48 protein-coding genes and 1 riboswitch (2 of these 49 only partly in view) are annotated in these 57,671 nt (G+C 45.7%); of the genes, 29 read left to right on the top strand and 19 right to left on the bottom strand.

The window, feature by feature from the left end; translation table 11 throughout:
* The 6 genes from BMZ72_RS12785 to gcvP form a co-directional block, all read right to left on the bottom strand.
* Positions 1-68, bottom strand: partial view of an FKBP-type peptidyl-prolyl cis-trans isomerase gene (locus BMZ72_RS12785; protein WP_089808838.1) — the start only. Its footprint begins 655 nt before the window's first position; the window shows 68 of its 723 coding nt (coding positions 1-68); it begins with the start codon at positions 66-68; its stop codon lies off the left edge, out of view.
* A 71-nt stretch (positions 69-139) separates the two neighbouring features.
* Positions 140-2,032 carry a CocE/NonD family hydrolase gene (locus BMZ72_RS12780; RefSeq protein WP_089808836.1) on the bottom strand — a complete coding sequence of 631 codons (1,893 nt, stop codon included), beginning with the start codon at positions 2,030-2,032 and terminating at the stop codon, positions 140-142.
* 24 nt (positions 2,033-2,056) lie between these two features.
* The gene (locus tag BMZ72_RS12775) at positions 2,057-2,407 is read right to left on the bottom strand and encodes an MmcQ/YjbR family DNA-binding protein (RefSeq protein WP_089808833.1); all 351 of its coding nucleotides are present in this window, start codon (positions 2,405-2,407) and stop codon (positions 2,057-2,059) included.
* 132 nt (positions 2,408-2,539) lie between these two features.
* Positions 2,540-3,058, bottom strand: a complete 519-nt coding sequence (locus BMZ72_RS12770) for a hypothetical protein (protein WP_089808831.1) — start codon at positions 3,056-3,058, stop codon at positions 2,540-2,542.
* Positions 3,059-3,293: 235 nt separating this feature from the next.
* Entirely contained in the window at positions 3,294-4,415 is a 1,122-nt protein-coding gene (locus BMZ72_RS12765) for an acyltransferase family protein (protein WP_177222777.1), read from the bottom strand.
* 237 nt (positions 4,416-4,652) lie between these two features.
* Positions 4,653-7,523: an aminomethyl-transferring glycine dehydrogenase gene (gene gcvP / locus BMZ72_RS12760; protein WP_089808827.1), complete on the bottom strand. Its 2,871-nt coding sequence runs from the start codon at positions 7,521-7,523 to the stop codon at positions 4,653-4,655.
* A 361-nt stretch (positions 7,524-7,884) separates the two neighbouring features.
* Here gcvP and BMZ72_RS12755 point away from each other — a divergent pair, with 361 nt between their 5' ends.
* Positions 7,885-8,379 (top strand): YkgJ family cysteine cluster protein, encoded by a 495-nt coding sequence (locus BMZ72_RS12755; RefSeq protein WP_089808824.1) that lies wholly within the window; start codon positions 7,885-7,887, stop codon positions 8,377-8,379.
* A 5-nt stretch (positions 8,380-8,384) separates the two neighbouring features.
* Here BMZ72_RS12755 and BMZ72_RS12750 read toward each other — a convergent pair whose 3' ends face one another.
* On the bottom strand, positions 8,385-9,641 hold the full coding sequence (locus tag BMZ72_RS12750; protein ID WP_089808822.1) for an MFS transporter: 1,257 nt from the start codon (positions 9,639-9,641) through the stop codon (positions 8,385-8,387).
* A gap of 304 nt (positions 9,642-9,945) precedes the next feature.
* On the opposite strand from BMZ72_RS12750, the gene BMZ72_RS12745 reads away from it, so the two are divergent.
* Entirely contained in the window at positions 9,946-12,081 is a 2,136-nt protein-coding gene (locus BMZ72_RS12745) for a carboxy terminal-processing peptidase (RefSeq protein WP_089808820.1), read from the top strand.
* Between the two features lie 199 nt (positions 12,082-12,280).
* On the opposite strand, the gene BMZ72_RS12740 is transcribed toward BMZ72_RS12745, so the two are convergent.
* Positions 12,281-13,168: a transglutaminase-like domain-containing protein gene (locus BMZ72_RS12740; RefSeq protein WP_089808819.1), complete on the bottom strand. Its 888-nt coding sequence runs from the start codon at positions 13,166-13,168 to the stop codon at positions 12,281-12,283.
* Between the two features lie 23 nt (positions 13,169-13,191).
* Positions 13,192-15,546, bottom strand: coding sequence for a type I DNA topoisomerase (gene topA / locus BMZ72_RS12735; RefSeq protein WP_089808817.1), 2,355 nt, complete (start codon positions 15,544-15,546; stop codon positions 13,192-13,194).
* A gap of 286 nt (positions 15,547-15,832) precedes the next feature.
* Between topA and BMZ72_RS12730 the strand changes: the two genes are divergently transcribed.
* The 4 genes from BMZ72_RS12730 to BMZ72_RS12715 all read left to right on the top strand — a co-directional run bounded on the left by BMZ72_RS12730 (position 15,833) and on the right by BMZ72_RS12715 (position 18,854).
* A complete protein-coding gene (locus BMZ72_RS12730; protein WP_410492761.1) occupies positions 15,833-16,618 on the top strand; it encodes a Rossmann-like and DUF2520 domain-containing protein in 786 nt (261 codons plus the stop codon).
* 139 nt (positions 16,619-16,757) lie between these two features.
* Positions 16,758-17,279 (top strand): KdsC family phosphatase, encoded by a 522-nt coding sequence (locus tag BMZ72_RS12725; protein ID WP_089808813.1) that lies wholly within the window; start codon positions 16,758-16,760, stop codon positions 17,277-17,279.
* Positions 17,280-17,334: 55 nt separating this feature from the next.
* Positions 17,335-18,276: a geranylgeranylglycerol-phosphate geranylgeranyltransferase gene (locus BMZ72_RS12720; protein ID WP_089808811.1), complete on the top strand. Its 942-nt coding sequence runs from the start codon at positions 17,335-17,337 to the stop codon at positions 18,274-18,276.
* Positions 18,276-18,854 (top strand): Maf family protein, encoded by a 579-nt coding sequence (locus tag BMZ72_RS12715; protein ID WP_089808809.1) that lies wholly within the window; start codon positions 18,276-18,278, stop codon positions 18,852-18,854. The genes BMZ72_RS12720 and BMZ72_RS12715 overlap by 1 nt, the downstream gene beginning before the upstream one ends.
* Positions 18,855-18,881: 27 nt before the next feature.
* On the opposite strand, the gene BMZ72_RS12710 is transcribed toward BMZ72_RS12715, so the two are convergent.
* Positions 18,882-19,244 carry an iron chaperone gene (locus BMZ72_RS12710; protein WP_089808807.1) on the bottom strand — a complete coding sequence of 121 codons (363 nt, stop codon included), beginning with the start codon at positions 19,242-19,244 and terminating at the stop codon, positions 18,882-18,884.
* Positions 19,245-19,339: 95 nt separating this feature from the next.
* On the opposite strand from BMZ72_RS12710, the gene BMZ72_RS12705 reads away from it, so the two are divergent.
* On the top strand, positions 19,340-20,476 hold the full coding sequence (locus tag BMZ72_RS12705) for a TlpA disulfide reductase family protein (protein ID WP_089808805.1): 1,137 nt from the start codon (positions 19,340-19,342) through the stop codon (positions 20,474-20,476).
* A gap of 155 nt (positions 20,477-20,631) precedes the next feature.
* Here BMZ72_RS12705 and BMZ72_RS12700 read toward each other — a convergent pair whose 3' ends face one another.
* Positions 20,632-21,828 carry a homoserine dehydrogenase gene (locus tag BMZ72_RS12700; protein ID WP_089808803.1) on the bottom strand — a complete coding sequence of 399 codons (1,197 nt, stop codon included), beginning with the start codon at positions 21,826-21,828 and terminating at the stop codon, positions 20,632-20,634.
* A gap of 128 nt (positions 21,829-21,956) precedes the next feature.
* A complete protein-coding gene (locus tag BMZ72_RS12695) occupies positions 21,957-23,135 on the bottom strand; it encodes a trans-sulfuration enzyme family protein (protein ID WP_089808801.1) in 1,179 nt (392 codons plus the stop codon).
* A gap of 156 nt (positions 23,136-23,291) precedes the next feature.
* A riboswitch (SAM riboswitch) is annotated at positions 23,292-23,411 on the bottom strand.
* Positions 23,412-23,553: 142 nt separating this feature from the next.
* On the opposite strand from BMZ72_RS12695, the gene BMZ72_RS12690 reads away from it, so the two are divergent.
* From BMZ72_RS12690 to BMZ72_RS12665, 6 genes are all read left to right on the top strand, one after another.
* The gene (locus BMZ72_RS12690; RefSeq protein WP_089808799.1) at positions 23,554-25,005 is read left to right on the top strand and encodes a DUF2851 family protein; all 1,452 of its coding nucleotides are present in this window, start codon (positions 23,554-23,556) and stop codon (positions 25,003-25,005) included.
* 194 nt (positions 25,006-25,199) lie between these two features.
* Complete coding sequence (locus tag BMZ72_RS12685; protein ID WP_143087681.1) at positions 25,200-26,048, top strand: hypothetical protein; 849 nt, start codon at positions 25,200-25,202, stop codon at positions 26,046-26,048.
* A gap of 41 nt (positions 26,049-26,089) precedes the next feature.
* Positions 26,090-27,004 (top strand): lipoyl synthase, encoded by a 915-nt coding sequence (gene lipA / locus BMZ72_RS12680; RefSeq protein ID WP_218155240.1) that lies wholly within the window; start codon positions 26,090-26,092, stop codon positions 27,002-27,004.
* A gap of 330 nt (positions 27,005-27,334) precedes the next feature.
* Positions 27,335-28,666 (top strand): TolC family protein, encoded by a 1,332-nt coding sequence (locus BMZ72_RS12675; RefSeq protein WP_089808795.1) that lies wholly within the window; start codon positions 27,335-27,337, stop codon positions 28,664-28,666.
* Positions 28,667-28,722: 56 nt separating this feature from the next.
* Positions 28,723-29,862, top strand: coding sequence for an efflux RND transporter periplasmic adaptor subunit (locus tag BMZ72_RS12670; RefSeq protein WP_089808793.1), 1,140 nt, complete (start codon positions 28,723-28,725; stop codon positions 29,860-29,862).
* Between the two features lie 36 nt (positions 29,863-29,898).
* Complete coding sequence (locus tag BMZ72_RS12665) at positions 29,899-33,069, top strand: efflux RND transporter permease subunit (protein ID WP_089808791.1); 3,171 nt, start codon at positions 29,899-29,901, stop codon at positions 33,067-33,069.
* A gap of 79 nt (positions 33,070-33,148) precedes the next feature.
* Here BMZ72_RS12665 and BMZ72_RS12660 read toward each other — a convergent pair whose 3' ends face one another.
* Positions 33,149-33,667 (bottom strand): hypothetical protein, encoded by a 519-nt coding sequence (locus BMZ72_RS12660; protein ID WP_218155239.1) that lies wholly within the window; start codon positions 33,665-33,667, stop codon positions 33,149-33,151.
* A gap of 83 nt (positions 33,668-33,750) precedes the next feature.
* Positions 33,751-36,429 (bottom strand): AsmA family protein, encoded by a 2,679-nt coding sequence (locus tag BMZ72_RS12655; RefSeq protein WP_089808789.1) that lies wholly within the window; start codon positions 36,427-36,429, stop codon positions 33,751-33,753.
* A gap of 107 nt (positions 36,430-36,536) precedes the next feature.
* On the opposite strand from BMZ72_RS12655, the gene BMZ72_RS12650 reads away from it, so the two are divergent.
* The 3 genes from BMZ72_RS12650 to BMZ72_RS12640 all read left to right on the top strand — a co-directional run bounded on the left by BMZ72_RS12650 (position 36,537) and on the right by BMZ72_RS12640 (position 37,830).
* Complete coding sequence (locus BMZ72_RS12650) at positions 36,537-37,130, top strand: TrmH family RNA methyltransferase (protein WP_089808787.1); 594 nt, start codon at positions 36,537-36,539, stop codon at positions 37,128-37,130.
* A 72-nt stretch (positions 37,131-37,202) separates the two neighbouring features.
* Entirely contained in the window at positions 37,203-37,448 is a 246-nt protein-coding gene (locus BMZ72_RS12645; protein ID WP_143087680.1) for a hypothetical protein, read from the top strand.
* Positions 37,449-37,461: 13 nt separating this feature from the next.
* The gene (locus tag BMZ72_RS12640; protein ID WP_089808783.1) at positions 37,462-37,830 is read left to right on the top strand and encodes a hypothetical protein; all 369 of its coding nucleotides are present in this window, start codon (positions 37,462-37,464) and stop codon (positions 37,828-37,830) included.
* Positions 37,831-37,889: 59 nt separating this feature from the next.
* Here BMZ72_RS12640 and BMZ72_RS12635 read toward each other — a convergent pair whose 3' ends face one another.
* The 3 genes from BMZ72_RS12635 to BMZ72_RS12625 all read right to left on the bottom strand — a co-directional run bounded on the left by BMZ72_RS12635 (position 37,890) and on the right by BMZ72_RS12625 (position 42,389).
* Positions 37,890-38,798 carry an NmrA family NAD(P)-binding protein gene (locus tag BMZ72_RS12635; protein ID WP_089808781.1) on the bottom strand — a complete coding sequence of 303 codons (909 nt, stop codon included), beginning with the start codon at positions 38,796-38,798 and terminating at the stop codon, positions 37,890-37,892.
* A gap of 120 nt (positions 38,799-38,918) precedes the next feature.
* Positions 38,919-41,327: a ribonucleoside-diphosphate reductase subunit alpha gene (locus BMZ72_RS12630; RefSeq protein ID WP_089808780.1), complete on the bottom strand. Its 2,409-nt coding sequence runs from the start codon at positions 41,325-41,327 to the stop codon at positions 38,919-38,921.
* Between the two features lie 90 nt (positions 41,328-41,417).
* Positions 41,418-42,389: a ribonucleoside-diphosphate reductase small subunit gene (locus tag BMZ72_RS12625; protein WP_089808778.1), complete on the bottom strand. Its 972-nt coding sequence runs from the start codon at positions 42,387-42,389 to the stop codon at positions 41,418-41,420.
* Between the two features lie 465 nt (positions 42,390-42,854).
* Here BMZ72_RS12625 and BMZ72_RS12620 point away from each other — a divergent pair, with 465 nt between their 5' ends.
* The 5 genes from BMZ72_RS12620 to BMZ72_RS12600 all read left to right on the top strand — a co-directional run bounded on the left by BMZ72_RS12620 (position 42,855) and on the right by BMZ72_RS12600 (position 47,657).
* On the top strand, positions 42,855-43,487 hold the full coding sequence (locus tag BMZ72_RS12620; RefSeq protein WP_089808776.1) for an ABC transporter ATP-binding protein: 633 nt from the start codon (positions 42,855-42,857) through the stop codon (positions 43,485-43,487).
* 10 nt (positions 43,488-43,497) lie between these two features.
* On the top strand, positions 43,498-44,604 hold the full coding sequence (locus tag BMZ72_RS12615) for a hypothetical protein (RefSeq protein ID WP_089808774.1): 1,107 nt from the start codon (positions 43,498-43,500) through the stop codon (positions 44,602-44,604).
* Positions 44,605-44,699: 95 nt separating this feature from the next.
* Positions 44,700-45,572, top strand: coding sequence for a YegJ family protein (locus BMZ72_RS12610; RefSeq protein ID WP_089808772.1), 873 nt, complete (start codon positions 44,700-44,702; stop codon positions 45,570-45,572).
* Between the two features lie 29 nt (positions 45,573-45,601).
* Positions 45,602-46,681, top strand: coding sequence for a Gfo/Idh/MocA family protein (locus BMZ72_RS12605; RefSeq protein WP_255373189.1), 1,080 nt, complete (start codon positions 45,602-45,604; stop codon positions 46,679-46,681).
* 124 nt (positions 46,682-46,805) lie between these two features.
* On the top strand, positions 46,806-47,657 hold the full coding sequence (locus BMZ72_RS12600) for an MATE family efflux transporter (protein WP_089808770.1): 852 nt from the start codon (positions 46,806-46,808) through the stop codon (positions 47,655-47,657).
* Between the two features lie 4 nt (positions 47,658-47,661).
* Here the strand turns inward: BMZ72_RS12600 and BMZ72_RS12595 are convergent, their stop codons facing one another.
* Entirely contained in the window at positions 47,662-49,215 is a 1,554-nt protein-coding gene (locus BMZ72_RS12595) for a hypothetical protein (RefSeq protein WP_089808768.1), read from the bottom strand.
* 217 nt (positions 49,216-49,432) lie between these two features.
* On the opposite strand from BMZ72_RS12595, the gene leuC reads away from it, so the two are divergent.
* From leuC to BMZ72_RS12570, 5 genes are all read left to right on the top strand, one after another.
* Positions 49,433-50,830 carry a 3-isopropylmalate dehydratase large subunit gene (gene leuC, locus BMZ72_RS12590; RefSeq protein ID WP_089808766.1) on the top strand — a complete coding sequence of 466 codons (1,398 nt, stop codon included), beginning with the start codon at positions 49,433-49,435 and terminating at the stop codon, positions 50,828-50,830.
* Positions 50,831-50,842: 12 nt separating this feature from the next.
* A complete protein-coding gene (locus tag BMZ72_RS12585; protein ID WP_089808763.1) occupies positions 50,843-51,601 on the top strand; it encodes a methyltransferase domain-containing protein in 759 nt (252 codons plus the stop codon).
* A gap of 39 nt (positions 51,602-51,640) precedes the next feature.
* Positions 51,641-52,240 carry a 3-isopropylmalate dehydratase small subunit gene (gene leuD, locus BMZ72_RS12580; RefSeq protein WP_089808762.1) on the top strand — a complete coding sequence of 200 codons (600 nt, stop codon included), beginning with the start codon at positions 51,641-51,643 and terminating at the stop codon, positions 52,238-52,240.
* 97 nt (positions 52,241-52,337) lie between these two features.
* Positions 52,338-53,417, top strand: a complete 1,080-nt coding sequence (gene leuB, locus BMZ72_RS12575) for a 3-isopropylmalate dehydrogenase (RefSeq protein ID WP_089808760.1) — start codon at positions 52,338-52,340, stop codon at positions 53,415-53,417.
* A 60-nt stretch (positions 53,418-53,477) separates the two neighbouring features.
* Positions 53,478-54,989: a 2-isopropylmalate synthase gene (locus tag BMZ72_RS12570; RefSeq protein ID WP_089808758.1), complete on the top strand. Its 1,512-nt coding sequence runs from the start codon at positions 53,478-53,480 to the stop codon at positions 54,987-54,989.
* A gap of 46 nt (positions 54,990-55,035) precedes the next feature.
* On the opposite strand, the gene BMZ72_RS12565 is transcribed toward BMZ72_RS12570, so the two are convergent.
* Complete coding sequence (locus BMZ72_RS12565) at positions 55,036-55,755, bottom strand: M15 family metallopeptidase (protein WP_177222776.1); 720 nt, start codon at positions 55,753-55,755, stop codon at positions 55,036-55,038.
* Between the two features lie 115 nt (positions 55,756-55,870).
* On the opposite strand from BMZ72_RS12565, the gene BMZ72_RS12560 reads away from it, so the two are divergent.
* The 3 genes from BMZ72_RS12560 to BMZ72_RS12550 all read left to right on the top strand — a co-directional run.
* Positions 55,871-56,653, top strand: a complete 783-nt coding sequence (locus tag BMZ72_RS12560; protein WP_218155238.1) for an SDR family NAD(P)-dependent oxidoreductase — start codon at positions 55,871-55,873, stop codon at positions 56,651-56,653.
* A 91-nt stretch (positions 56,654-56,744) separates the two neighbouring features.
* Positions 56,745-57,488: a hypothetical protein gene (locus tag BMZ72_RS12555; protein ID WP_089808754.1), complete on the top strand. Its 744-nt coding sequence runs from the start codon at positions 56,745-56,747 to the stop codon at positions 57,486-57,488.
* A 51-nt stretch (positions 57,489-57,539) separates the two neighbouring features.
* Positions 57,540-57,671: the 5' end (the start) of a fumarylacetoacetate hydrolase family protein gene (locus BMZ72_RS12550; RefSeq protein WP_089808751.1), read on the top strand. Its footprint extends 720 nt past the window's final position; 132 of the gene's 852 nt are visible here — the first part of the coding sequence; it begins with the start codon at positions 57,540-57,542; the stop codon falls past the right edge of the window.

The raw sequence follows: 57,671 nt of genomic DNA, 5'->3' as shown, positions 1-57,671 counted from the left end.
TTCTTTTGCGCGTAACCCGGAAGGGTAGCCACGCCCAAAACTCCAAGTAATAGGGCTTTTCTGATCATATAATGGTTTATTGAACTGTACAGTTGTACCCGGCAGGAACACCCCGCCGGAATGGCCTGCAAGTTAGTAACTATTTGATTACCGGCAACTCTATATGAGAAGCATGCTGTGCGTCGTGGTAGATACGGATATCCGCCTTACGGAAGTCCTTATCGTCGCAGGTATAGATATTGGTAAATACCTGTGGATTTCTGTCTACCAGGGGGAACCAGCTACTCTGTACCTGTACCATGATCTTATGTCCTTTTTTGAAGGTATGCGCGATGTCAGGTATGTTGAAATTGACGTCTGTTGGTGTGTTTGGTTTGAATGCTTCCGGCTTTTCAAAGCTGTTACGGTACTTTCCACGCATGATCTCGCCACGTACCAGCATCTGGTAACCGCCCATCGGATAAGTATGGGATGGCAGCCTGCGGTGTTCAGAAGGTGCGTCTGTTTCGTATCTGAAATCATTCGGGAATACGTCGATCAGTTTTACCACGAAGTCGGCATCTGTACCGCTGGTACTCACCACCAGTTTCGCCAGCAGTGGTCCTGCTGCCGTCACATCTTCCGTCAGTACGCCTGTTTCGAAAGTCGCTACATCCGGACGTCTGGACGCAAAACGCTGGTCGTCGGTCATGTAGGAGATGGTACGGTCGAAGTGTACATCTTCGGTATATGGTACCGGTTTAGCCGGATCGCTGACATATTCTGTAAAGCTGTCTGCGTTCAGTGGTTTGCTGAAATCCAGTTTACCATTTGCCTGCAGATACAATTGCTTTGTCTGTGCCGGCAGCGGCCATTGCGCCAGTTTACGCCACTGGTTTTCGCCGGTGAAGAAGACAGTAGCTTCCGCGATGCTGTCTGTACCTATGCCTCTCAGGTAGTAGTTGAAGAAAGGCTCTTCAATATTCTGCTGATACCAGTGTGAGGTAGCGCTACCAAAGCGTACATTCCCCAGGGAAGAGCCATCATTTACTTTGGATGACCACTGACCATGGTACCATGGACCCATCACAACACGGTTGTTGGTTTTGGTGCTCTGTTTTTCGATGGCTTTATAGGTATTCCATGCGCCGAAGCAGTCTTCCGCATCAAACAGACCGCCTACTTCCAGCATCGCCGGTTTTACGCTGGTCAGGAACTGTCTTACATTACGTGCTTTCCACCAGTTGTCCAGATCAGGGTGTGCAACGAGGTCTTTCCAGAAAGCGATACTATCGCCCATCAGTCTGGTAAAGTTCTTCACCGCACCGGTACGCAGGTAGAAGTCATAGTTATCCGTGTTATGGTACTCAAAACCGCTGGGCCCGATGGTAGTTGGCTGAGGTCTTGGTTTACCAAAACTGGTATAGAAAGCGAAAGCATCTGTGATGAAGAATGCGCCGTTATGATGGAAGTCATCTCCCAGGAACCAGTCGGTTACCGGTGCCTGCGGACTTACCGCCTTCAATGCCGGGTGACCGCTTAAAGCTGCCATGGTAGAGTAGAAACCAGGGTAGGAGATCCCCAGGATACCAACATTACCGTTGTTGTTTTCCAGGTTCTTTACCAGCCAGTCAATAGCGTCATAGGTATCACTGGCTTCGTCGATATCCTGTTTGCCTTTTTTATTGGGATTAAAAGGGCGTACATCAACAAAGGTGCCCTCACTCATCCAGCGTCCTCTTACGTCCTGCTGAATGAATATATAACCCTGTTTCAGGTAAGACATAAAGTGGCTGTTCCACAGCGGGAGGTATTTATCCTCTCCATAGGGAGCACAGGAGTAAGGCGTACGGGACATGAGAATCGGATGTTTCTCAGATTTGTCCTTCGGCATATAGATGGAAGTGAACAGTTTTACACCGTCACGCATCGTGATATATACCTCTTTTTTAACGTAGTTCTCACGTACCCACAGTGAGTCCTGATTAATGGCTTTTACACAGGAACTGTGCAGGATCAGCGCTGCAACAAGCAACGATAGCAATTTTCTCATAAGCAAATGAACGGTTTATAATAGCTAAGATAACAGGCTTTCCCTGTCTTTTTTTGGCAGTGATTTTACAACAAGATCATAAGAGTCTTTTATCCACTGGAGTATCAGCTTATTGGGGATATTGGAATGCACGTCTACGGTATTCCAGTGTTTTTTATTCATGTGATAACCCGGTGTAACGCCATCATATCGCTCACGTAGCTCTATGGCGATCTCAGGATCGCATTTCAGATTGATGGTTTCGAAGTTATCAAGATGTGTCAGGGTAAATACTTTTCCTTTCACCTTATACACGAGTATTTCTTCGCCAAAAGGAAACTCTTCAGTCACGCCTGGCAGGGTCAGACAGTATTCCCGGAATTGCTCAATATTCATAAAATATGCAGTATGTACGATGGAGTATCGTCAAATATAAAAAAAAGAGGCCAACCTCGCAGGATTGGCCTCTTACTTATAATAGAGGTTGATAGTGCTACATGCGGCAGATATGGTTGGTTTATGATGAATTTACAGCTTGGTGATAGCGAGGATCACACGGGAATAACGGCCGTATATGATCTCCACCTGCTGACCGGTCCTGAAGTCATCCAGACGGCCACGCATCCAGTAGAAGAGACGCTTTCTTTTCTTCACTCCTTCCTGCTGAACAATGAAGCTGGTCTGCATCTCATTGTTGCCCTGGTAGATGGCTTCCAGCGGTACCTGTATCTGTCCTTTTTCCAGTTTGGTAAGGTCCTTTTTGATGGTATAGTAACGTACATCTGTTACTTTAATCAGTGCAAAGACCAACGCCAGCACAAAAGACATCAGCCACACCCAGAACCAGGCGTTTTTATAGGAGAAAAGAGATTGATTGATCTCTTCTTCGCTGAGACGTTTGCTAAGGAAAAAATGAGGCACAAAAGCTGCGATGATCACCAGCAGCAGACCGAACGATATGAATTTGTAGATCTGCTTTTTGTTTTTCTTCAACGCATCCTGGAGGAGGAAGATCTCTTCAGTGGTCATAAAAGAGTAGTCCTGCATAAGTATAACGGTTTTTCTTATATGTAATATATGTAAAATATTAATGAATTAATAATAGTGAGTATGGAAATGAGGGTAAGTTTGTATCAGTTAGGAGTAAATGCTTGGTAATCAGGATAAGTTTTTTTAAGGGGCGGGAAGGATATTACAAGGGAGAGACAAAGGGGAAACAAAAAAGAGGAGATGTAAGGTCGTCACTGTGTATATACACTTACATCTCCTCTGAAGAATCGTATTATGCGGCCCTGTTCAGGTGTTGATCAGGGGTAGGAGTAATGGTTGGTTGTTGTTTTTGGTATGTAAAGTATTTTTTAAGATCGTTAATGGGCTTTTCGAATACAAACCATGATAAGCTTGCGATGGCCATGCTACCTATCGTGCTCAATATCTTAGGGTCCATATGTGCGAGCCAGGCTGGCATGGCCGGTGTGATCAGCTGAATGAGATACGGGATGATGAAGTGATACACATATAATCCATAACTGATCTTTCCTATATAGACGATCACCTTGTTTTCGAGTAGCTTTTTCTGTATCCCATGATATCCTGAAAATGCTGCTTTACCTACCAGAAAAACGCTTGCTGTAGCCAGTAGGGGACGATTGAACATGATATTGATATAGCTGACAGGGCCTTCGAAAGTATCTGTCATCCACAAAAGCACGGAGCCGGCCAGTAAAGCAAGCACTGGTAGCGTCCAGTTTCTTTTTGTAAAAAATGCTTTCGCTTTCGCGTAATAATAGTACTGGGCGAATGCCAGCAATCCGCCTATAGCAAAGGCATCCAGGCAACATGGGGTAAGGCGGTGTGCCATCCAGTTGTTTTGTGTGGAACTGCCGGTATAGGCGTGCCATAAGACAACGGCAATTCTTGATATAAACGCAAATGCAATCAATCCGATAAGGAACCGTTTTGTGTGTTCTTTCTTTATCCATAGAAACACTACCGGAAAGAAAATATAGAACTGCTCTTCCACACCAAGTGACCAGAGATGTGAATAATATCTGAGATCAGCGCGTGGTGGACCAGGTACCCAGTTAGCGACGTATGTTAAGAGGGATACTACATGTTCCCTGCAATTGGGTACATCGAGTATCCAGCCTATCAGTATGGCCAGATAATAAAGGGGGAAGATCCTCAGGAATCTGCGGATATAAAACTGCCGCAGAATAAAAGCATTGCTTTGTGCTGATTCCTTATTATCAATGAGAATTTTAATGATCAGAAATCCACTCAGTACAAAAAATAGGGTCACACCAAATGCTCCTACGAAATAGTTAAATTTTTCTCCGGTGGGTTTAGGAAAAATGGTGGTATAGTGTGCGACAATTACAGCGGAAATAGCTAATGCTCTCAAGCCATCCAGCTGGATTAAATATTTGTTGGCATTCATCAGACAATCTGCAGAATAAAAATTGGCAAAGATAATATATAATATTTTCTACTGGGATGATATAACGTAAAAGGTTACACTATATTATCGTGGGATGGTGGTTTTTAACATAAAAAAAGCGGCGATATCATTTGATATCACCGCTTATATTATCTGCCTGGTTCAAACACCGGGGCTTTATCTTCAGTGCTCAATATCTAATTACGCTTCTGCTTCTGCATAGGAGCTAACAGGCTCGCAGGTACAGATCAGGTTACGGTCACCATGTGTGTTATTCACACGGCTGATAGAAGGCCAGAATTTATTCAGTTTCACGTAGTCCAGCGGATAAGCTGCCTGCTGACGGGTGTAAGGACGTGTCCAGTCGTCGGCAGTGATCACGAACTGTGTATGCGGCGCATGTTTCAGTACGTTGTTCGCTTTATCAGCAGCACCATTTTCTACAGCAGCAATCTCTTCACGGATGGCGAGCATTGCGTCGCAGAAGCGATCCAGTTCGTCTTTATCTTCACTTTCTGTAGGCTCGATCATGATCGTACCAGCAACAGGGAAGCTCAGGGTAGGAGCGTGGAAACCGTAGTCCATCAGACGTTTTGCCACATCTTCTGCTTCAATACCAGCTGAAGCTTTGAATGGACGCAGGTCAACGATGAACTCGTGTGCGCAGGTACCGTTCACACCATTGTACAGGATATCGTATGCTTTTTCCAGACGAGCCTTCATGTAGTTAGCATTCAGGATGGCGAACTGAGAAGCCTGTTTCAGACCTTCAAAACCCAGCAGACGGATATATGCATAAGAGATCAGCAGGATGGAAGCAGAACCATAAGGCGCTGCAGATACTGCCTGTGTATGTGCTTTTGTATCCAGGCTTACGTGACCTGGGAGGAATGGCGCAAGGTGTTTACCTACGCAGATCGGACCCATGCCAGGACCACCACCACCGTGAGGAATTGCGAAGGTCTTGTGCAGGTTCAGGTGACAAACGTCCGCACCGATCAGACCAGGAGCGGTCAGACCTACCTGTGCGTTCATGTTGGCGCCATCCATGTATACCTGTCCGCCGAATTCGTGAACAGTATTACAGATATCTTTTACGCTCTCTTCGTATACACCGTATGTAGAAGGATAAGTGATCATGATACCTGCAAGGTTCGCAGCGTATTGTGCAGCTTTCGCTTTCAGGTCAGCTACATCGATGTAACCATTTTCCAGCGCTTTTACTACTACTACCTTGAAACCAGCCATTACAGCGGAAGCAGGGTTTGTACCGTGTGCAGAGATCGGGATCAGCATCACGTTACGGTGACCTTCGCCTCTGCTTTCGTGGTATGCTTTGATCACCAGCAGACCAGCATATTCGCCCTGAGCACCACTGTTAGGTTGCAGGCTACAAGCGTCGAATGCAGTCACTTTACACAGATAATCGCTCAGTTCATCCACGATCTGCTGATAACCGCCTGTTTGTGTTTTAGGTGCAAACGGGTGCATCTTGCTCCAGTGGCTCCAGCTTAATGGGATCATTTCAGTAGCTGCGTTCAGTTTCATGGTACAGCTACCCAGAGAGATCATGGAAGTGTTCAGAGAAAGGTCTTTATTTTCCAGCAGCTTCATATAACGCATCATCTCAGACTCGCTGTGATGTGTGTTGAAGACAGGGTGTACCAGGTATGCAGAAGTTCTTTCCAGACCTGCAGGGATGCTGGTAGCTTTCAGTTCAGGGCTTTCGCTGGTGATAGTACCTGCTTCGAAGATGCCGAGAATATCGTTTACATCCTGGATGGTTACGGTTTCATCAAGAGAGATGATCACGCGGCCAGCTTCAGGATAGAAGAAGTTGATACCGATCGCTTCCGCTTTTGTTCTGATCGCAGCACTGTTGCTTACACGTACTTCAACGGTATCGAAGAAGAAGGAAGCACCCAGTTCCAGACCTTTTGCTCTCAGTTTTTCAGCGATTGCATTAGCCAGGATAGCTACGCGGGTAGCGATATTTTTCAGGCCTTTAGGACCATGATATACTGCATACATAGCGGCCATGTTAGCCAGCAGTGCCTGTGCAGTACAGATATTTGAAGTTGCTTTTTCACGTTTGATGTGCTGCTCACGTGTCTGGAGCGCCATACGCAGTGCGCGGTTGCCCTGTGCGTCGATGCTCACACCGATGATACGGCCCGGGATGGAACGTTTGAATTCATCTTTCACAGCAAAGAAAGCTGCGTGAGGACCACCAAAACCTAATGGAACACCAAAACGCTGTGCGGAACCTAAAGCTGCATCAGCACCCAGTTCGCCCGGAGTGGTCAGCAGGGTCAGTGCCAGCAGGTCAGTAGCCATTGCTACATAAGCACCAGCTGCGTGTACCTTCTCAATGAAGTTGCGGTAATCTTCAACACCACCAAGACTGTTTGGATACTGTACCAGTGCACCGAAGAAAGATTCGTCGATGGCAACTGTATTGTAGTTACCTACTACTACCTCGATGTTCAGCGGGGTAGCGCGGGTGTATATAACGTCAATAGTTTGCGGGAATGTGTTGGCATCAACAAAGAACTTCGGACGGGAGAGTTTGTCGTGGTCTTTGTTCAGCGCGCTGAAGAACATGGCCATTGCCTCAGCAGCAGCAGTTGCTTCATCCAGCAGGGAAGCGTTGGCGATAGGCAGACCGGTGAGGTCGCTTACCATCGTCTGGAAATTCAGCAGACTCTCCAGACGGCCCTGCGCGATCTCCGCCTGGTAGGGCGTGTACTGCGTGTACCATCCTGGATTTTCAAACACATTACGTAAGATCACGCTTGGAGTGATCGTATCGTAGTAACCCTGTCCGATGTAGTTGCGGAATACATGATTCTTCAGAGATACTTCTTTCAGATGACGCAGGTAGTCGCTCTCACTCATTGCAGGAGGTACCGCCAGCGGATGCTGCATACGGATGGCTCCAGGCACTGTTTTGCTTACCAGCTCTTCAAGGGAAGATACTCCTACGGTATCCAGCATGTGTTTAGTCTCAGCTTCATTTGGCCCGATGTGACGGCCAATAAATTCATTCTGTTGTATATCAAAAAGATTCATGATGTAAAGCAGGTATGATTGAAAAGAATGTGCAAAGCTATATTGTTTTCCAACAATGGCCAAAACACGCCGCCTGTTGGGGAAATTACGGTGATAAATCGTGTGATCGGAGAAGGAGGATTGTCATGGGAGTGTAAGTTGTTGATGGCAGGGCTTGGCTTCGATAAAATCAATAGTTCTTCGAACTATCCCCTTATCAGGCCGTTATTACGCCGCTATCTGTCCGTTCCCGAGCGAAGAGATAGCGGCTTAATAACGGCATACAAGCGTTTTAATCGAAGGAAATAGTACTGTTTTGAAGCCGGATAAGGGTTTCGACAGACTATTTGCAGGGTGCTGTTAATCCGTATCTTTGCGGCAAATGGACGAATTACTTATCAACTGGGAGCAGAAAGCCCAGGAGCAGCAGAAGGAGAACAAGCAGTTCCTGCAAAAACTACAGACAAAGAGGGGAAGGGGCGTAGAGAAGTTACTGCCGGATATGCACGATGAAGCTTTCAGTCATGTGGATTGCCTGAAATGTGCCAATTGCTGCAAAACGATCAGCCCGCGCTTTAAAATGCCCGATATCAAACGTATTTCCAAATACCTGGGCATGAAAGAATCTGCATTTATTGAAAAATACCTGCGGATGGATAGCGATGGGGATTATGTAGTGAAATTCAGTCCATGTCCATTCCTTGATGCTGACAACTACTGCAGCATTTACGATGCCCGTCCCGGGGATTGTGAAAATTACCCTTACACAGACAGCTTTGATTTTATCAAGCGGCCCAACATCACATACCTGAACAGTACGATCTGTCCTGCGGTATTCTATGTGCTGGAAAGACTGAAGAAAGTCACCAAACTCTAACGGCGTCAGGCTTTAAGGTCCAGTTTACGCATGGCAGGAGAGATGATATAGGTGGTGATCACCACACCCAGTGTTACGCATCCACCGAAAACGACAGAAGGTACAAGGCCCATCCAACGGGCCATGAAACCGCTTTCGAATGCGCCCAGTTCATTGGACGAACCAACGAACATGGAGCTTACCGCTGCTACACGGCCGCGCATATCGTCGGGCGTTTTCAGTTGCAGGATAGTCTGACGGATGATCACACTGATACCGTCCAGCATGCCGCTGATCAGCAGTGCAAAGAAGGAGAGGAGAAAGCTGGTTGAAAGTCCAAATACGATGATACACAGTCCGAAGCCGAAAACAGCTGCCAGCAGCTTCAGTCCGGGATGATAGACCAGTGGTTTGTAGGCCAGTACGAACATGGTGGTCAGGGAGCCAACCGCCACGGCGGCACGCAGGAAGCCGAATTCCAGTGATCCCACATGCAGTACATCTGTAGCGAAGATCGGGAGCATTGATACTGCTCCGCCGAATAATACGGCAAACATATCCAGCGCCATAGCATTCAGTACCACTTTGGTCTTCCAGACGAAACGCATGCCTTTGGTGAGGCCATCCAGGAAGCTTTCGCCCTGGGCTTTATAATGGATCGGTTTAGGTTTTATTCTTATCAGGCAATACAAAGGCGCAAGGAAGACACCCACTACCAGCAGCATCGACCAGTGTATACCCAGGAAGTAAATGAACAGACCTCCGAGTGCCGGTCCCGCCATACCGCCGATCTGCCAGGCACTGCTGCTCCAGGTAGAGGCATTGGCATACATGGTTCTTGGAACGATGAGGGCCATGAGAGAGAAGTTAGCCGGACTGAGGAAAGCCCTGGCTATCCCGCCGAGAAATACGAGGAAATAGACCATATTGAGGACCCATTTTGTAGGAATACCCTCCACAGCTTTGTCCCAGGTAAGCAGGAACAACCCCGTTCCGATGATGATATAAGCAATGACACACAGCAGCAGCAAGCCTCTTTTTTCCCTTTTATCCACAATATGACCGGCGAAAGGCGCGATCAATACCGCCGGTATCACTTCTGCCAGTCCGATAAGACCAAGGGCAAAAGCATCGTGCGTGAGGGCATTCACTTTCCATTCTACGATGGTGAATTGCATTGCCAGTGCGAAGACCAGCGCAAAACGGATGACAAGGTAATAGTTGAATTCTGGTATGCGTAACGAAGCGTATGGGTCGTTCTTGATGGTCGCCGGATTATCCACTGTGCAGTTTTTTGTAGCCGCAGCAAAAATACAGTATTTGAAGCATTGAGAGGTTGGCTAATCTGATAAACGGTCAGACAAAATCGGTAGAAGATGCTTATTTTTATATATCAAATCTCCTGATAGAAGTTGGTCTGGTTTTGGCATCTGTGAAAGCGTAAAATGTAGCAACCTGTTAAATGCGAGCCAATTGCATGTTCTGTTACATTGTACTGTTTCTCAATCTTTTGTTAAAAGCAATTTGCCCTTCTGACTGGATGGGGTATTTTATGTTATATTTGATGACGCTCAATTTTGGATTTCTATGAGAAGAATGAAAGTGATTATACCAGTTGCCCTGCTCTCCATCTCAATGGGGGTTTTAGCATTCAGCAAACTGCATAAAGAAGATCCTCCCGGCAGATACGAAGTGATCATGGGCCTGGTAGGACAAATACTCACTCAGGGACACTATCAGCCTAAGGAGATTAATGACGCCTATTCTAAGGAAGTTTTTGATAAATATCTGAAGAGTCTGGACCCGGAGAAGAAGTTTTTTCTGAAAAGTGATGTTCAGGGACTGCAGACAGTCGCTACACATATCGATGATGAACTGCAGGGCGCTCCGCTGGACTGCTTCAATGCGGTGAATACGCTGATCAAACAGCGTGTAACCGAAGCTGCCGCTTTCTATCCGGAACTGCTCGCACAGCCGTTCGACTTCAGCAAAGAGGAAAAAGTAACACTGGATCCTGATAAGATCGACTATCCTGCCGATGAAGCAGCCCGTAAGGATGCCTGGAGGAAAGTGCTGAAATATCGTGTGCTGGAAAAATATGTGGAGTTACAGGAAAGCCGTGACAAACAAAAAGATCAGAAAGATAAAGCAGCCACCGAAAAGCCTAAAACAGATGCCGAACTGGAAGCTGAGGCAAGGACAAAGGTGAAAAGCGTATATGACCGTTACTTTGATCGTCTGAAGAACAAGCAGGATGATAACGAACGTTTCAGCCTGTTTATCAACGCGATCACTACTACCATGGACCCGCATACTGACTTCTTCCCGCCTGCTGAAAAGCGTGCATTTGAAGAGCAGATGGCTGGTAAGTTCTTTGGTATCGGCGCACAGCTGAAAGAAGAAGATGGTAAGATCAAGATCACCAGTATCGTAACTGGTAGCGCCAGCTGGAAAGACGGTCGTCTGAAAGCAAATGACGCGATCCTGAAAGTGGCCCAGGGTGATAAAGAACCTGTAGACGTAACCGGTTATGCCGTTGAAGATGCGGTAAAACTGATCCGTGGTAGCAAAGGTTCTGTTGTGAAACTGACCGTGAAGAGTGTGGACGGTACACAGAAAGTGATCGACATTGTTCGTGATGAAGTGGTACTGGACGATACATTTGCAAAATCAGCCATCATCAATGGCCAGCATAAACTGGGTTACATTTATCTGCCTGAATTCTATGCAGACTTCAACGACAGAAATGGCGCCCGTTGCGCAGAAGACGTTGCAAAAGAGATCACCAAACTGAAAGCAGAGAATGTAGAAGGTATCATCCTCGATCTGCGTTTCAATGGTGGTGGTTCCCTGCAGGATGTTGTACAGATGGCCGGCCTGTTCATTCCGGAAGGTCCGATCGTACAGGTAAAATCCCGCAGCGGCGATCCAATGATCCTGCGTGACCGTGATAAGAGTGTACAATATGGTGGTCCGCTGGCGATCATGGTAAATGAATACAGCGCTTCCGCTTCTGAGATCATGGCGGCTGCTATGCAGGATTACAAACGTGCGGTGATCATCGGTAGCAATACCTTTGGTAAAGGTACCGTACAGCGTATGCTGAACCTGGACGACTTCTATTCCAACAAGGAAATAGGTGCACTGGGAGCTATCAAACTGACACAGCAGAAATTCTACCGTGCAAACGGTGGTTCTACACAGCTGAAAGGTGTGACTTCCGATATCCTGCTGCCAGATCCTTATTATGAAGTAGCAGAACGTAAAGATGATGACGCACTGGCATGGGACGAAATCCCTAAAGCGCCTTACACTACCTGGATCGATCCGGTGCCTGTAGATGCACTGAAGAGAAACAGCGAGAAGCGTATGGCTACCAGTGAGGCATTCAAAATGATGAGTGAAAACATCAGCACCCTGAAGAAACTGGAAAGTCAGGAAACCTATTCACTGAACATGCAGACATATAAAGCAGAGCAGAAGACTAACACCAATGCGCTGAAACGTTATGATGCAGTGAATGATAAGGTGAAAGAACTGAACATCGTTAGCCTGAGAGTTGACCTGGACAGACTGGCCAGTGATTCTTCCAAACTGGCGCGTAACAAAGACTGGTTGAAATTCAGACAGAAAGATATCTATCTGGATGAAGCAGTGAATGTAATGAATGACCTGATCGCATTGTCTTATCCTAAATTACAGGGTAAACCAGCGAATAAATAATTAGGAATTACGAATTAGGAATGACCTCAACAGTCGTTCAATAATAGAAAGAGGCGCCCATATTAAGGGGCGCCTCTTTCTATTATATTATTCCATGGGGGGTAGTTCTGGTGATAATTCCTAATTCAAAAAAAGACGGCTCGTGTTCAGCGAGCCGTCTTTTTTATATGTAAGCGTGATTCTGAAAATCAGATAGTAGCTATTCCTCCTGTTGCTTATCATCCAGCAGCTTGATCAGTGTTTTAAGCTCATCTCTTCTAAAGGCGTCTTTATCGTCCTGAAAGCACTTGATCAGCTCTTCCAGCAGGAACTGTATAACGCGTTTATTAGACTGCGGCTGAAAATAATAAGGAGTCGCCGGTATGGACATCCGTTTCAGGTAACCTTCTACGTCCTGGTGGGAGTAGATCTGTCCCTGAATAGGGTCGATAAAGAAAAGGATACGGGTATCGTCCGGTCTGGGCGTTTCGGTAAAGTCATAGAAAGTATCGAAATAACCCAGTATGAACTGGCGGGGAATATTCACTGCGTATACGGGTAGGTCCAGCATGGCGCAGAGACTCTGGTATACGATACCGTTGGTCAGCGGGTTACCCTTACGGGATTCGATGACCTGGTTGATGAAAAACTGGTTCTTCCGCACGTAGGCTACTTCTTCACCTTTCAGTCCGAAGTAGTTGTAGATCATGCTGTTGAGGACATTGATCTGCTCCAGTGGCGTGAGATAGTTATTCAGTTCCAGCCAGATATTCCTTTTGATCCGTTCTATTTCAGCGACCACCTGTCCGGGTTGCATATCAGGAAACTGATAGCGGGCTACGAGAATAGCACCCTGCAGCAGGTCAGGCGTTTCGGCTTTCGTCCATTGCTGAAGGGCTACCTGCAGATCGCTGTAATGCACACGATGGATCAGCTGTTCTATCCTTTCCTGGATAGACTCATCCACTGTATTTTCCCACAGATTTTCCAGATTAGGGATGATCTCTTTTCCAAACAATAAGATCTTGTTGGCAACAGTATCATACACCTCCTGATCGGGATCGTCCAGCAGGTGGAACAAAGCATTTATTTCTTTGGTCTCGTGCATAAAATGAATCTACAGGTGTCCATTTATTCCGCCTTCTTCTTCCTTGGAGGCGCTTTTTTCTTTGGAGGATTAGCCTTCACATCTTCAATGATTGCTTTGGCTTCTTCCAGCGTAATATCAGCGGCGGCGTCGATCTTTTCTTTAGGGATCTTATAGTTTCTAAGACCCTGTTTAATATATGGTCCGTATGGGCCTTTGAGTATCTGAATCTTTTCTTTCTCGAAAACCTTGATGGTACGTTCGTCCTTCGCAGTTCTTTTCTCCACGATCAGCGGCGCTATTTCATCCAGTTCCACTGTGTAGGGGTCCATTTCCTTTTTCAGGGAATAGAATTGTTTATTATGAGCTGCGTATGGGCCAAAGCGTCCGATGTTCACCAGTACATCCTGATCTTCAAACTGTCCCAGGTTACGGGGAAGTCTGAACAGTTCCATTGCTTCCTCTAAAGTAATGGTTTCTATACTTTGAGTGGACTTCATTTTTGCGAACTTCGGTTTTTCCTCATCTTCCGCTTTACCGATCTGGATCATTGGGCCATAACGTCCCATACGGGCCACGATTGGTTTACCGGTTTCAGCGTCGGTACCGAGCTGGCGTTCGCCTTTTACTCTTTCCGCTTTTTCCAGTGTGTTTTCCACATCTTTATGGAAAGGCGTATAGAAGTCGTTCAGCATTTTATTCCAGATCTTTTTACCATGTGCCACTTCGTCAAACTCTCCTTCGATCTTGGCGGTAAAGCCGTAGTCCATTACAGAGCTGAAATACTGGTTCAGGAAGTCTGTTACGATCATACCGAGGTCTGTCGGGAACAGTTTGGATTTCTCCGCACCGGTATTTTCGCTCTCTGTTACTTTCGTGATCTTGTCAGCTTTGAGGCTCAGGATGCGGAAGTCTCTTTTAATACCTTCCTTATCGCGTTTCTCTACGTACCCGCGTTTTTGTACGGTGGTAATGGTAGGCGCGTAAGTAGATGGACGACCGATACCTAATTCCTCCAGTTTCTTTACCAGGCTGGCCTCTGTATAACGCGGAGCAGGACGGCTATAGCGTTCTGTCGCCTTCATTTCCCTGAGGTCCAGGGCTTGTTTTACTGTGAGGGCAGGTAAAGAGCCGTCTGATTCTTCTTCATCCCCTTCATCTTCATCGTCTTTACCTTCCATGTATACTTTCAGGAAGCCGTCGAACTTCAGCACTTCACCACTGGCAGTAAGCTCTTCGTGGTTGGTGGAGATATCGATCTTTGCGATAGTCTTTTCCAGTTCTGCATCACTCATCTGGCTGGCGATGGTACGCTTCCAGATCAGTTCATACAGTTTTTTGGTATCACTGTCATCGACAGTCGCATTTTCCATATATGTTGGACGGATGGCTTCGTGCGCTTCCTGTGCTGATTCATTTTTGTTCTTGAACTTCCTGTGCTGGTGGTATCGCTGACCGTAGCTGGTTGTGATGGCGTTCTGGATATCCGCGAGGGCTGTATCTGACAGGTTCACGGAGTCAGTACGCATGTAAGTGATCTTACCACTTTCATAGAGTTTCTGAGCGAGCAGCATTGTTTTGGATACGCTGTAGCCCAGTTTACGGCTGGCTTCCTGCTGGAGTGTAGACGTTGTAAAAGGTGCGGCAGGTGATTTTTTACCTGGTTTTACCTGAATATCTTTCACTGAGTAAGCAGCGCCAACGCACTGCTGCAGGAACTTTTCGGCATCTTCCGCCGTCTTGAAACGGGTAGGTCCTTCAGCCTTAAAAGTAATATTTTTGCCCTGAAGATCTTTAGCAGTAAAGAAAGCTTCTACTTTAAAACTGCTAACGGCATTGAATGTATTGATCTCACGTTCACGCTCCACGATCAGTCTTACCGCAACAGATTGTACACGACCGGCAGACAGTGAATTACGCATGCTCATTTTACGCCAGAGCACGGGGGATAATTCAAAACCTACTATTCTGTCAAGAATACGTCTGGCCTGCTGGGCATTGACCAGGTTCATATCTAATAGGCGGGGTTGTTGTACGGCTTTTTCGATGGCAGGCTTGGTGATCTCATGGAAGACGATACGCTTGGTCACGTCAGGATCGAGTCCGAGGACCTCACACAAATGCCAGGAAATGGCTTCACCCTCACGGTCCTCATCCGTTGCTAACCAAACTTCGTCAGTATCTTTGGCGAGTTTCTTTAATTCCTTAACAATCTTCTCTTTATCGTCAGGTATAGTGTACTTAGGTTTGAAGTTGTTGGCGATGTCGATACCCATGTCATCCTTCTCCAGATCACGGATGTGACCAAAGCAGGACTTTACCTCGAAGTCTTTGCCCAGTATCTTTTCTATCGTCTTGGCTTTCGCCGGAGACTCAACTATTACTAGATTTTTTGCCATTTATGCCGTCTTTATGAGCTACTAGATACGTAAAATTTCGTATAAAAAATACAAATACGAATTTTGCAAGTATATAAAAGTAGCTTGAGAATAAAAAATAAGACTGTTTTAATGTATTGAAGATAAATGTAATATTTTTGATAAATTCATTAAAAATGAGTCATTAACAGTTTAATACTTAAATTGCTGGATAACAGCGTAGCTAACAAGGGAAGTTGCCCAGCCATATAAAGATATGAGTGCGATACCTCTGCATTGCTTTTAAAAAGAACCGGTACACCATAATATATATTTAACCTTACACCGAATGGATATAGTTATTATTGGCGCAGGAAATGTGGCGCATTGCTTTGGTCATTTATTGAAACTGCACGGTCACCAGATCTTACAGGTGATCAGTCGTAGTAAGGAACATGCCGTTGAGCTGGCGGAGTCTTTACACTCTACCGGCACCGACGACCTGCTGGACATTAATATGGAGGCTGACGTGTATATTATGGCCGTAAGTGATTCGGCTATTCCCGAACTGAACGACGAATTAAGACTGGGTAAACGCTTTGTCGTACACACGGCAGGCGCCGTTCCGCTGGATGCAATTAAAAAGATCTCTATTAATACCGGAGTAATGTATCCGTTACAATCACTCCGCAAAGAGGTGCGTAACTATCCGGCGATCCCTTTATTGCTGGAAGGCGCTAACGAGGAAGTGATGCGCAGGCTGCGCTCCGTTGCCCAGAGCGTGAGTCCCGACATCAGGGAGGTCAATTCCCAGCAACGTCTCCAGTTGCACCTGGCGGCTGTATTGTGTAACAACTTTACCAATCATCTGATTGCCAGGGCGAAACGCTACTGCGAAGGCGCCGGGCTCGATTTTTCCCTGCTGCAACCTATTATTAAGGAGACTTTTGACCGCCTGGAGAAATTCCCACCCGAATCTGTACAGACCGGCCCGGCTATGCGGAATGATGAAAATACCATGGCCAGACATCGTGGACTGATCGAAAATGAGGAGTACCTCAAACTGATCTACCAGGTAATGTCGGATAGCATCTATGACTTTCACAACAGCTGACATTATGCCTGAGCGACAGACTTCAAAAATCTGTCTTACTTTTGGCAATTAAGAATTAAGAATTAATGATTAAGAATTAGAGGAGTACCCTTTCGTCTTAATTGTTAATTCTTAATTTTTAATTCTTAATTGAATTATAATGAACATTTTAGCTCTCTTTAAGCCTGTTTCCACTTTCGTTTTTGATGTTGACGGCGTATTGACAGACGGTACTGTACAGTTATTGCCCAACGGAGAACAATCCCGCAGAATGAATATCAAGGACGGCTATGCCTTACAGCTGGCGGTTAAAAAAGGATATCGGGTGGTGATCATCTCCGGAGGAAAATCTGAGAGTGTAGTGAGCCGTTTGCAGGGACTGGGCATAAAAGATATTTATACCGGTGTGCTGGACAAACAGGAGAAACTACAGGACTACGCATTTGAAAACGACCTGAAATGGGAGGAGATCCTGTTCATGGGAGACGATATTCCTGATTACAGGGCCATGCAACTGGTAGGGTTGCCGGTTTGTCCTGCAGATGCTGTACCGGAAATTAAAAGCATCTGCCGCTATGTGTCACCCGTCAACGGAGGTTTCGGTTGTGTGCGGGAAGTGATCGAAAAAGTACTGAAACTGAACGATCACTGGATGATGGATGAGGAGATCGCCAGCAAATAACGGCTGCGATCATATTATATATAACAGGAAATATTTTTACCGCAATTATTGAATTATGAAATTGCTGATTGCCTTCCTCAGGCTGGTCCGATACCCAAATCTTATCTATATAGCGCTGACCCAGTTCCTGTTACAGTATTGTGTGGTAGCACCGGTACTGACGTATAACGGAGAAACGCCTTCGCTGTCCTGGCTGTCTTTTTGCCTGTTGTCTTTATCAACAGTACTGATCGCAGCTGCGGGCAATATTATCAACGACTATTTTGACATCAATATAGATATCATCAACAAGCCGGAAAAGATGGTACTTGATAAGATCATCAACCGTCGCTGGGCGATGGCCTGGCATACCATATTTAATATGGCCGGCGTTTCTATCGGCTTTATTGTCGCCTGGCGTATCGGTGTGATCTACCTTGGATTTACCCAGGTGATCTGCTCCCTGATACTCTGGTTTTACTCTACCTCGTTTAAACGTCAGGTGCTGATCGGGAATGTACTGATCTCTTTGCTCACGGCGCTGGCGGTGGTAGTGGTTGGCTTTTATGAGAAACAGATCTATGAAAGCTTTGAAGCGATCATGTCGCCTATCGGCAGAAAACTGATACAGGTGATCGGCGTGTATGCTCTGTTCGCTTTTATCATTTCCCTGATCCGGGAGATCGTAAAAGACCTGGAAGATATGCTGGGAGACAGCAAAGATGGTTGCCGTACTATTCCGATCGTATGGGGTGTGAACCCTGCCAAACAGATCTGCTATGCGCTGATGCTGGCATTACTGGTCCTGATCCTGCTGGTACAGGTCCGGATCGCCTTTATCGGCTGGTGGCCTGCTATTATTTATCTGGCCCTGTTGGTGCAGGCGCCTGTATTTTATATTTATATCTTACTGAAAAAGGCGCATCTGCCGGAACATTATCATAAAGTGAGCTCTCTTGTGAAATGGCTGATGCTGTCTGGTATTCTTTCCATGATCTTCTTTAAAATATTGCTCTGATGTATACCGGAAAACGTGTGATCCTTGCGTCCCAGTCTCCCCGCAGAAAACAACTGCTGGAGCAGGCGGGTATTCCCTTTGAAGTGAAAGTGGTAGATACAGCGGAGACCTTTCCTGCTGACATGGCGATTCCTGAGGTACCGGTGCATATCGCCCGGCAGAAATCGGCTGCCGTTGCTGCACTCTGTGAAGATGATGATATCGTTATTACTGCTGATACGGTTGTTGTACTGGATGATACGATCATCGGTAAGCCTAAGGACAGGGAAGATGCGATCCGGATCCTGTCTGCCCTGAGCGGACGTATACATCGCGTGATCACCGGCGTGGTGATCAAACAGCAGGGGCAGGAGTCTGCTTTCTCCAAAGAGACGGAAGTACATTTTAAGCCGCTGACCACTGAGCAGATCACCTACTATGTAGATGCTTATAAGCCATATGATAAAGCCGGCGCCTATGCGATCCAGGAATGGATCGGAGCAGTGGGCATTGACCGTATTGATGGCTGTTTTTATAATGTAATGGGATTGCCTGTGAGCAACGTTGTAGAAGCGCTCGAGGCGATCGGTAAGAAATAATAAGAGGGTAAGGTGGTTTCAGCCATCTTACTTTTTCTTCTTTTCAGCGTTTTGTTTAACCCGGTATTTTACGATCCGTGTGATCAGGTCCAGCGGCATTGGCTGGTCCAGTGGAAATTGTACCGACCCCTTCCCCTGTTTATATACTGATAATTCTTTCTCAAATTCTTCGATACCCGTTGGGGTGGGATAGAAGCCGATATGGCTTTTAAATGCGGCAAAATGCACCAGATTGCCGTTCAATACGAACGTTGGTATGGCATATTTGATGTCTTCTGTCGCTTCAGGGGCTGCTTTATGGATGGTCGCGCGCACCTGCTGAAGGATCGCCTGCACATGTTCGGGGAAATCGGCGATATAAGTATTGATGTCCGGGGCAGTGTTTTTCACGATGGCGGTATTTATTACAAATATATGCGATCAAAACGCTAAGATTTGGAGGGAAGCCGGCTTTATATAGTTATACCCAAATACCATTTAACACCATGAGCATTGTTTTTAAAAGAAGTTTGCTGGCCCTCAGCATGTTATCGCCCCTGATCATGCATGCACAGACAAAAGAGTACCGTTTAAAAGGGGAGTTTAAAAATGCGAAGCCGCATACGAAGGTTTATCTTGGAGTGGATGCAGGATTCGACAGGAAAGTAGAGAATGGGCAGGAGGTAATTCAGCTGAAAGCTGTTTGGGATTCCACAGAAATTAATAACGGCAGTTTTGTCTTTAAAGGGAAGATAGGAGAGCCGACAAATGCTACATTGATCATATATCCGGAAGCCGATTTAACGAAGTATGAAAAATTAAGCATCTATCTGGAGCCGGGAGAGATTGTTGTGAACAGTGATGGTGCGTTATCTGCTGCTACTTTTCCGGGGTCCACTCTCAATGACGATTACAAGGAGGTGGTAGCAGCAGAGTTGCGATATCACCAGGTGGATGATAGTATCAGAAGAAGCTATGCACATGCCAGCCGGGACGCTGCGACTCAGGCCCTGCAGGAATGGTATATTAAACATAAAAAAGATTATGTGCGTCAGCGGCCGACATCTTATTTCTCCCTGATGTATACACAGGATTTGCTCAGGGATGAGGTGATAAGTCCGAGAGAAGCGGCATCATTATATGAAAAAGCAGGCAATAAATACAGGCATACAGAGCGGAGCCTTGAGGTAAAGACAAATATCGACCAATTGTTGTTATTGGAGAATGGAAAGTCTGCGCCTGAATTTACCTGTCAGGATATCAATGGTAAGTCTGTATCACTTTCTGACTACCGTGGAAAGCACGTATTACTTGAGTTCTGGGCATCCTGGTGTGCTCCCTGCCGAGAAGAGAGCCCTAATTTGATTGCTGCATACAAAAAATATAAAGATGCAGGTTTTACGATTCTGAGCGTTTCGCTGGATAAAGGAGGGGACAGAGAGAAGTGGCTGAAGGCGATTGAAAAAGATGGAACAGGTGCCTGGACCCATGTATCTGAATTGAAACTTTTTGAAGGTAAGGTGCCAAAATTATATGCTGTACCACATATCCCGTTCAATTTTCTGATCGATCCAGCCGGGAAGATCGTTGCGAAAAACTTACGCGGAGAAGAACTGGGGGCGACATTACAAAAGATATTATAGTCCTATGTCCTATTCAAAAGTCCATTTATCCCGATGCTAACCCGCTTCATACATGAGCACCTGGTCCCTCAAAGGATCAGGTGTTTTTTTTAAGAAGAAAGGCGTCTCGCCAATGGCGGACGCCTTCTGCTAATATATGGCTGATTAACTGATGACTAACGTGCGTGGTCTTCACCCAGTACCAACAGATTCACATCTTTATTTTTCAACCAGTCTGCTTCTTTTAATTTCTGCAGATTGATCACACCTACTACATAGCTGTAAGTAGCTGATTCGTATTTTTCTGAGATGTTGTAGAAGTCTGTCAGATGCACCTGTGAAGCATTGCTGTAACGCAGGTAGATCTTCAGCTGTACATCGTTGGTGAATGCCGGCTGATTGGACTGTTTAATCTTCTTGTATTCGTAGCGATAGTTGTACAGCAGGGCAGAGATATCGGAGAGTACTGCACTACCGGTAGCGGTACCACCAGCGCCTTTACCTACGAAGAACTGTTTGTCGGTGAAGGCACTTTCCAGCAATACGCCGTTGTATTCATTGTATACATCGTACAGCAGGTTGTGTTCACGGATCAGGTGTGGCAATACATATGCGTTCACATGACCATTTTGTCTGCGGCAGTTGCCGATCAGCTTAATGGTACAGTTACGTTGTCTGGCAAATTGTATGTCAAAGTCGTTCAGGTGATGTATACCGAAGTTGAATACTTCTTCTGGTTTTACGAAAGTACCGAAGGCATGTAACAACAGGATCACGATCTTAAATTTAGGATCATAACCTTCGATATCCAATGTAGGGTCTGTTTCTGCAAAACCTAATTCCTGTGCCTGTTTCAGCGCTGTTTCAAAGCTCAGGTTCTCTTCAAATATCTTGGTGAGAATGTAGTTGGTAGAACCGTTACAGATACCTTCTACTGCATTCAGCAGGTCGTTGTCATAGTATTCTTCCAGGTTACGGATGATAGGAATACTTGCACAGCTGGATGCTTCATAGAGGAAAGGTACTTTGTTTTCTACCTGCAGCTGATACAGTGCAGGCAGGTTTTCTGCGATCATGCGTTTGCTGGCGCTTACTACAGCTTTACCATTACGCAATGCCGTGCTTACTATTTCGAATGCTGCATCTGTTTCATTGATCAGTTCTACTACAACATCAATGGTTGGATCATTGAGGATCTCATTTTTGTCTGTAGTGAAATAGCTTGCGTCGATAGGACGAGGCTTGTTAGGATCTTTAATACATATCTTTTTGATACGGGCATTGATACCTTTCGTTCTGTTTAGTACCTCGTATAACCCTTGTCCCACACAACCAAATCCGAAAATGCCTAAATTGATGATTTTGTTTTCCATGTTCTATACTTAGTGCTTACTTCCATTTTAATGCAGCCGGTTGATAAAATTGTGCTGCGTTATGTTGAAAAAAGTTTGTTGTAAATATTTGTCCCTTGTGTTGCGGATGCTCCTTTTGGAGGAGTTGCTTATTGCAGCACTGTCATTTGTTTTCCCGCAGGCAGATTCAGTTTATCGAGTGCCTGTTTAAGATCGTTGATCAGATCTTCTGCGTCTTCGATACCGACTGACAGACGGATACAGGAGTCTGGTAAGCCCGTCCTTTTACGGAATTCTTCCGGTATGTTCCGGTGTGTCATGGTTGTTGGATGATCCAGCATACTTTTTACACCACCGAAGCTTTCTGCGAGTTTGAATAATTTGGTTGCATTCACTACACGGATCGCATTTTTGATATTGTCATTTTTCAGCGAGAAACTGACTAATGCGCCATATTGTTTTTGCTGTTTGCGTGCGATATGATGATTCTTGTGTGTGCTTAGTCCCGGATAGAACACTTTATCCACAGCAGGATGTGCAGAGAGCCAGGTGGCGATTGCCATGGCATTACTGCATTGTTTATCCAGGCGGAGGCTCAGTGTTTCGATACCTCTGATGGTGAGCCAGGCTTCGAAAGGACTGAGGATACTGCCGGAAATATTCTGGTTAAAGCGTAGCTGATCGGCCAGTGATTTGGTGTTGACCACTACAAGTCCTGCGATGACATCAGTATGTCCTGCGAGGTATTTGGTAGCGCTATGGATAATGATATCTGCACCCAGCGGCATTGGTTGTTGCAGCAGCGGTGTGCAGAGTGTATTATCTACCACCAGCAGGATGTTATGCTGTTTGGCTATTTTGCTGATGGATTTGATATCGGAGATGCGCAAGGTCGGATTGGTAGGCGATTCCAGCCAGATCATTTTTGTATTAGGCGTGATGGCTGCCAGTACTTTGTCTGTATTGCTGGTGTCGACGAAATTTGCTTTGATACCAAAGCGTTCAAACATGTGCTGGAACATCTGGAAGATGCCGCCATAGGTATCTTCTACGGCCATGATCTCGTCACCACTTTTCAGGAGTTTCATAACAGCATCAATAGCTGCCATGCCGCTGGCGAAGGCGAAACCTGCATGTCCTTCTTCCAGGCTGCAGATGAGATTTTCCAGTACTTTTCGGGTAGGATTATTGGCACGGGAGAACTCAAAACCCTTATTGATCCCGGGAGACTCCTGCACGAAGGTGGAGGTCTGGTAGATGGGGACGGAGATGGCGCCAGTCAACTCATCCACCGGGATGCTATGCAATAATTGAGTAGCTATTTTCAATCTTCAAAGTAATTATACTGTTATTAAACCCTGGTTGGCACACGCACAAACAGACATTCATTCGGTCATATAACTACCAGAACGGGCATAAAAAAAGCCCTTCCGATGTTGGAAGAGCCTTCAAGTATTTTATTACAGTGAATTTCAATCTCTGCCAACTTATCTTCCCTCGGTTATCGTATAACCGGGGCCGGAATTAGCACCTTTCCCTGCATTTCTGCAGGTTGGTTGCTAAGGCATCGCAGGGCCAAGTCCCTCCGCCTTTCTGGATAAGTCATGTGTAAGAACTGGGTGCAAAGTTAAGGGTACTTTCATCAAATTTCCAAATGGCTGTATTTTTAATTTTTTGACGCACCTGTTTTTTTACTAATTTGATGTATCTAACCTGACTTTTAGTTATTCTGTTAACCAACCAATTATGACCATTGTACCTGTTGATCCGATCATGTCGGAGGAGCTATTCCAGCATATCTGGCAATTCCGTTTATTTACGCAGTCGGGTCTTAGCACCCTGGAGGGAGATCCTGTTCAGATAGATCATCCCGGGCAACTGAACCGTCATGCGGGACCTGATTTTACCGCTGCCCGTATCCGCATCGGCAACACTTTATGGGTGGGGAATGTGGAACTGCACCTGAAAACATCGGACTGGTTCCGGCATGGACACCAGCATAATCTGCAATACCGGAATGTTGTGCTGCACATCGTTTTTGAGCATGATGTAGCCGCTCAAAACACCCACGGTATCCCTATTCTTGAACTGCGGTACTGTATTCCTAAGTTGTTATTACAGCGTTATGAGTGGCTACGGCAGTCGCGTGCTTTTGTACCATGTGCGGGATCTGTGGCAGAAGTGCCTCCCCTGATATGGACGGGATGGAAAGACCGGCTGTTGATAGAACGGCTGGAACAACGGGCGGATGCCATGAAGGTCTGGTTGCTGCAAACGCAGTATGACTGGGAGGAAGTGTGTTATCGTGCGCTGGCCAGGGGAGCGGGTATGCCCGTGAATGGAGAAACGTTCCTGGAGCTGGTCAGATCATTGCCCTATAAAATGTTGTTGCGTCATCAGCATGATCAGCTGCAACTGGAGGCATTGTTATTTGGTCAGGCGGGTATGCTGGAAAGTGAGAACAAGGATTTTGCAGAGGATGAAGGGGAGATGAAAGGGGGGGATATAGAGAGGGTGGGGGAGAGGAGCCGGCATTCAGGTGGAGATGAGGTGGACCTGATCCGGGAAGGTGCTGTAGATCATAGACTTATAGGGGCTGGAAAAGAAACTGAGACACCGGATGATTATTTGATGTATCTGCAAAAGGAATATGCTTATCTACGGCATAAATACAAGCTCATTCCTTTAGACGGGCAGCGTTGGAAATGGCTACGGATGCGACCGGCATCTTTTCCTACCATGAAAATTGCCGCCCTGGCAGGTTTACTGCATAAACATACGCACCTGTTTTCCGCCATACTGGATGCGGGGTCTGTGCATACGCTGGTAAAGCTGCTGGATGTACCTCCTTCCGGTTACTGGCAAACGCATTACCGCTTTGGGAAGCCGGTGGCACGAACAAGGATGCCCGGCAGGAGGGCAGTACACAATATGCTGATCAATACCGTTTTACCATTATTATATGTCTACGGACGAGAGAAAAAGGACAGCTATTACCAGGAAAAGGCGGTGGCATTGATGCGGCAGTTGCCACCGGAGGATAATCATCTGATAAGGTCATGGGAGGCCTTGCACATCGGCGCCGGATCGGCAGGAGAAACTCAGGCATTATTGCAGCTGAAACAGGCATATTGTGAAGAAAAAAGGTGTCTGCATTGTGCGGTGGGAGCGAGGCTTGTCAGGAGTGGAATTGCCTGATAAACAAATCTTGTAACCATTTTGCATCCGGGGCGTTATATATACATGGGCGTGGGTTTTCAAAGAAAAACAAATTTACACATGACAGAAAAAACGTGTAGGTTTGTAACAGCAGGCATACCAATATGATGCCCCTTACGTTTATATAGTATAGCCCGGCGGCTATACTCCGTTAACTAAACAAATCTATACAGGTGAAAAGACTATACTTATCCTTGCTTTTACTGGCCATGGCGGGTGGTTTGTATGCCCAGACTTCAACTACTGATGCACCTTCCAAAAAGGAACAGCGGGAGGAACGGAAGCTGAAGCGTATTTCATTGTTTAAACAGCTGGAAGAGGGTGAGAACCTGTATCAAAGAGAATTTTCCATTGGTGGCCGTATCAATACGGATGGCTGGGCCGGTTTTTTTGAACTGGGCTGGAGAAAGAGCCGGCAGAAGGTGACTTATTTCCAGTTTGAGTTTGCGGAGAAGAAGAATCCGAAGGAAGATAAAAAGCCAGGTGCTTTAAAAGATATCGATCAATTTGGCTTTATCTATTCAGAGAAGCCTTATATATATGGTAAGCAGAACAATTTTTACCAGGCGAAACTGGGTGTTGGTCAGCAACGACTGATCGGCGGTAAGGGAAATAAAAACGGGGTACTGGTAAATGCTATCTATTATGGAGGTCTTTCCGTTGGTCTGAAGAAACCTTATTACCTGAATGTGGTAGACCCGAATACTTCAAGAGGCGTACAGGTGAAATATGGTCAGGATCCATTATATGACCAGGCTTTCCTGGACAGGTCGTCTATTATCGGCGGCGCTGGTTTCGGAAAGGGCTGGAGCGAGGTAAGTATCGTGCCTGGTATACATGCTAAAACCGGTCTGCGCTTTGACTGGGCTCGTTTTAACGAGGTTGTCAGCGCGCTGGAAGTGGGTGTAAATGCGGAGTATTATACCAAGGATGTCGATATTATGATCGACCAGGATCCGAAGAAATTTTTCTTTAATGCATACATTGCGCTGCAGTTTGGAAAGCGTTGGGACAAGAAATAGTTGAGAAGTATTAAATTTGTGTTCTAAAGAAAGGATCAGAGATGGAAGAAACACCGATCACGACCGCAACGCCATGTAGTACAGCACCTGCTGCACCAAGGACTAAAAAGCCTGACTGGCTGAGAGTTAAGTTGCCAATAGGGGAGAGTTACAAGCAGGTTCGTAACCTGGTTGATACGCATAAATTACACACGATCTGTGAGAGCGGTAACTGCCCGAATATGGGTGAATGCTGGGGAGCCGGCACCGCTACTTTTATGATACTGGGAAATATCTGTACCCGTAGCTGCGGATTCTGTGCGGTTGCTACCGGCAGACCGGATGCCGTAGACTGGGATGAACCTCAGCGTGTTGCGGAAGCTATTTACCTGATGAAGGTAAAACACGCGGTTATTACCTCCGTGGACAGAGATGAACTGAAAGATGGTGGTTCTATCATCTGGGCAAATACCATTAAAGCTGTCAGATCACTGAATGCTGACACTACTATGGAGACATTGATTCCTGATTTCAGGGGCCAGTGGGAAAACTTACAGCGCATTATTGATGTAGCGCCTGAGGTAGTATCCCACAACCTGGAAACAGTAGAGCGTCTGACAAAACAAGTTCGTATCCAGGCAAAATATCATCGTAGTCTGGAAGTAATCCGCCGTTTGAAAGACGGAGGCATGCGTACCAAAAGTGGTATCATGCTGGGTCTCGGCGAAACCAAAGAGGAAGTGGTACAGGCGATGCAAGACCTGTACGATAATGGATGTGACGTGGTGACACTCGGACAGTACCTTCAACCTACCCCAAAACATTTACCGGTTGTCCGTTTTGTACATCCCGATGAGTTCGCAGAATTGCGTGAAATAGGATATAACATGGGTCTTGACTATGTAGAATCAGGACCACTGGTAAGATCCTCCTACCATGCAGAAAAACATATTCACAGTGGACGTACCGCTCAGTAGATTTAAACAATAGTTTAAATTTACATCAGTGGTAACATGTTTCTGATTGCGAGTCATTATCTTTGCCCTGCAATTGCGGGAACGAGGTTAGCTACAGCTCCCTATGGGAGCTGATTTGCCACCTTTTTAGGCGGCAGTATCCCAAGATTTGTTAAAACCGTTAACGACCTGAACCTACCTGTTTGCAGTTTGTGCATAATGCTAAACTGTGCCCGTCCGATTTTTGCTGAAGATCACATTAGCATCTAATTGAATAACAAATATATAGTGGACAATATCGTCGTTGTCCTTCGATTGGTGTAAAGAAGATTCTGATTGTCAAAACCTTTTATGAAAAGAGTATTTTATCTGACCGCCGTACTAAGCGCCGTGCTGTACAACGCACCGTCTTATGCGCAACAGGTCTCCGATTCACTGCTTCCTCAAGCCACCCTCCAGGCTTGTATTCAGTATGCGCTCACCCACCAGCCGGTTGTAAAACAGGCCAAACTGGATGAGGATATTACTGAATACACCATCAAGGGAAAGCTTGCGGATTGGTACCCGCAGATTGGGGTAGATTACAGCCTCAACCATTATCTCAAGATTCCCACATCCTATTTTAACGGGAACTATGTACAGTTGGGCGTGGAAAACAACTCCGCTGCTTTGTTCCAATGGAACCAGAATCTGTTTACCCGTGATCTGCTGCTGGCAGGCAGAACTGCCCGCGATGTACGCAAACAGGCAAAACAGAACACAGAAAGCTACCGTATTGATGTTGTCGCAAATGTGACAAAGGCATACTACGGCATGCTGCTGACTGAACGCCAGATAGATGTACTGGATGAAGATGTGGTACGTCTGGAACGTAGTCTGAAAGACGCTTACAATCAATACCAGGGTGGTATAGTGGATAAAACCGACTATAAAAGGGCGACTATCTCCCTGAATAACACCCGTGCACAGAGAAAGACGGCTGCGGAGCAACTGAAAGCCAGCGAAGCACAGCTTCGTCAGCTGATGGGCTATCCTGTGAATGGTCCGCTGCCACTGGTGTATGATACCGTGCAGATGGTCCAGAACATACAGCTGGATACGACCGTGACTGTGACCTATAATAACAGGGTCGAAATGCAGTTGCTGGAAACGCAGAAAACCCTCTTAGACGCGCAGCTGAAGTATAACAAGTGGAGTTTTATTCCTACTGTTTCTGCATTTGCGAACTATAACTTCAACTACCTGAATCCGGAGTTCTCCAAGTTGTATAACAACAACGTACCGAGTTCCCAGGTAGGCCTGAAAGTGTCCCTGCCTATTTTCCAGGGGTCTAAACGTATCTATAATATCCGTCAGGCGGAATTGCAGATCAAACGTAATGACCTGGATATAGAAAACCTGCGCAACCAGATCAATACTGAATATACCCAGGCAATGGCTACCTATAAAGGTAACCTCAATCAGTTTTATGTGATGAAGGAGAATGTGGACCTGGCCCAGGAAGTATACACCCTGATAGAAATGCAGTACAGGGAAGGTGTGAAGACCTATCTCGAGGTGATCACAGCACAGACAGATCTGCGTTCAGCACAACTGAACTACTATAACGCAATGTATACCGTGCTGTCCAGCAAAGTGGATCTGCAACGTTCATTGGGTACAATAACAACAAACAACTACTAATAAGGAAACTGGTCGGGTCCGTACAACCTGACCATTGAAAGGACAAATATTTTCAGATGAAAACAAAGCAACACATTCTCCTCATTGGCGCTACAGGCTTATTTTACCTGGCTTCCTGTAAAGGCCCGGCTCAGAAAGCAGCCATGGTATTGCCTCCTACACCGGTAAGCGTAGTGCCGGCAGTTACTGGTACTGCTATTTACTACGATAAGTATCCAGCTACAGTGGTAGCCCTGAACCAGGTTGAACTGCGTGCACAGGTGACAGGATACATTACCGGCATTTTCTTCAAAGAAGGTGAAGTGGTACAGAAAGGAAAACCGCTCTATGAAATAGACCGTCGTAAGTATGAAGCCACTTACCGCCAGGCAGAAGCAAGTATTGCCCAGGCAAAGGCTAATCTTACAAAAGCACAGAAAGACGCAGACCGTTATCATAAACTGGCAGAGCAGGACGCGATCGCCCGTCAGACGCTGGACAACGCCGATGCTGCCCTCGACGTAAGCCGTAGCCAGCTGGCTGCTGCGGAAGCTTCTTTAATGGCCGCCCGCACAGACCTGGACTATGCTGTCATCAAAGCTCCTTTCACCGGCCGTATAGGTATCTCTCAGGTAAAACTGGGCGCACAGGTGGGAGCAGGAACGACCCTGTTGAATACGATTTCTTCTGAAAATCCGATTGCTGTTGATTTTGTGGTAAACGAAAATGACATCCCACGTTTTTCTGCTATGCAGGGTAAAACGGTGGTTCCCAGCGATTCTACTTTCCGTTTGCAGCTGCCTAACGGACAGGCTTATTCTGAGCCGGGCCGTCTGACAGTAGTGGACCGTGGTGTGGATAACCTGACAGCTACTATCAAGGTGCGTATTGAATTCAACAACCCGAAGAACGAACTGAAAGAAGGTATGAGCGGTGTGATGAATGTACTGAACGATCAGTCAGGCGACCGCGTGATCATTCCTTACAAAGCAGTGGTTGAACAGATGGGTGAATTCTTCGTATTTGTTGCGAAAGATACTGTTGCAGAACAGCGTAAAATACATCTGGGCCCTCGTCTGAGAGAAAGTATCGTCGTAATGGACGGTGTTAAACAGGGCGAGCTGGTGATTGCAGAGGGTATACAGCGTTTACGTGATGGTGGTAAGATTGATACCACTACCGTAAAGAAAGCGCCGGATGCCGCAGCTAAGAAATAGATAACAGTTTGAGTTTGAATCAATAGAAGAAGAAACATGATTGCAAATACTTTTATACGCAGACCGGTTACCGCAATAGTTATTTCTGTTGTACTGGTGCTGGTAGGTTTGCTGGCGATGACCAATCTGCCCATTGGCCAGTATCCGGAAATTTCGCCCCCCACTGTACAGGTAACCGGTACTTATATCGGTGCGGATGCACAGACGGTGGAGCAGACGACAGCTACTCCTGTGGAAGTGCAGGTGAATGGTACGCCTGGTATGACTTACATGACCAGTAACAGTACCAACAGTGGTGCAATGAGTTTGACCGTGAACTTTGAAGTGGGTACTGACATCAATATCGCCGCACTGGACGTACAGAACCGTGTGGGTATTGCGCAGCCAACCCTGCCTCAGGAGGTACAACGTTTAGGTCTGACCGTAAGAAAGCGTAACCCCAGTATCCTCATGCTGGTGGCTTTATATTCTCCGAATGGTACCCATGATGTAACCTTCCTGGATAACTATACCAACGTTTACATCAAGGATGCATTGCTGCGTGCGAAAGGTGTGGGTGATATCTTCACCCGTGCGGATGATTTCAGTATGCGTGTATGGCTGAAACCAGACAAGCTGGCCCAGATGGGTGTAACAGCAGAAGAGGTGAGAGCTGCGATCACTGAACAGAACGCGCAGATCTCCGCAGGTACCGTAGGTGCTCCTCCTCAGAAAACCGGACAGACATATGAGTATACCATTTTCGTAAAAGGCCGTCTCGTAACAGCTGAGGAATTTGGTAATATCATTATCAAAACCCGTCCTGACGATGGCGCAGTTGTATACCTGAAAGATGTTGCCCGTGTACAACTGGGTAAATTCAGTTACAGCAACAACTCCTATGTAGATGGTAAGAGAGCATCTTACCTGCTGGTTTACCAGGCGCCAGGTAGTAACGCGATCGAAACAGCAGAAGCGGTATATGAAACAATGGAGCAACTGAGCAAAAGCTTTCCGAAAGATGTTGCTTATGTAGTACCATTTGAGTCTGTATCCGTGATCGAGGTGTCTATCCACGAGGTGGTGGAAACCCTGCTGGAAGCACTCGTACTTGTGGTGATCGTGGTATTCCTCTTCCTGCAAAGCTGGAGGGCAACCATTATTCCGGTACTTGCGATCCCTGTGTCTATCATTGCGACGTTCATCTTCTTCATACCACTTGGATTTACCATCAACACCCTGACCCTGTTCGGTTTCGTACTGGCGATCGGTATCGTGGTGGATGACGCCATTGTGGTGGTGGAGGCGGTCCAGCATAATATGGACCATGAACAGATGACGCCGAAGGAAGCTACTTATGCAGCGATGAAGGAGATCTCCGGACCGGTAATGGCTATCGCCCTGATCCTTGCGGCGGTATTCGTACCGGTAGGATTTATTCCGGGTATCGTGGGACGTCTGTATCAGCAGTTTGCGATCACGATCGCGATCTCCGTACTGATCTCCGCGTTTGTGGCATTGTCCCTGACACCGGCACTGTGTACGCTGATCCTGCGACCTATGCACCTGGATAAGGACTCAAAAGGTCTGAATAAATTTTTCTTTAAGTTCAATACCTGGTTTGGTCATGTGACCAGCCGTTATTCACTGGGTGTGAAGAAGAGTATCCGTTGGTCGCGTTATGTGATCATACTGCTGCTTTGTATTGTGGTAGGTACCCTGTTCCTCTTCAGAGGTAAGCCGACAGGCTTTATCCCAACAGAGGATGATGGTCGTATATATATCACTTTTGACCTGCCTGAATCATCTTCTACTGAGCGAACGATTGCTGTCATGACGGAAATGATGCATACACTGGATAGCGTAAAAGCGATCGGTCACTATGCAGCACTGGGTGGTCTGAACGTAGTAAGTTTCGCGACCAAATCAAACAGTGGTACGATCTTCTGTCAGCTGAAACCATGGGATGAGCGTAAAGACAAATCTCAGCAGATATTCGCACTGGTAGGACAACTTCAGGCGAAACTCTCCAGATTTAAGGAGGCAAATGTGGTAGTAATTCCGCCTCCGGCGATCCCTGGTCTGGGTTCTACCGCAGGTTTCTCCTTCATTCTTCAGCAGAAGAGTGGTGGTGGCGACATCAAGGAATTTGAAGGTGTACTCCAGAAATTCACGATGGCGATCAACCAGCGTCCTGAAATCGCGAGAGCGTTCTCCTTCTTTACCGCACGTACGCCTGGTTACCAACTGGAGATAGACCGTGAAAAGGCGAAGAAGATGGGCGTACAGATATCCTCTATTGCTACTGCATTACAGACTTATCTTGGTAGTGCTTATGTGAATGACTTTACGGTGTACGGCCGTAACTTCCGTGTAGTAACGCAGGCTGATTCCACTTACCGTGGAGATATCAAGGATCTGGCGCAATATTTTGTGAAAAACTCTTCCGGTACCATGGTACCATTGAGTGCGCTGACATCCTATAAGGTGACAGAAAGTGCGCCGGTTATCTCTCACTATAACCTGTTCCGTTCTGCGGAAATAAATGGTAGCCCTGCACCTGGATATAGTAGTGGTGACGCGATCAAGGCATTACAGGAAGTAGCTGCACAGGTGTTACCGGAAGGTTATGGATATGAGTTCTCTGGTTTGAGCCGTGAGGAATTATTATCAGGATCGAAGACCGTTTACATCTTCGCCCTGTCTATCATCTTCGTATTCCTCTTCCTGGCAGCCCTTTATGAAAGCTGGTCGGTACCGTTCTCCGTACTGCTGGCCGTACCTATCGGGGCCTTTGGTGCGATCCTGACACTGACATTCCTGCCTGCATTAACAAACAACGTATATGCACAGATTGGTCTGATCACCCTGATTGGTCTGTCGGCAAAGAATGCGATCCTGATCGTGGAATTTGCAAAAGAGCGTGTGGACAGAGGTATGGAACTTGTCACGGCGACTGTGGAGGCGGCCAAGCTGCGTCTGCGTCCGATCATCATGACTTCCCTTGCGTTCCTGTTAGGTATCATGCCGCTGGTATTATCCAGTGGTGCAGGTGCTGAATCCCGTAAAACGATGGGATGGACCGTATTGGGTGGTATGTTCACTGCGACCTTCCTGGCGATCTTTATCGTACCGGTGCTGTATGTGGTAATTACCCGTCTGGCATATGGTAAGGATAAACTGAAGCAAATGCAGGAAAATTACAAAGCGATGCAACACGAATTATAAACGGAAAACATTGCAACTGAAAAGGCGCCCACCATATGGTGGGCGCCTTTTTTTATTGAAAGAAAGTAAAAAAGTCTGGTTATTTACCGATGGTCATATAAAAGAAAATAATTGCAGCAGCCATAGATGCGGCAATCATCACCAGGAGGGTGATGAGTAATAATTTCCAGCCTACGTGTACCCTCATTTTATTGTGAGGAGGCTGTACGTCTTCATAATGAACATCTTTCCTGTTATACCATGTACCGGTAGTAACCGGAGCTGCAGCTTCCTGCGCGACCTGTTGCATGATCGCTGATCTCAGGTGTGCAGGTGGTAAAGCGGCCTCCTTGAACGCCATGCGTTCTATACGACGCTCGATCTCGTCCTGTTCGGTCTGGACTTCCGGAAAGAAATCCAGGTGTATCCGATACTCGGCTTCCTCTTCAGGACTTGCGAATCCAAGGAGCACTTTCTCCAGATTTCCATCTGATATGTAACGCTCGTAGTCCATAGTTACATGTGGGTATTTCTCAGTTAACGCATCCGTTTCCCGGATGGAGATATAATATTGCAGTTCTGCGAAGGTGGTGAAAAAGTCAGACAAAAAGTTGTCCAAACTAGTGAAAAACGTAAATACACTTAAAAAAATGGAAACCGGTCCCGGGTGAAGGGGAGGACCGGTTTCGCAAATATTATAGCTTAGTTACTCTTCTTTTTGAAGATATTTCCGATAGTACTTTTTACCGCTTGTTCCGCTTGTTTACCGGCATTCTGCAAAGGTTGTGCCTTCGTTCCGGTCGTATCTTTCTGACCTGTGATCTGTTTGGTGATCTGGTCTTTCAGACCGGCAACAGCGTTGTTTTTGGCAGCATTCAGTGAATCCTTGAGGGCTGTTTTCACTGTGTCTACCTTGTTTTTTACCAGGTTAGTAGCCTGATCTTTCAGGTTATTGAGTGTACCGGAAGTAGTTTCCTGCAGGTCGGTTTTATACGTTGGCTTCATGATGTTACCACCGAGCAATACGTTCAGGTGAATACTGTCACTGATATTAACAGGGATACCTTTAGCCGTAGCCTGAGAAGCCAGGCTTGTCACCAGGGCATCTCCCTGTTTTCCGATCACGCTGCGCGGCAGGGTCATCTGTAAGGTGTAATCCAGTGACTGGTCAAAACCGTGGGAACCACCTACCAGCATACTGATGTTGCTGACGTTCACTTTGAACGGATTCACCTTTACGCGGCCGTTTTCAAAAGCGAAATAGGTTTTGATATCTCTCAGGGAGAAGTTTTTCAGTTGAGATACATTCAGGGTGCTTGCCAGCTGGTCTATCGGACCAAACTTCTGCAGCGCACCTTCCAGTACCAGCAGGTTACCGTCACCTGTGAGGCTGCTCAGTAAAGGCATCATATCCTGACCGAGTTTGCCGGTCAGTTCCATATGGGAATTGATCTTACCATTCAGGAATTTAGCCACCGGCATCAGGGCCTGTACAGTATTGAAAGCGTTGAATGTTTGTTGTACGTCTACGTTCTGTACACTGTAAGACATGTTGATATCCGGGTTGGTCTTACTGTTTTTAGTGCTGTAGCTACCATTTACTTCCATGTTACCCTGTAAGGCATTTGCCTTGATCTGTTGCATGGAAACGGTTTCATCTTTCAGTAAGAGGTTACCGGAGAGGTTCGACATATCGAGCTTGTCGTAGTGTACTTTATCTACCTGTGCCTGTAAAGCGAGGTTCAGGTTAGCCGGAACAGCAAAGGGAGCGCTGGCTGTATCAGCTGGTGTTGCAGCTGTGGTAGTTGTTGTTGTACCCATCCATTTGTCCAGGTCTACCTGGTCGGCTTTAAAGGCCAGTTTACCCTCCAGCGGCTGGTTCTTCAGCATATAGGCCAGCATGTTATTCACTTCACCATTTGCCTGGAAGTTGGTACCCATGTATTGTCCATCGAATTTAGACACTGTCACATTCTTTGGATTGAACTGCATGGACAGGGTATTTACTTTAACACCGTCCGGGTAATCTTTGCTACGATACAGCAGATCGCTGATCAGGATACTACCGGCAGCGTAGAATTTATCATATGCCTGTTTTTCGATGGCGCTCATGTTACCTTTTGCAGAAACATCCGCATCTACGATACCACTCAGGGCGGTACCTGCTTCCAGTTTTACGAACTGGGATACTTTTGACAGGTCGAGTTTACCTTTTGCAGCACCGTCTACATACATGTCGGAGATCGGTGTTTTTACCAGGAGGCGCATATCCAGCGGTGTATTATCCATTTCCACATGCGCGGAAGGTATGTCTACAATCGTGTGATCAGGTACGCCATCCGCGTTGTTGACGCTCATTTTTACCTGGATATTCTTCACAGGCTTAGGGAGGTCAGGATATTGGAAGAAACCGTCTTTAACGGCCAGGTTTAATCCGAAAGCAGGCATCTGGGTAGCGCTGTAAGTGCCTTTTACATAACCGTCGAAGGCAGCGGTACCAGAAGTTTTGATCTTATCAAAATCCTGCATGAAGATAGCGGGCACCAGGGAGAGAATGTCTTTAAACTGGGTAGATGGTGCTTTCATGGTAAGGTCCATGCCGTAAGTGCTGTCATCGACGAGTTTAAAGAAGCCCTGGAAGGCCAGTTCGAGATTGTTCAGCGTGGCTTTACCTTTCTGGAAGGTATAGGTGCTGGTTTTATTATCTACCTGAATGTCTGCATCCATTGTTGTTTTGGTACGCAGCAGGTAGGGGATAAGACCATAACGGAAGGTAACGCCTTCAGCCTGGGTGGTAGTCTGGAGGGTGAACAGATCCTGTGTGAAGTCACCTTTACCCTGGTGGTTCAGGCCTTCGATGAGCATACCCATATCACCTTGTTCATCATCATAGCGGATAGTGGCATCTTCGATGCTGTATTGCTGAAGATTGAGGGCGAATTTGGTAGTGGCGGTATCTGCCGGGGTGGTTTGGGCGGTGTCTGGTTTGGTAATATCCCAGTTCACCAATCCTTCTTTATTAATGATGGCATGTATGCGGGGCGCTACGATATCCACATTGTAGATATCCATTTTATCGCCTTTGATCACGCTCATGAGGTTGAGAGCCAGATCAATTTTCTTAACGGCAAACAGGGTATCGCCGGCGAAGGGCGCTCTGTTTACCACGCTCAGGTCTTCAAGGGCTACTGCCAGCCTTGGAAAGTGTCGTATCAGACTGATATCCACATCTTTAAAGTCGACATCAGCTACGAGTTGTTTGTTCAGCTCTGTTTTGACGATAGACATGATCTTGCCCTTGAAAAAGTATGGGATGGCAATAGCTGCGATAACCAATACCAGCAAGAAAATTCCTACAATTTTGAGGATTTTTTTGAGCATTTTTTAAATAGATGTTTTTTAGTATGTATGAAGGTAGTAAGGAAAAGCGGTATTCTAAAGTCCGATTTAAGTTAAATTTGTGCTCTAAAATATATACTTACCTGATTATGACGCCGGAACGTAGAGAAAGGTTACTATCCGTATTAAATAAAAGACAGGCAGGTTTAACTGTCGTCCTGGAGAACGTATTTGACCCGCATAATGTATCTGCGGTATTGCGTACATGTGATGCTGTGGGCATCCAGGATATTTATGTACTGAACACCCAGACTCCCCGTCGCAAGAAATGGGGGCACAAGAGTTCTTCCAGTGCAGCCAAGTGGCTGACTGTGCATCAGTTTAATGATACCGCCGCCTGTATAGCAGCTGTAAGAGCAAAATATGATAAGATCTATACGACACATCTGGCGGCAGATGCAAAGAGTCTGTATGAGCTCAATTTTACTGGTTCTGTAGCATTGGTATTTGGTAATGAGCAGGAGGGAGTAAGTGAAGATATGAGGAAATTGTGTGATGGTAATTTTATCATTCCTCAGGTGGGCATTATCAAGTCTTTGAATATTTCTGTGGCTTGTGCCGTAAGCATATATGAAGCAATGAGGCAAAAATCGATTGCAGGCCATTATGAACAAAAAAACCTACCGGATGCTCAATACAATGAATTGCTTGAGGAGTGGGGGTTTCAGGAAGATGACATGTGAGTCGGGTAGTTTTGGAGGAGTTTGTTGAATGAGATATTATGCTAATTTCCGTTGCAATAAAATTTATGCAAAATGGACGTTATTGTAGACATTCAACGAGAGTTTATGAAGGAACTGCAGCGGAAGCTGGATAACCCTAAAGCATCTGCTATTGCAAGGGAAGGGATATCGTTATTCAGCTGGGCAGTGAATGAAATGATAAAAGGCAGGAAGATCGTTTCTTTAGATCAGGAGCAGGGTACCTATGTTGGAATTACCAGTCCGCTTTTGAGAAAGGTGAAACCAGTTCCTAAGCCAGAACAAAATTCTTCCAACTAAAAATTAACCATTCATGTTAACCCAGTTACAGGCAGAAGACGAATTATTAGTCGTCCCTTCAGAAGGTAGGTTCAGATTTGCACTGACCTTCATGACATTGTTTATTGTTCTGATATCTATTATCATTTTGATCTCATTATTGTTTGTAAAACCATTTGATGGGTCAGGGGATATCAGTCATATCATTTCTCAAATCAACAGAGAGACTGTCAATGATAGTCTGATAAACGATAAAACAACATTGGTGAAATATCTGCAGGAAGAGAAGAAGGGATTCAGGGATTTCTTTTTGCAATTATGCCAGTTAGTGCTGTTAAATTTACTACTACCAATTGTAACAGCAGTGATGGCTTATCGTATAGGGGCAAAAGAAAGTGAGTAAGTGAAATAAGTTTTAGCAATAAAAAAAAGCGGCAGTTTTCAGACTGCCGCTTTTTCTTTTTATTCCGCTGTTGTTGTTTGCAACAACGTACTTATAAATGTTTTTGCACCTGTGAACTGAATGTCCGTATAACGGCGATTATTCAATGGGAATAATTCCGTGCTGAACATACTTTTCATATACTGCAATTGTTGCCATGCCGGATATAATTCATTTTCTCCTTCAGGATGGGCTGCCCTTTCGTGTTTAATCAGGGCCATCAAATCTTCCAGGCTGCCTTGCCGAATCAGTTTAAATTCCTGTTCTTTCAGTTCACCTGCAATTGTCGCCAGTTCCTTAGGGCTTACCTGAAAACCGGCAATGCGCAGAAAGCGGGGAGTGGTAGCATCCATTGCTGCAGCAGCGGTATAGGAGGCCACATCGTCCATGGTGGTGAAGTCTATACGTTTATTTTCATCTTCCCAGTAACTGACACTGTTATTATGCAGGTCGAGTAAAGGATTATTACGCATCAGTATTTCTGCAAAGGCGCCATTGAGTATAGATGTGGCGGCTATGGGGGCTTTCTCCAACTGTTCGTGGAATTTACGCCTCAGATCGAAGTTCCGGTTTTCTTCGGCTGCCTGTTTTGTGAAATCGCTGGCGTAATCAGAAGGTATGAAGCGGGGAACGCCCGCGTTGACTGCTGCCTGTAGCAGCACTGATTGTACATCAATAATGACATCTTCCAGGCCCTGCAATGCAGATACCACACAGTCTACATCTTTACAGGCTAATGTCAGCTCATTGATATTGTGCATATCCGTCTGAATGACACCAATATCATATTGTTTCAGGGCGCCGATTTTCTCCAATGCAGTATTAGGACGGATGACAGCCCGTACATCTGCACCTTCGTCCAGCAGTCCGCGGATGATCTTTTCTCCAAGATGTCCGCTTGCTCCTGCTACCAGAATTTTTGCATTCATACAGTCGTATTTTTAAGCGGTATACCGCATTATTAATGCCTGTTTTTATCAGGTATTGCAATAAAAAAAGGGTAGTCTTGCGAGACTACCCTTTTACTATAATGATGTGTTATTATTTCATCAGGCACTGCAGGTGACGCAACCTTCTTCCATGGTGCAGACAGCGCCCTCAACAAATTCAACTTCGTCGAGTTTGGTGTCCACAGTTTTGGCAGCTTTGGATTCACCGGCTTTCTTTTCCACCATTGGTTCCATCTGCTGACCACCTTGTTTTTCAACAGTAAACTGTACTGCCTGAGCAGCTGCCTGTGTACGCAGGTAGTACATACCTGTTTTCAGACCTTTCTTCCATGCGTAGAAGTGCATAGACGTCAGTTTTGCTGCGGAAGGTGTATCAACGAACAGGTTCAGTGACTGAGACTGGCAGATGAAAGCACCGCGATCGGCTGCCATGTCAATGATCGTACGTTGTTTGATTTCCCATACTGTTTTATACAGTTCCTTGATCTGTGAAGGGATCTCAGGAATATGCTGGATAGAGCCATTGGAAGTAATGATCTTATTCTTCATATCATTATCCCACAGACCCAGTTCCACCAGATCTTTCAGCAGGTGTTTATTTACTACTACGAACTCACCGCTCAGTACGCGACGGGTGTAGATGTTGGATGTGTAAGGTTCGAAACATTCGTTGTTACCAAGGATCTGAGAGGTTGATGCGGTTGGCATCGGCGCCAGCAGCAGGGAGTTACGCACACCATGCTTTTTGATCTCTCCTTTCAGTGAGGTCCAGTCCCAGCGTGGAGAAGGTGTTACACCCCACATATCGAACTGGAGGATACCTTTTGATACTGGTGAACCTGCATATGTTTCGTAAGCGCCATCTTTGATGGCCAGGTCTTTTGATGCATTCAATGCAGCAAAGTAGATAGTTTCGAAGATTTCGCTGTTCAGTTTTTTCGCTTCTTCGCTTTCGAACGGATAACGCATCAGGATGAACGCATCAGCCAGACCCTGTACACCCAGACCAATAGGACGGTGACGGAGGTTACTGTTACGTGCTTCATCTACAGGGTAGAAGTTATTATCGATGATACGGTTCAGATTCAGTGCTGCCTGGTAAGTTACTTCGTACAGTTTTTCGTGGTCGAACTGACCGTCGATTACGAAGCGTGGCAGTGCCAGGGAAGCCAGGTTACATACTGCTACTTCGTTAGCGTCAGTATATTCGATGATCTCTGTACACAGGTTGGAACTTTTAATAGTACCCAGGTTCTGCTGGTTAGATTTGCGGTTTGCAGAATCTTTATACAAGAGGTAAGGAGTACCTGTTTCAATCTGTGCATCCAGTACAGCAAACCAGAGGTCCTGTGCCTTTACTGTTTTACGTGCACGGTTTTCTTTCTCATATTTAGTGTAGAGTTTTTCGAACTCTTCACCCCAGCATTCGTGCAGTCCTGGTGCTTCGTGTGGGCAGAACAGGCTCCATTCGCCGTTCTCTTCTACACGTTTCATGAACAGGTCCGGTACCCACAGTGCATAGAACAGATCTCTTGCACGCATCTCTTCCTTACCGTGGTTTTTACGCAGGTCCAGGAATTCGAAGATATCAGCATGCCATGGTTCCAGGTAGATAGCGAAAGCGCCTTTACGTTTACCACCACCCTGATCTACATAACGCGCAGTATCGTTGAATACGCGCAGCATCGGAATGATACCATTGGAGGTACCGTTGGTACCACTGATATAAGAACCTGTAGCGCGGATATTGTGAATGCTCAGACCAATACCACCAGCACTCTGGGAGATCTTCGCAGTTTGTTTCAGTGTATCATAAATACCCTCAATACTATCATCCTGCATAGTGAGGAGGAAGCAGCTGGACATCTGTGGTTTAGGTGTACCGGCATTGAAGAGGGTAGGTGTTGCGTGTGTGAACCAACGCTCACTCATCAGATTGTATGTCTTGATCACAGCATCGATATCCTCTTTGTGGATACCAACAGACACACGCATGAACATATGCTGCGGACGTTCAGCTACTTTACCGTCTAATTTCAGCAGGTAAGAACGTTCCAGTGTTTTAAAACCAAAATAGTCAAATGCAAAGTCACGATCATAGATGATGCTGGAATCCAGGATAGCAGCATGTTTCATGACGATTTCATATACATCGTCTGCTAACAGTGGAGCAGGTTTGCCTACTTTCGGATCGATGTAGTTATACAGATTCTCCATTGTTTTGGAGAATGATTTCACTGTATTTTTATGGAGATTGCTCACAGCGATGCGCGATGCGAGCAAGGCATAGTCAGGATGTTTTGTAGTAAGCGATGCTGCAGTTTCTGCGGCAAGATTATCCAGTTCACTGGTTGTTACTCCGTCATATAAACCCTGTATTACTTTCTTAGCTACGTCTATGGCGTCTACGTACTCCGCATTCAGTCCATAACACAGCTTTTCAACACGAGCAGTAATCTTGTCAAACTTAACAGCTTCTTTGTGGCCGTCGCGCTTAATTACAAACATGGTTAAATGAATTTAAGAGGTTGAGTAAAGTATTTATTAAAATGTGGTTGTTGGCAAATTCTGCAATAACATGCAATTATTATGCCTTTATCAGAAATCTTCGTCAAGACTGAAAGTCTGTGTATCCTTACCAGACATTACACCAGCTTTCTGATAGTCACCCACGCGTTTTTCGAAGAAGTTTGTTTTACCCTGCAGAGAGATCATCTCCATAAAATCAAACGGATTTGCTGTGTTATATATTTTAGCATATCCCAGTTCACCTAACCAGCGGTCTGCAACGAACTCAATGTATTCGCTCATTAATTTACTGTTCATACCGATCAATGCTACCGGTAATGCCTCAGTGATGAATTCTTTTTCAATGGTCACTGCATCACGGATAATGGTATGTACCTGTTCTTCCGGCAGTTTATTTTCCAGCATGCTATACAGCAGACATGCGAATTCGCAATGTAATCCTTCATCACGGCTGATCAGCTCATTGGAGAAGGTCAGACCCGGCATCAGGCCTCTTTTTTTCAGCCAGAATATAGAGCAGAAACTACCACTGAAGAAGATACCTTCCACAGCTGCAAATGCTACGAGACGCTCAGCGAAATTGCCGTTCTCAATCCAGCGTAATGCCCACTTTGCTTTTTTGGTAACAGCAGGAACTGTTTCTATTGCATGGAACAGGCGATCTTTTTCAACCGGATCTTTTACGTAAGTGTCTATTAATAATGCATATGTTTCAGAGTGGATGTTTTCCATCATGATCTGGAAACCATAGAAGCAACGTGCTTCAGGTAACTGTACCTCACTCATGAAATTAACAGCGAGGTTTTCGTTAACGATACCATCACTTGCTGCGAAAAATGCGAGTACATGGGTAATGAAATGACGTTCCCCATCGTTGAGATTATTCCAGTCCTTCATATCTGCACTGAGATCAATCTCCTCTGCTGTCCAGAAACTAGCCTCATGTTGTTTGTATTTCTCCCATACTTTTGGATAGTTGATAGGCAGCAATACAAATCTGTCTTTGTTTTCCTTTAAAAGCAGTTCATTCTCTAAATTCATCGCTCAATAAATTTTATATATGGTTAACGTATGAAGATAGAAAGGACATGAAGGAGAGATTATCCCCATTTTAAGTTATTCATTGGACCCTTTCCTGTTACCCTTTGATACGTGAATGTGTTCCGATCGAAATTTCTTGTGCCAGCTCGGTTTGAAATATTCATACCCGGCTTCCGGGGTTGCGCTCATATTCCTGGAGACTTGTTACTCGTATCGCGAACTCTTACAAATGTACACAGGAATAGCTGGGGGGACTGTTTAAGTTTTTAACAGACTGTGGAAAAAGAGCAGATGAATTTTGGAAAGGTAATCTGACAGGGCAATTAGCCGTTTTTAGCGAATTTAAATCCACAATTCTGGGTTTTTAACAGCTCCCAAACCCGCAAAGTTTTGTTAAATCCACTGCTGGTAACTGAAATTCAGCCATTTAATCCACATATTTACAAATAAATCATATCTTTTTTCATGGCATCGCATGTTATTAATCTTCAACAAGTTGTAAAAAGCTATCACGACACCGTCATACTCGATATCCCCGGTCTGGAGCTGGATTATGGGGTATATTGGCTTTTAGGTGGTAATGGTGCCGGCAAAACAACTTCTATGAAGGTAATGGCAGGCCTGATTCCATTCCAGGGGGATATATTACTGGACAATACTATCAGTTGCAACAAACAACCTGTGCAATATCGCCGTTATGTGAATTACGCAGAGGCTGAGCCATTATATCCAGGGTTTATTACCGGTAGCGATTTGGTTGCGTTGTATGTGAAAACAAAGGGAAAGGGATTCAGAGAGGTGCAGGAAATGATTGATTTACTGGGAGTTGGGTCGTTTATCCACAGGCCGGTAAGCGGCTATTCAAGTGGCATGTTAAAAAAGGTCTCTTTACTCCTGGCTTTTACCGGTCGTCCGAAAGTTATATTACTGGACGAACCCCTGATTACGCTTGATACACAGTCACTTCCATTGTTATACACATTAGTGGAGGAGTTTCATCAACAATATGGCGTCACCTTCTGTATTACCTCACATCAACCGGTGACGGCAGGATCTGTTCGTCTGCAGGTACAGGACAAAAACATTGTGAAAATTTAAGTTATCCACAATGGCATTATCCAAAATATTCACAACCCGCTTTTATGCGAAGAATACCGGTTTCTTCCTGGTGATCTTTTATTTCTTCTTCGGGATTGTTCCCGGCGGACAACTTCCTTCTTACCATTATACACTTATAAAAGGCTTTACCGGGAGTCCCAGCTTTCTGGCGCTCGTCTGTTTGTTGTGGTTATTATATAATCTGAAGTGTATTGCATTTATCATCAATGTTTTATCCACAAAGGAGCATTCCTTTTTATATGGTACGCTGGGTATACTGGAGGGAAGTACCAGGTGGCGTACCTGGCTATGGGTACATCTGACTTTATATGCGCCGGTATTGATCTATAGTCTTATAGCAGCAGGTATAGCAGCGAAACTGGGTTTTCAGCTGGCTACTTTCGTGATTGTACTATTCAGTTTGCTGATGCTGATTGCCCCGTTGTGGATATATGTGCATAAGATGAAGCATCCGGGCACTGTTTCCATATTGTCCAGGTGGCAGCAATGGTTCAACAGGACTGTCCGGAAACCAATATGGTCTTTTTACGGACATGAATTACTCAATAATAATATGCGATCACTGGGCATCGCAAAAATAGCATCGGCAGTTATCGTCATAGTGACCTGTTCCCTGATGGCAGACAAGTATGACGAGCGTGTCTTACTGGTGGGAATACTGATATGTGTACTTGCCCAGAGTGTACTGGTGTATAATCACAGGCGCTTTGACGATCTTTACCTTTCCATGCTGCCACAGCTGCCGGTACCCATGTGGAAAAGATATCTGCAGATGGGAGGGTTGTACCTGGCGCTTGTCGCTCCGGAAAGTATATTGCTGATATATAAGACCTGGCAGCAGGCGGCCCCCATACACTGGGTCATGTTAATAACCAGTGGCCTGTCAATGCTGATGTTGTTCCGTAGTCTCCTGTATTTTCCACGAACAGACCAGGATAAGTATTTCAGGTGGGTACTGATCATTGTTGTGACCATACTCTTTATGGGGCTGGCCCGGCTTTACTGGTATGGTATTATAGGCATGCAGGTGCTCGCAGGTACTATTTTTTACAATAGGTATTACCGTTATGAGGCGCCCCTGGAAAAAGTGGACTAAAAGCCTTCATTATCATAATAAAAATATAGGTATATTCGTTCGAAAGGCTGTCACAGCGGTTAGGGAAGGCACAAAATATACATAACCATTCACCTATGGGTTTCTTATCAAAATTCTTTGGTAAACGTAGCAAAGCTGTTTTAGAGGACCATTTGCCGGTTGTACACATAGCCGATGACGACGAAAGGATGAACTGGGCCATTGAGAAGGCAAATGCCACTTTGCACTATTTCCAGCATAGTCTGTTGCAACCGGAACCGGTACAGCAATACTTCTCCGTAAAAGTACTGATCGACGACGGTGTAAATCGCGAACATCTCTGGTTAACCTCTCCCAGTTTTGACGATGAAGGAAACCTGTATGGCGTAGTAGGTAATAAGCCTGTCTATGTTAATTCTGTGTTTGTTAACCAAAAGATCGGTATCGATCCACGTTTTATTTCCGACTGGATGATCATTGAAGATGGCCGCCTGATAGGCGGATACACTATCCGGGCTATCCGTGAGGGGAAACCTACACATGAATGGCCGGAATTTGATCGTCAGGTGGGGCTTTATATTGACGAAGGAATTGACTACTTTGTACACGACTTTTCCACGCCAGAAGGCGCCATACTATGCCTGGAAGATGCTTATGATGAGCATAATATAGAAAAAGCGATCGCCTGTAAGAATTTTGTAGAGGAAGGAAGACTTTTGCTGATGAGAATGAATGACATTTACAATGGTAATGACATTCTGCAGACCACTGCCGACATTCTGCGTACATCGTTTATAAAAAGCCTGGAAAAAGAAGGATTTCCCATGTTCAAAGGGATTCGCCGCGCTTTCCCTTACCGTAAGAAGATCACGGAACAGCTGTATCTGATTACAGAGGTTTACATCTTCCCAGGTGGAGAAAAAGCCAGACAGCAGATCTATACTTTTAAAGGTAAAGATGGCTGGCGGGTATTAAACATTGCTGAGTAACAAAAACACAGGTCCAAATAATCCATGTCATGATGAAGATTTTAAGCCAGACTATGCTGCTCCTGCTGGCAGCCATCACAACTTTTGCACAGCAAAAACCATTGAACGTAGGCGTTGCCGGCCTTACACACGACCACGTGCATCTACTGATGCACCAGTGGAAAAAAGGGCAGGTCACGATTGCAGGTATCGCCGAGTCAGATGCACAGCTGATCGCCCGTTATAAAAAGAGCTACCAGTTGCCTGATTCGCTTTTTTATCCGGACCTGGCCACATTACTGGCGCATAAGCATCCGGATGCCGTACTGGCCTACAATGCGGTAGCAGAGCATATCAACGTGGTGGAGGTCTGCGCGCCAAAGGGTATTTCCGTAATGGTAGAGAAGCCGCTGGCGACTACGGTAGCACAGGCTGATCGTATGGCGGCACTGGCAAGGAAGCACCACATTCACCTGTTGACCAATTATGAAACCACCTGGTATAATACCAATCAGTACGTGTATGACCTGGTGAAGAAACAGGATGCTGTTGGTCCGGTGCGGAAAATGGTGGTACACGATGGTCACGAAGGTCCAAGGGAAATTGGTTGTTCTGAAGACTTCCTGAAATGGCTGACCGACCCGGTAAAAAACGGTGGTGGCGCCCTGATGGATTTCGGTTGTTATGGTGCTAACCTGATGACCTGGATGATGGATGGCAAGGCGCCGGTTTCAGTGACAGCTGTAGCACGTCACATTAAACCTGCGGTGTATCCAAAAGTGGAAGATGACGCGACGATTTTGCTGGAATATCCGGAGGCAACAGGCATTATTGAAGCATCCTGGAACTGGCCGTTCAGTATTAAGGACTGGGAAGTATTTGGTAAGTCAGGTTATCTGCATGCACTGAATCCAAATGATCTGCAACAGCGGAAAAAAAGTGAATATCAGCCGCTTAAAGTACCGGAAGCAACCTATACGGATAATATTACATATCTTGCAGCTGTATTGAATGGCTCACTGAAGCCTGATAATGATCTTTCTTCGCTGGAAAATAACCTGATCGTTGTGCGTATACTGGAAGCAGCCCGCACTTCAGTAAAGGAAGGCAGAAAGGTCATGTTAAAGTAGTCGTTAGCTACCAGACAAGCAAACAACATTAAACATATGCGCAGCCACACCGTTGTCCACAAACAACGGTGTGGCTGTCTTGATATAAGACTATCCAACAGTAACACTATTTTAAAAGGAACCTATGTCTAACCAAACCAAGAGAATCCAGTCGCCAGGAGAACGCGCCTGGATCATTACCCTTACCGCGCTGTTTGGAATAACAGCTGTCCTGCTATTCTACATTATCATTTGTATCTGGCCTTCCGGCTATGTCAGCAGCAAAGATCCTTTCCGCCTGTTCGGCACTGTGTATACCATTACAGCAGAACACCGTTTCCTGTTGCTGATGATACTCGGTGGTGCACTGGGCGCCAATGTTCACCTCATCATCTCATTTACCGCGTTTGTGGGTAACCGCATGTTTGTTACTACCTGGATCCCCTGGTACCTGTTAAGGCCTGTTATTGGTGCCGGTATGGCCATGTTCTTTTATATGCTGCTGAGAGGGGGGATATTGACTTACAGTCCGCCGGTAGCGCCACAGTTGCCGGAAAACAACCAGGTAACAGAAAACACTTCCCCGGCACCTGTTACAGAAGGTAATGTCCAGGAGGGAAATGTACAGGAAGGAAATGTGCGGCCGGACTCTCCGGAGCAGGCTGCTACGCACACTGATACTGTGAAACCAGATTGTCCGCCGGTAGTTAATGAAGCAATACCAGCGGCTACCCGTGATGAAGCGAATCAGCCAAGAGACAGCGTGCCGCTGAACCCTTATGGTATGATGGCCATTGCATGCCTGGTAGGGCTGTTTTCCAAAGAAGCGTCTGAGAAACTGGAAGAAGTATTCAAGACCTTATTCAACGTCAAGGAAAAGCCTGCATTTAAGGATCCATTACCAAAGGACAAGGAACAGACTAATCAGGAGGATACCGATTCTGCTACTGATGCAGATAGCGATCTGACAGATCAGAAAACGGAGCCAACAGAATAAGCGATCAGATCCTTTTTTCTTTCCGAACGAATTTCCGGTGTATGATCTCCTGCACCGGAATTCCTTCGATCTTGCTTTCCAGCCATGAGATGATATCCAGGTACAGGAATGACCTGCGTTCGTAAGGATTCTGCGATAGCTGTACCAGCCTTTCTTTCAGATCGGCAAAGGCGTTGCGCAGGGCTTTGGGATGGGCATAAATGTTCCTGCGGAGGAATTTGAGGATTTCCTCCATCATCTGACCAAGATCTTTGTTTTTAGCGATGAAGTGGTAGACGGACTTGATCAGGTATTCCACCAGACTGTAATTCTCCAGTTCGTAGTGGGCAATGAGGTGTAATATTCTTGCAAAACACTGAATATCAGCCCGTAAATTGCCTATGCGAAGGTGTATGATCTTATTCAGGTATACAATTGCCTTGTTATTGTCGCCACTGCCGAAGTACAGACAGGCGATCTTGTAGTAAAACAGCAGCACACGGTGCTGGTCTATTTTCAGCTGATGCTCGGCGATATCGGCTTCCAGCTGTGGCACCAGTGACAATCCTTCGCTGAAAGTGCCTTCCAGGAAGTAGTGGTTAATACGGGCTGTATACACATATACAAAGGCGGAAGTCTTGGTGTTTTCGTTAAAACTCTCCTGATTCTCAGTAATGAATGTTTCCAGCTCCGCCAGATCCCTCATGAATTTGTCGTGGTTCATGGTATAGAAATGGGCGGTCAGCAGGTTGTGCATCGCTTTGATATACAACTCAACGTCTGTGCGCTGGAGGGAAGGGTATTCTTTGAAAAGGTTCACCCATTTCTGGGTATAACGGTAAAACATGACGAAATCCTGGAGAATGTAGTAATACCAGCTATAGGCCTGATAAAGGTGTATCTTCTCATAGAAGCTCATGTCCTTGCTACAGTCGGGAGGTAATTCGTGCTCAAAGAAGGATTTTACCATTTTAGCGTCTTTCTCATCACGGGCATGACCTAATTTGAGGTACAGGCCATACATCCGGAGGGAAAGGGTGGACAGGCGACTGATATTGCTGAGGCGGAGTTCTATCTGACGGGATTCTGCACTGAGTTCATCAGCCCGGTTTTCCAGGCTGCGGGTGATGTGTCTGCTCTCGATCTGCTTTTCAAACTCAATAATTTCATAGCTTAGCATCACTTCTTCCTGCTCAATAGCCGTTGCTTTGGCCTTGGAGAGAATACGAAGGCTCTGGTTATAAAGTCCCTTACTGTATAATACGCGGGCGTAATCCAGCTGTTCCCTGAGGTCGATCAGGGGATCTTTCTGCTTGTACAACAGGCGGAGGCTGGTCAGCAATTGTTTATATAAATGGGCCTTTACATTACTGAGCTGTTGTTTTTTGATGGCGGGTATCTTTTTGAGGATCAATTCCTCATCATACTCCTTTAACTTGTCCAGGGTATTGAATAACTGAATGAAAAGGACGTCCTCTTTAGTATTATTTTTATTAAAAGCAAGTTGAAAATTCCGCTTTTCGGCTTTCGTCAGTGTTTTTATTAATATAAACAGAGCGTCGTGCTGGTTGTTGGACATCGTTAATAATGTGTTATAATTAGCTGACAATCAAGTCAGTATCGCTTGTCAGGCGTAGTTATATATCGTAATTAAGTCAAATTTAGCTATATGTTAATTAACATTGACCATTAGCTTTGAAGGTACAAACAAACTAGGAAGCACAAAATTATCAATTTAGCTGGTGCCAATGGGCCGATCATCTCTGCCCGGCCCGCCACAAAATGTAAAATTACGGATGGGAAAAACATTATTTGACAAGATCTGGGACAGCCACGTAGTGGTTAGCAAACCCGGCTTTCCGGATGCAGTATACATCAATACACATTTTATTCATGAAGTGACCAGTCCGCAGGCTTTTGACGGACTGCGTAAAAGAGGTATACCGGTTTTCCGTACGGCTAAGACCCGTGCGACAGCCGACCATAACGTACCTACCATTGACCAGCACCTGCCGATCAAAGAGGCCCTGAGCCGCAAACAGGTAGAGATGCTGACAGCTAATACCAAAGAATTTGGTGTGGAACTGTACGGTCTGGGGCACCCTTATCAGGGGATTGTGCACGTGATCGGCCCTGAGCTGGGTATTACCCTGCCAGGCATGACTATCGTGTGTGGTGACAGCCATACCAGTACACACGGCGCCTTTGGTGCGATCGCTTTCGGTATCGGTACATCCGAGGTTGAACAGGTACTGGCTACCCAGTGTATCCTGCAATACCGTCCGAAACGTATGAAGATCGAGGTGAACGGTCAGCTGAAAAAAGGCGTTGTTTCCAAAGACATCATCCTGTACATCATTTCCAAAATATCTGCTTCCGGTGCTACCGGTTATTTCGTGGAATATGCCGGTGAGGCAATCCGCAGCCTGAGCATGGAAGCCCGCATGACCATCTGTAACATGAGTATCGAGATGGGTGCGCGTGGCGGTCTGATAGCTCCTGATCAAACCACCTTCGATTATATCAAGGGCCGTGAGTTTGCGCCAAAAGGTGCTGACTGGGATAAGGCACTGGCATACTGGGAAACACTGTATACCGATGCTGATGCTGAGTTTGATGTGGTGCTGACATTTGACGCAGCTGACATTGAACCAATGATCACTTACGGTACTAACCCGGGTATGGGTATCGGGGTAACCCAGCACATTCCGGCGCTGACCGAAGTGGATGACAAAGAAAAACCATCTTTCAAAAAATCCCTGGAATATATGGGACTGGAGCCTGGTAGCGAACTGCTGGGTAAGAAAGTGGATTATGTATTTATCGGTAGCTGTACGAACTCCCGTATCGAGGACCTTCGTATGGTGGCTGACTTCGTAAAGGGTAAGAAAAAGGCTGAAGATGTAGTGGTATGGATCGTACCTGGCTCAAAACAGGTAGAAGCACAGGCGAAGGAAGAAGGTATTGATAAAATATTTGAAGCTGCGGGTTTCCATCTGCGTCAGCCAGGCTGTTCTGCATGTCTGGGTATGAACGAAGATAAAGTGCCTGCCGGCATGTATTGTATCTCTACTTCCAACCGTAACTTCGAAGGTCGTCAGGGTCCTAATGCCCGTACCTTCCTGGCCAGCCCGTTGTCAGCAGCAGCAGCAGCTATCACCGGTAAAGTAACAGATGTAAGAGAACTGGTATAATATAACTGAGAAATGTCCTGGAACGCTGAATTATATAAGGAAAAGCACGCTTTTGTATTCGGTTATGGTAACAACCTGATCGAATGGCTGCAACCCGCGGCTGGAGAACAGATACTGGATCTTGGCTGTGGCACCGGTGAACTGACCGCTCAGGTGGCGGAAAGCGGTGCAAAAGTAACAGGACTGGATAGTTCTGCTGCGATGATCGCCAGCGCAAAGGAGCATTTTCCGCAGGTTACTTTTCAGGTAGCAGATGCTACGTCTTTCTCGCTGTCAACGCAGTTTGATGCCATATTTTCCAACGCTACCCTGCACTGGATCCGCCAGCAGGAGAAGGCGCTGGACCGTATTTATCAACATCTGAAGCCCGGCGGCCGTTTTGTACTGGAAATGGGCGGTAAGGGCAATGTGAATGACATCACCGGTGCACTGGAGAAGGCGATGCAGAACAGAGGATATGCTTATAAACCATTCTGGTATTTCCCTTCTGTGGGTGAGTATACCTCGCTGCTGGAAGAGTATGGGTTCAGAGTGAACCAGGTCCTTTACTTTGACCGTGAAACCGAACTGGCAGATCCTGAAAATGGCATAGTGGAGTGGCTGCAGATGTTCGGAGCACACTTCCTGGACCAGGTACCGGAGCAGGACAGATTACCGCTCCTGCAGGAAGTACAGGAGTCGCTGCGGGCGACTAACTTCCGCGATGGTAAATGGTATTCGAAGTATGTGCGCTTACGTGTAAAAGCAGAAAAAATTAAAACAGATCTTTAACTTTAAAATGAAAGACCTTCTCCGGAAGGCTAAAATATAATGAGTAAGACTTTTCAACACCTTGTATCTACCGCAGTTCCTATTGCGATTGAAAACATCGATACAGACCAGATCATCCCTGCCCGCTTTCTGAAAGCAACTACAAGGGATGGTTTCGGAGAAAATCTCTTCCGTGACTGGCGCTTTGACACTAACAATGAGCCTAAACAGGACTTTATCCTGAACAATCCGATCTACAAAGGTGAGGTATTGGTAGCAGGTAAGAACTTTGGTTGCGGTTCTTCCCGTGAGCATGCTGCATGGGCAATCGGCGACTATGGTTTTAAAGTTGTGATCAGCAGTTTCTTTGCTGATATCTTCAAGAACAATGCGCTGAATAACTTCATTCTGCCAATCACTGTAACTGACGAATTCCTGGACAAGATCTTCAGAGCGATCGAAGCAGATCCTGCTACTCAGCTGGAAACCGACCTGGAAAAACAATCACTGAAGATCGTCGCTACCGGTGAAGAAATTTCTTTCGACATCAATCCATATAAGAAAGCCTGCCTCATTAACGGCTATGACGATATTGACTACCTGTTGAGCCTTCGTAAAGAGATCGAATCATACGAAGCCAGCCGTGAGTTTAATTTTTAACATTTCACTTCAGCGGTTTAGCTTTACTTTTCAAAAAAGAAGTAAACCACTGGGTGTACGACGAAGTAAACATCAATTTAAATCAACTCTAAACTAAATGGGCGTAGACAAAAAGATACTGGTAATTCCCGGAGATGGTATCGGACAAGAGGTGACAGCCTGGGGTCAGAAAGTATTGGAAACAATTGCTGTAAACTACAAGCACAATTTTGTTTTTGAAGAAGGCATAATGGGGCATGTTGCCATCGAAGCTACCGGTACTCCACTGCCTGACGAAACATTGGAAAAAGCCCGCAAAAGCGATGCGATCCTGTTTGGTGCTATCGGTCATGCGAAATACGACAATGACCCTACACTAAAAGTACGTCCTGAGCAGGGATTGCTGAAAATCCGCAAGGAGTTGGGTCTCTACGCGAATCTGCGGCCTATTAAGTTGTTTGATGAACTGCTGGAAGCGTCCAGCATTAAGCCGGAAATACTCCGTGGAGCAGATATCCTGTTCTTCCGTGAGCTGACCGGGGATGTATACTTCGGTGAGAAGAAACGTTCAGAAGACCGCAATACTGCATCTGACCTGATGATCTATCACCGTTATGAAGTAGAACGTATTGCCCGTAAAGCATATGAAGCTGCACGTTCCCGCCGTAAAAAGCTTTGCTCTGTAGATAAAGCGAACGTACTGGAATCAAGCCGTCTGTGGCGTGAAGTGGTACAGGAACTGGCCAAAGAATACAGTGATGTGGAAACAGAACATATGTTCATCGATAACGCTGCTATGCAGCTGGTGAAAGATCCGAAACGTTTTGATGTGGTGCTGACAGCAAACCTGTTTGGCGACATCCTGACGGACGAAGCTTCCCAGATCGCTGGTTCTATGGGTATGCTGGCATCAGCATCTGTAGGTGACAGCACCGGTTTCTATGAGCCTATTCACGGTTCTGCGCATGATATCGCTGGTAAAGGCATTGCCAATCCGCTGGCGTCTATCCTGTCTGCAGCACTGATGCTGGATATTTCTTTCGGACTGAAGAACGAATCCCTGCGCGTGATCAAAGCTGTTGAAGCTACCCTGAAACAAGGTTACCGTACAATGGATATTGCTAACAAGCATACGGAAAATCATTACGTAATGGGTACAGATGCAATGGGTGCAAAAGTGCTGGAAAATCTGAACTGATCAATATCCAACACAATTACCTGAATAAAGTAATTTCTCCAATAACACAATTAATTTAAGATGAGCGATAAAAATCGTGTATACGTCTTCGATACTACTCTCCGTGATGGCGAACAGGTCCCTGGTTGCCAGCTTACAACCGTCGAAAAGATCGAGGTCGCTAAGGAACTGGAACTGCTGGGAGTAGATGTTATTGAAGCTGGATTCCCGATCTCCAGCCCTGGTGATTTCCAGAGCGTAGTTGAAATATCCAAGGCAGTCAGCGAACCAATTATCTGTGCGCTGACACGTGCCAATACAATGGATATTGATGCAGCTGCTGAAGCACTCCGCTTTGCAAAACGCAAACGTATTCATACTGGTATCGGTGCTTCCGATATGCACATCAAATATAAATTCAATAGCACCCGTGAGGACATTCTGAAACGTGCAGTAGATGCTGTGAAGTATGCCCGCAAATTCGTGGATGATATTGAGTTCTATGCAGAAGATGCTGGTCGTGCTGACAACGAGTATCTGGCAAGAATGATCGAAGCAGTTATCGGTGCAGGTGCTACTGTAGTAAACATTCCTGATACGAATGGTTACTGTCTGCCTGACCAGTATGGTGCGAAGATCAAATACCTGATGGATAACGTATCCAACATTGATAAAGCGATCATCTCCGTACATTGTCATAATGACCTGGGTCTGGCTACTGCCAATACCATTGCTGGTGTTATGAACGGTGCACGTCAGGTAGAATGTACGATCAATGGTATCGGTGAACGTGCTGGTAATACTTCTCTGGAAGAAGTAGCGATGATCCTGAAAACGCATCACGCGATGGGTTATCATACCGGTATCAATTCAAAACGCATCTTTGGTATCAGCAACATGGTCGAGACCATGATGCGTATGCCGGTGCAGGCTAACAAAGCGATCGTAGGTCGTAACGCATTCGCACACAGCTCCGGTATTCACCAGGATGGTGTGTTGAAACATCGTGAAAACTATGAGATCCTGAATCCTGAGGATGTAGGTATCGAGTCCAATTCGATCATCCTGACTGCACGCAGTGGCCGTCATGCGCTGAAGCATCACCTGGAGCGTCTGGGCTACAAGATGGACAAGATCAACCTGGATGAAGTATATCAACGCTTCCTGGTAATGGCCGATCAGAAGAAAGACATTAATGATGCTGATCTGCAGGAACTGATGGGTGATGGTGATGATAAGAACTTCGATGATGATAAAGCGATCAAGGTTACTTTGCTGCAGGTAGTATGTGGTGATCCACTGCGTCCGATGGCAACTGTAAAACTGAAGATCAACGGTGAAGAAAAAGAAGCCAGCTCCGCGGGTAATGGTCCTGTAGATGCAGCTATCAATGCTATTCACGAGATCATCAAAGATCAGATCGACATTGATGAATTCAACATCCAGTCAATGCGTGGTGGTAGTAAAGATGTAAGTAAAGTAAACATGCGTGTAAAACACAATGGCCAGTCTTATTATGGCTACGGTTACTCTACTGACATCGTGAATGCCTCTATGCATGCGTACGTAGATGCACTGAACAAGATCTATTAAGCAACACTTATATGAATGAAAGAGCCTCGTCACTGACGGGGCTTTTTTATTTGATACTGCTGAAGGGAATATCCATCAAAGGATATTGCCTGTAATCTTTCAGATAATAATGCCACCATTCTGTAGGGAGAGCGGTGAAACCATATTTCTCCATTGTCGTCCGCAATAGTTGTCTGTTATCCGACACAATAGTATCTGTAACAACATAGGCATGATGTGCCTTTTCTGTGAAGTCGTCAAAATCAGTAGGCATGGCTACCGGCTTGCCGCTGCGTAAATAAATAATCGTAAGATCTACTGCAATACCCCGGTTATGCCCTGAACCGTTACGGGGATCAGCTGCATAACGGTCGTCGGGTACGATCTTCCACATTTTCTCTGTGATACTATAGGGGCGATATGCGTCGTAAATCAGTAATCCCAGTCCTTTTTTATTAAGCTCCTGTTGTACGGCCCTTAATGCTTTGGCAGCTGGGAGTCGTAGATATACGGCTGCATTGGAATATAGTTGCTGATGGGTAAAATTTACTTTGGTGGCGTAGCGGATGTCTTTCAGTATGCCAGGAATATAAGTAGTGATATCCACCAATACCTGGTTACTGTCTGCCGCCGCCAGTTGCTTATACAACACAACCGTATTCACGACAGGTAATCCATATTTATTCAATGGAATTTGCTGTGCGGATGCGATGAATATATTGCTTGTCAGTATGACATATAACAGAAAAATAGCTGACCTGGAGGCAGTCCGGTAATTGATTTTCAACTGTTTTTTATTTAAATATTCTGAAATATGGTAATAAAGTACAAGTTACTGGTAAAAAAGGATAGTTTTTGCCTTGGTAAAAGGGTTATTTTAGAACCCTTAAATTAAGGAAAATATGAACCTGTTTAGATTAGACAACAAAGTGGCTGTGATCACCGGCGGTGGTAGCGGCATAGGGCAGGCAATAGCGAAGGTATTTGCGGCGCAGGGCGCTGATGTACATATTATTGAGTTGAACGAGGAAGGCGGTAAACAAACGGCGGCTGAAATTGCAGCGGCAGGCGGCACTGCACAGGTACATGCCTGTAACGTAGCGCAGCAGGCAGCTGTTGTCAGCACGGTGGATAAGATCATTGCTGCAGCAGGCCGTATCGATATACTGGTCAACTGTGCCGGTATTGCACATGTAGGTAAACTGGAATCCACTACGGAGGAAGATCTGGACAGGGTATATAATGTGAATGTGAAAGGCACCTACAACTGTATGTTTGCCGTGATCAAACAGATGAAAGAACAGAAAGGCGGGGTGATCCTGAACGTTGCTTCCATTGCTTCCAGCGTGGGTATTCCTGACAGGTTTGCTTACTCTATGAGTAAAGGTGCGGTACTGACCATGACCCTTTCCGTAGCGAAAGACTATATTAATGATGGTATCCGTTGTAACTGCGTGTCTCCTGCGCGTGTGCACACACCATTCGTAGACGGTTTCATCGCGAAAAACTACCCTGGTAAAGAGCAGGAAATGTTTGATAAACTGTCAAAAACACAACCGATCGGCCGTATGGCTAAACCTGATGAGGTAGGTACACTGGCTTTATTCCTTTGTTCTGCTGAAGCTGGATTTATCACTGGTTGTGACTATCCACTGGATGGAGGATTCATCAAGCTGAATAATTAAGGAAGCGTAAAATGCGGCTTACGAATGATGGATTGGTTATATTCGTAACTCACATTTCTTAATTCTCATTCGTAAATCAACGCATAATTCCATGAAAGCTTGGTCTTTATTACTTATTGCAACATTATTCTTTGCCTGTGATTCCAACCAGAAAAACACAGCTGCTGACGCAGATGACACCACTACTGCGGGTGAGGCATTTCAACCGGTAGCACCTGCGGGAAAAGTAACTGTTTCGTTTCCTGTAACAGATACCACTGAGATCAAAATGGTATTTGAACTGGATGGTAAAACAAAGGAGAAGAATTTCGAATTGCCACTTGCAAAAGATGTACAGGAGAAAGATCTGTACCGTCTGGTATGGGACAAACCTAACAGCTGCTACATCGGTGTATTGAAACAGAACCGTACTACCCGTTACTATCATGCCAGCGTGGATGATAAAGGGTATCTGCAGATCAATCACGTGGGAACACCACCGGCAGGCGTATGGCAATATGCAGAAAATAAACTCGGACTGGGTAAGGTGAGTGCTACCAGCGAGACACAGATCGAACAGACCTTAACTACCAACCTGAAGTCCGGAAATATCATTGCAGACTTTATCGTAAAAATAGTGCCGTTATCATCTAAAGATTCAGTACATGTATATGCTGAATTTGCGGGTGCTAACAGAACACTGACACAGACTGTACCTGCCGGTAATAAAGTAGGTATTGTGGCATCAGGAAAAGATAAATGTTTTGTTGTGCTGGAGCAGGATGGTAAGCTGACCAATACCTACGAAATAAAAGTAGAGGGCGGACGTCTGGCGATCAATTCATTAACAAGATAGTAAGACGGCCTTCAAAGGTCATAACGTTTAGTAAAAACAGTAATTTTTTATATGAAACTGATCAGATTTGGATTACCAGGTGCAGAAAAACCAGGTATCGTAACAGCAACAGGTACCTTCGATGTAAGTGCATTTGGTGAAGACTTTGGTGAGAAATTCCTGGAGACAGACGGTTTACAGCGT

Source organism: Chitinophaga sp. YR627 (assembly GCF_900114995.1).
GTDB lineage: Bacteria > Bacteroidota > Bacteroidia > Chitinophagales > Chitinophagaceae > Chitinophaga.
Note: the sequence above shows the minus strand (reverse complement) of the source record. Positions and strands in the feature narration are given on the sequence as shown.

Bases quoted from the DNA above. Each gene is read 5' to 3' on its own strand.
- BMZ72_RS12745 (WP_089808820.1), top strand. From the start codon at position 9,946: ATGAGAAGAATGAAAGTGATTATACCAGTTGCCCTGCTCTCCATCTCA.
- BMZ72_RS12635 (WP_089808781.1), bottom strand. From the start codon at position 38,798: ATGAATGCAAAAATTCTGGTAGCAGGAGCAAGCGGACATCTTGGAGAA.
- BMZ72_RS12675 (WP_089808795.1), top strand. From the start codon at position 27,335: ATGAAAAGAGTATTTTATCTGACCGCCGTACTAAGCGCCGTGCTGTAC.
- BMZ72_RS12570 (WP_089808758.1), top strand. From the start codon at position 53,478: ATGAGCGATAAAAATCGTGTATACGTCTTCGATACTACTCTCCGTGAT.
- BMZ72_RS12610 (WP_089808772.1), top strand. From the start codon at position 44,700: ATGGGTTTCTTATCAAAATTCTTTGGTAAACGTAGCAAAGCTGTTTTA.
- BMZ72_RS12630 (WP_089808780.1), bottom strand. From the start codon at position 41,327: ATGTTTGTAATTAAGCGCGACGGCCACAAAGAAGCTGTTAAGTTTGAC.
- BMZ72_RS12725 (WP_089808813.1), top strand. From the start codon at position 16,758: ATGAACATTTTAGCTCTCTTTAAGCCTGTTTCCACTTTCGTTTTTGAT.
- leuB (WP_089808760.1), top strand. From the start codon at position 52,338: ATGGGCGTAGACAAAAAGATACTGGTAATTCCCGGAGATGGTATCGGA.
- BMZ72_RS12595 (WP_089808768.1), bottom strand. From the start codon at position 49,215: ATGTCCAACAACCAGCACGACGCTCTGTTTATATTAATAAAAACACTG.
- BMZ72_RS12780 (WP_089808836.1), bottom strand. From the start codon at position 2,032: ATGAGAAAATTGCTATCGTTGCTTGTTGCAGCGCTGATCCTGCACAGT.
- BMZ72_RS12740 (WP_089808819.1), bottom strand. From the start codon at position 13,168: ATGCACGAGACCAAAGAAATAAATGCTTTGTTCCACCTGCTGGACGAT.
- BMZ72_RS12600 (WP_089808770.1), top strand. From the start codon at position 46,806: ATGTCTAACCAAACCAAGAGAATCCAGTCGCCAGGAGAACGCGCCTGG.
- BMZ72_RS12770 (WP_089808831.1), bottom strand. From the start codon at position 3,058: ATGCAGGACTACTCTTTTATGACCACTGAAGAGATCTTCCTCCTCCAG.
- lipA (WP_218155240.1), top strand. From the start codon at position 26,090: ATGGAAGAAACACCGATCACGACCGCAACGCCATGTAGTACAGCACCT.
- BMZ72_RS12720 (WP_089808811.1), top strand. From the start codon at position 17,335: ATGAAATTGCTGATTGCCTTCCTCAGGCTGGTCCGATACCCAAATCTT.
- BMZ72_RS12705 (WP_089808805.1), top strand. From the start codon at position 19,340: ATGAGCATTGTTTTTAAAAGAAGTTTGCTGGCCCTCAGCATGTTATCG.
- topA (WP_089808817.1), bottom strand. From the start codon at position 15,546: ATGGCAAAAAATCTAGTAATAGTTGAGTCTCCGGCGAAAGCCAAGACG.
- gcvP (WP_089808827.1), bottom strand. From the start codon at position 7,523: ATGAATCTTTTTGATATACAACAGAATGAATTTATTGGCCGTCACATC.
- BMZ72_RS12650 (WP_089808787.1), top strand. From the start codon at position 36,537: ATGACGCCGGAACGTAGAGAAAGGTTACTATCCGTATTAAATAAAAGA.
- BMZ72_RS12585 (WP_089808763.1), top strand. From the start codon at position 50,843: ATGTCCTGGAACGCTGAATTATATAAGGAAAAGCACGCTTTTGTATTC.
- BMZ72_RS12715 (WP_089808809.1), top strand. From the start codon at position 18,276: ATGTATACCGGAAAACGTGTGATCCTTGCGTCCCAGTCTCCCCGCAGA.
- BMZ72_RS12640 (WP_089808783.1), top strand. From the start codon at position 37,462: ATGTTAACCCAGTTACAGGCAGAAGACGAATTATTAGTCGTCCCTTCA.
- BMZ72_RS12560 (WP_218155238.1), top strand. From the start codon at position 55,871: ATGAACCTGTTTAGATTAGACAACAAAGTGGCTGTGATCACCGGCGGT.
- leuD (WP_089808762.1), top strand. From the start codon at position 51,641: ATGAGTAAGACTTTTCAACACCTTGTATCTACCGCAGTTCCTATTGCG.
- BMZ72_RS12555 (WP_089808754.1), top strand. From the start codon at position 56,745: ATGAAAGCTTGGTCTTTATTACTTATTGCAACATTATTCTTTGCCTGT.
- BMZ72_RS12615 (WP_089808774.1), top strand. From the start codon at position 43,498: ATGGCATTATCCAAAATATTCACAACCCGCTTTTATGCGAAGAATACC.
- BMZ72_RS12620 (WP_089808776.1), top strand. From the start codon at position 42,855: ATGGCATCGCATGTTATTAATCTTCAACAAGTTGTAAAAAGCTATCAC.
- BMZ72_RS12625 (WP_089808778.1), bottom strand. From the start codon at position 42,389: ATGAATTTAGAGAATGAACTGCTTTTAAAGGAAAACAAAGACAGATTT.
- BMZ72_RS12655 (WP_089808789.1), bottom strand. From the start codon at position 36,429: ATGCTCAAAAAAATCCTCAAAATTGTAGGAATTTTCTTGCTGGTATTG.
- BMZ72_RS12775 (WP_089808833.1), bottom strand. From the start codon at position 2,407: ATGAATATTGAGCAATTCCGGGAATACTGTCTGACCCTGCCAGGCGTG.
- BMZ72_RS12755 (WP_089808824.1), top strand. From the start codon at position 7,885: ATGGACGAATTACTTATCAACTGGGAGCAGAAAGCCCAGGAGCAGCAG.
- BMZ72_RS12690 (WP_089808799.1), top strand. From the start codon at position 23,554: ATGACCATTGTACCTGTTGATCCGATCATGTCGGAGGAGCTATTCCAG.
- BMZ72_RS12665 (WP_089808791.1), top strand. From the start codon at position 29,899: ATGATTGCAAATACTTTTATACGCAGACCGGTTACCGCAATAGTTATT.
- leuC (WP_089808766.1), top strand. From the start codon at position 49,433: ATGGGAAAAACATTATTTGACAAGATCTGGGACAGCCACGTAGTGGTT.
- BMZ72_RS12645 (WP_143087680.1), top strand. From the start codon at position 37,203: ATGGACGTTATTGTAGACATTCAACGAGAGTTTATGAAGGAACTGCAG.
- BMZ72_RS12670 (WP_089808793.1), top strand. From the start codon at position 28,723: ATGAAAACAAAGCAACACATTCTCCTCATTGGCGCTACAGGCTTATTT.
- BMZ72_RS12700 (WP_089808803.1), bottom strand. From the start codon at position 21,828: ATGGAAAACAAAATCATCAATTTAGGCATTTTCGGATTTGGTTGTGTG.
- BMZ72_RS12605 (WP_255373189.1), top strand. From the start codon at position 45,602: ATGATGAAGATTTTAAGCCAGACTATGCTGCTCCTGCTGGCAGCCATC.